The sequence below is a fragment of the Campylobacter concisus genome, assembly GCF_002913545.1.
GTDB lineage: Bacteria > Campylobacterota > Campylobacteria > Campylobacterales > Campylobacteraceae > Campylobacter_A > Campylobacter_A concisus_AV.
On the sequence record NZ_PPBR01000040.1, the window covers coordinates 1 to 57,671 of the forward strand.

General features: G+C 35.4%; 50 protein-coding genes, 1 pseudogene and 1 CRISPR repeat array (1 of these 52 running past the window's edge). Of the genes and pseudogenes, 19 read left to right on the plus strand and 32 right to left on the minus strand.

Annotation, left to right across the window (positions count from 1 at the left end; all coding sequences use genetic code 11):
* Window positions 1-472: pseudogene (locus CYP05_RS02645) on the plus strand (aminotransferase); the annotation flags it as partial.
* Window positions 473-909: 437 nt separating this feature from the next.
* Here CYP05_RS02645 and CYP05_RS02650 read toward each other — a convergent pair.
* From CYP05_RS02650 to CYP05_RS02680, 7 genes are read right to left on the minus strand one after another with little or no spacing between them, the layout of a single operon-like run.
* Window positions 910-1,947 carry an RAMP superfamily CRISPR-associated protein gene (locus CYP05_RS02650; RefSeq protein ID WP_103641902.1) on the minus strand — a complete coding sequence of 346 codons (1,038 nt, stop codon included), beginning with the start codon at window positions 1,945-1,947 and terminating at the stop codon, window positions 910-912.
* The gene (csm4, locus tag CYP05_RS02655) at window positions 1,937-2,824 is read right to left on the minus strand and encodes a type III-A CRISPR-associated RAMP protein Csm4 (protein ID WP_103641903.1); all 888 of its coding nucleotides are present in this window, start codon (window positions 2,822-2,824) and stop codon (window positions 1,937-1,939) included. Before csm4 ends, CYP05_RS02650 begins: the two co-directional genes overlap by 11 nt.
* Window positions 2,824-3,462: a type III-A CRISPR-associated RAMP protein Csm3 gene (gene csm3, locus CYP05_RS02660; protein ID WP_103641904.1), complete on the minus strand. Its 639-nt coding sequence runs from the start codon at window positions 3,460-3,462 to the stop codon at window positions 2,824-2,826. Before csm3 ends, csm4 begins: the two co-directional genes overlap by 1 nt.
* Window positions 3,463-3,471: 9 nt before the next feature.
* Entirely contained in the window at window positions 3,472-3,882 is a 411-nt protein-coding gene (gene csm2 / locus CYP05_RS02665; RefSeq protein ID WP_103641905.1) for a type III-A CRISPR-associated protein Csm2, read from the minus strand.
* Window positions 3,879-5,387 carry a type III-A CRISPR-associated protein Cas10/Csm1 gene (gene cas10 / locus CYP05_RS02670; RefSeq protein WP_103641906.1) on the minus strand — a complete coding sequence of 503 codons (1,509 nt, stop codon included), beginning with the start codon at window positions 5,385-5,387 and terminating at the stop codon, window positions 3,879-3,881. Before cas10 ends, csm2 begins: the two co-directional genes overlap by 4 nt.
* Window positions 5,374-6,210, minus strand: a complete 837-nt coding sequence (gene cas6, locus CYP05_RS02675) for a CRISPR system precrRNA processing endoribonuclease RAMP protein Cas6 (RefSeq protein ID WP_103641907.1) — start codon at window positions 6,208-6,210, stop codon at window positions 5,374-5,376. Before cas6 ends, cas10 begins: the two co-directional genes overlap by 14 nt.
* Complete coding sequence (locus CYP05_RS02680; RefSeq protein ID WP_141090267.1) at window positions 6,191-6,400, minus strand: hypothetical protein; 210 nt, start codon at window positions 6,398-6,400, stop codon at window positions 6,191-6,193. Before CYP05_RS02680 ends, cas6 begins: the two co-directional genes overlap by 20 nt.
* 427 nt (window positions 6,401-6,827) lie before the next feature.
* Here CYP05_RS02680 and cas1 point away from each other — a divergent pair, with 427 nt between their 5' ends.
* From cas1 to CYP05_RS02695, 3 genes are all read left to right on the plus strand, one after another.
* Window positions 6,828-9,062, plus strand: a complete 2,235-nt coding sequence (gene cas1 / locus CYP05_RS02685) for a CRISPR-associated endonuclease Cas1 (protein WP_103641909.1) — start codon at window positions 6,828-6,830, stop codon at window positions 9,060-9,062.
* Window positions 9,062-9,337 carry a CRISPR-associated endonuclease Cas2 gene (gene cas2 / locus CYP05_RS02690; RefSeq protein ID WP_103641910.1) on the plus strand — a complete coding sequence of 92 codons (276 nt, stop codon included), beginning with the start codon at window positions 9,062-9,064 and terminating at the stop codon, window positions 9,335-9,337. Before cas1 ends, cas2 begins: the two co-directional genes overlap by 1 nt.
* Before the next feature lie 445 nt (window positions 9,338-9,782).
* Window positions 9,783-11,311: a CRISPR direct-repeat array (repeat unit 37 nt; unit sequence ATTTAAACAAATTTGACCCGATCAAGGGGATTGAAAC).
* A gap of 478 nt (window positions 11,312-11,789) precedes the next feature.
* Window positions 11,790-12,749 (plus strand): helix-turn-helix transcriptional regulator, encoded by a 960-nt coding sequence (locus CYP05_RS02695; protein ID WP_103641911.1) that lies wholly within the window; start codon window positions 11,790-11,792, stop codon window positions 12,747-12,749.
* Here CYP05_RS02695 and CYP05_RS02700 read toward each other — a convergent pair.
* The 5 genes from CYP05_RS02700 to csx20 all read right to left on the minus strand — a co-directional run bounded on the left by CYP05_RS02700 (window position 12,746) and on the right by csx20 (window position 15,935).
* Complete coding sequence (locus CYP05_RS02700) at window positions 12,746-13,429, minus strand: macro domain-containing protein (RefSeq protein WP_103641912.1); 684 nt, start codon at window positions 13,427-13,429, stop codon at window positions 12,746-12,748. The genes CYP05_RS02695 and CYP05_RS02700 overlap by 4 nt on opposite strands.
* A gap of 9 nt (window positions 13,430-13,438) precedes the next feature.
* Entirely contained in the window at window positions 13,439-14,059 is a 621-nt protein-coding gene (locus CYP05_RS02705) for a DUF4433 domain-containing protein (RefSeq protein WP_181001155.1), read from the minus strand.
* A gap of 69 nt (window positions 14,060-14,128) precedes the next feature.
* Complete coding sequence (locus tag CYP05_RS02710; protein WP_103641914.1) at window positions 14,129-15,148, minus strand: CRISPR-associated DxTHG motif protein; 1,020 nt, start codon at window positions 15,146-15,148, stop codon at window positions 14,129-14,131.
* The gene (locus CYP05_RS02715; protein WP_103641915.1) at window positions 15,132-15,467 is read right to left on the minus strand and encodes a hypothetical protein; all 336 of its coding nucleotides are present in this window, start codon (window positions 15,465-15,467) and stop codon (window positions 15,132-15,134) included. Before CYP05_RS02715 ends, CYP05_RS02710 begins: the two co-directional genes overlap by 17 nt.
* Window positions 15,468-15,560: 93 nt before the next feature.
* Entirely contained in the window at window positions 15,561-15,935 is a 375-nt protein-coding gene (gene csx20 / locus CYP05_RS02720; protein WP_103641916.1) for a CRISPR-associated protein Csx20, read from the minus strand.
* Between the two features lie 166 nt (window positions 15,936-16,101).
* Here csx20 and CYP05_RS09895 point away from each other — a divergent pair, with 166 nt between their 5' ends.
* Window positions 16,102-16,239 carry a hypothetical protein gene (locus tag CYP05_RS09895; protein ID WP_181001156.1) on the plus strand — a complete coding sequence of 46 codons (138 nt, stop codon included), beginning with the start codon at window positions 16,102-16,104 and terminating at the stop codon, window positions 16,237-16,239.
* Window positions 16,240-16,479: 240 nt separating this feature from the next.
* On the opposite strand, the gene CYP05_RS02730 is transcribed toward CYP05_RS09895, so the two are convergent.
* A complete protein-coding gene (locus tag CYP05_RS02730) occupies window positions 16,480-17,676 on the minus strand; it encodes an ATP-binding protein (RefSeq protein ID WP_103641917.1) in 1,197 nt (398 codons plus the stop codon).
* 311 nt (window positions 17,677-17,987) lie between these two features.
* On the minus strand, window positions 17,988-18,245 hold the full coding sequence (locus CYP05_RS02735; RefSeq protein WP_103641918.1) for a hypothetical protein: 258 nt from the start codon (window positions 18,243-18,245) through the stop codon (window positions 17,988-17,990).
* 216 nt (window positions 18,246-18,461) lie between these two features.
* Between CYP05_RS02735 and CYP05_RS02740 the strand changes: the two genes are divergently transcribed.
* The 4 genes from CYP05_RS02740 (at window position 18,462) to CYP05_RS02755 (ending at window position 23,628) form a co-directional block, all read left to right on the plus strand.
* Window positions 18,462-20,369 carry a DUF262 domain-containing protein gene (locus tag CYP05_RS02740; protein ID WP_103641919.1) on the plus strand — a complete coding sequence of 636 codons (1,908 nt, stop codon included), beginning with the start codon at window positions 18,462-18,464 and terminating at the stop codon, window positions 20,367-20,369.
* Window positions 20,366-21,844: a DUF2779 domain-containing protein gene (locus tag CYP05_RS02745; RefSeq protein WP_103641920.1), complete on the plus strand. Its 1,479-nt coding sequence runs from the start codon at window positions 20,366-20,368 to the stop codon at window positions 21,842-21,844. Before CYP05_RS02740 ends, CYP05_RS02745 begins: the two co-directional genes overlap by 4 nt.
* A 57-nt stretch (window positions 21,845-21,901) precedes the next feature.
* Window positions 21,902-23,110, plus strand: coding sequence for a PD-(D/E)XK nuclease family protein (locus CYP05_RS02750; protein ID WP_103641921.1), 1,209 nt, complete (start codon window positions 21,902-21,904; stop codon window positions 23,108-23,110).
* Window positions 23,111-23,292: 182 nt separating this feature from the next.
* A complete protein-coding gene (locus CYP05_RS02755; protein WP_103641922.1) occupies window positions 23,293-23,628 on the plus strand; it encodes a hypothetical protein in 336 nt (111 codons plus the stop codon).
* Here CYP05_RS02755 and CYP05_RS02760 read toward each other — a convergent pair.
* Genes CYP05_RS02760 through CYP05_RS02775 form a run of 4 tightly spaced genes read right to left on the minus strand, consistent with a single transcriptional unit; the run spans window position 23,607 to window position 26,541 of the window.
* Window positions 23,607-24,182: a metallophosphoesterase family protein gene (locus CYP05_RS02760; protein ID WP_103641923.1), complete on the minus strand. Its 576-nt coding sequence runs from the start codon at window positions 24,180-24,182 to the stop codon at window positions 23,607-23,609. The two genes, CYP05_RS02755 and CYP05_RS02760, sit on opposite strands and share 22 nt — an antisense overlap.
* 17 nt (window positions 24,183-24,199) lie before the next feature.
* A complete protein-coding gene (locus tag CYP05_RS02765; protein ID WP_103641924.1) occupies window positions 24,200-24,736 on the minus strand; it encodes a type II toxin-antitoxin system death-on-curing family toxin in 537 nt (178 codons plus the stop codon).
* A gap of 12 nt (window positions 24,737-24,748) precedes the next feature.
* Window positions 24,749-25,666, minus strand: coding sequence for a helix-turn-helix transcriptional regulator (locus tag CYP05_RS02770; protein WP_103641925.1), 918 nt, complete (start codon window positions 25,664-25,666; stop codon window positions 24,749-24,751).
* 53 nt (window positions 25,667-25,719) lie between these two features.
* A complete protein-coding gene (locus CYP05_RS02775) occupies window positions 25,720-26,541 on the minus strand; it encodes an SIR2 family NAD-dependent protein deacylase (protein ID WP_103641926.1) in 822 nt (273 codons plus the stop codon).
* A 106-nt stretch (window positions 26,542-26,647) separates the two neighbouring features.
* Between CYP05_RS02775 and CYP05_RS02780 the strand changes: the two genes are divergently transcribed.
* On the plus strand, window positions 26,648-27,457 hold the full coding sequence (locus CYP05_RS02780) for a hypothetical protein (RefSeq protein WP_103641927.1): 810 nt from the start codon (window positions 26,648-26,650) through the stop codon (window positions 27,455-27,457).
* Window positions 27,458-27,585: 128 nt separating this feature from the next.
* On the opposite strand, the gene CYP05_RS02785 is transcribed toward CYP05_RS02780, so the two are convergent.
* Window positions 27,586-28,272 (minus strand): agmatine deiminase family protein, encoded by a 687-nt coding sequence (locus CYP05_RS02785; RefSeq protein WP_258031500.1) that lies wholly within the window; start codon window positions 28,270-28,272, stop codon window positions 27,586-27,588.
* Window positions 28,273-28,405: 133 nt separating this feature from the next.
* On the opposite strand from CYP05_RS02785, the gene CYP05_RS02790 reads away from it, so the two are divergent.
* From CYP05_RS02790 to CYP05_RS02820, 7 genes are all read left to right on the plus strand, one after another.
* Complete coding sequence (locus CYP05_RS02790) at window positions 28,406-28,993, plus strand: hypothetical protein (protein WP_103641928.1); 588 nt, start codon at window positions 28,406-28,408, stop codon at window positions 28,991-28,993.
* Window positions 28,994-29,007: 14 nt separating this feature from the next.
* A complete protein-coding gene (locus CYP05_RS02795; RefSeq protein ID WP_181001157.1) occupies window positions 29,008-30,264 on the plus strand; it encodes a hypothetical protein in 1,257 nt (418 codons plus the stop codon).
* 10 nt (window positions 30,265-30,274) lie between these two features.
* Window positions 30,275-31,600: a PD-(D/E)XK nuclease family protein gene (locus tag CYP05_RS02800; RefSeq protein WP_103641929.1), complete on the plus strand. Its 1,326-nt coding sequence runs from the start codon at window positions 30,275-30,277 to the stop codon at window positions 31,598-31,600.
* A gap of 30 nt (window positions 31,601-31,630) precedes the next feature.
* Window positions 31,631-32,248, plus strand: a complete 618-nt coding sequence (locus tag CYP05_RS02805; RefSeq protein ID WP_103641930.1) for a hypothetical protein — start codon at window positions 31,631-31,633, stop codon at window positions 32,246-32,248.
* Window positions 32,249-32,332: 84 nt separating this feature from the next.
* Window positions 32,333-33,229, plus strand: coding sequence for a hypothetical protein (locus CYP05_RS02810; RefSeq protein ID WP_103641931.1), 897 nt, complete (start codon window positions 32,333-32,335; stop codon window positions 33,227-33,229).
* Window positions 33,230-33,359: 130 nt separating this feature from the next.
* Window positions 33,360-33,707, plus strand: a complete 348-nt coding sequence (locus CYP05_RS02815; protein WP_087579742.1) for a hypothetical protein — start codon at window positions 33,360-33,362, stop codon at window positions 33,705-33,707.
* Window positions 33,708-33,934: 227 nt separating this feature from the next.
* Window positions 33,935-35,953 (plus strand): AAA family ATPase, encoded by a 2,019-nt coding sequence (locus tag CYP05_RS02820; protein WP_103641952.1) that lies wholly within the window; start codon window positions 33,935-33,937, stop codon window positions 35,951-35,953.
* 181 nt (window positions 35,954-36,134) lie between these two features.
* Here the strand turns inward: CYP05_RS02820 and CYP05_RS02825 are convergent, their stop codons facing one another.
* The 6 genes from CYP05_RS02825 to CYP05_RS02850 form a co-directional block, all read right to left on the minus strand.
* Window positions 36,135-36,419, minus strand: a complete 285-nt coding sequence (locus tag CYP05_RS02825) for a helix-turn-helix domain-containing protein (RefSeq protein WP_103641932.1) — start codon at window positions 36,417-36,419, stop codon at window positions 36,135-36,137.
* Complete coding sequence (locus tag CYP05_RS02830; protein ID WP_103641933.1) at window positions 36,416-36,682, minus strand: type II toxin-antitoxin system RelE/ParE family toxin; 267 nt, start codon at window positions 36,680-36,682, stop codon at window positions 36,416-36,418. The genes CYP05_RS02825 and CYP05_RS02830 overlap by 4 nt, the downstream gene beginning before the upstream one ends.
* Window positions 36,683-37,099: 417 nt before the next feature.
* Entirely contained in the window at window positions 37,100-38,281 is a 1,182-nt protein-coding gene (locus CYP05_RS02835) for an ATP-binding protein (protein ID WP_103641934.1), read from the minus strand.
* 405 nt (window positions 38,282-38,686) lie between these two features.
* The gene (locus tag CYP05_RS02840; protein ID WP_103641935.1) at window positions 38,687-40,267 is read right to left on the minus strand and encodes a DUF4435 domain-containing protein; all 1,581 of its coding nucleotides are present in this window, start codon (window positions 40,265-40,267) and stop codon (window positions 38,687-38,689) included.
* A gap of 23 nt (window positions 40,268-40,290) precedes the next feature.
* Window positions 40,291-41,487 (minus strand): ATP-binding protein, encoded by a 1,197-nt coding sequence (locus CYP05_RS02845; RefSeq protein ID WP_103641936.1) that lies wholly within the window; start codon window positions 41,485-41,487, stop codon window positions 40,291-40,293.
* Window positions 41,488-41,623: 136 nt separating this feature from the next.
* Window positions 41,624-43,765: a tyrosine-type recombinase/integrase gene (locus CYP05_RS02850; RefSeq protein WP_103641937.1), complete on the minus strand. Its 2,142-nt coding sequence runs from the start codon at window positions 43,763-43,765 to the stop codon at window positions 41,624-41,626.
* Window positions 43,766-44,336: 571 nt separating this feature from the next.
* Here CYP05_RS02850 and CYP05_RS02855 point away from each other — a divergent pair.
* On the plus strand, window positions 44,337-45,650 hold the full coding sequence (locus CYP05_RS02855; protein WP_103641938.1) for a hypothetical protein: 1,314 nt from the start codon (window positions 44,337-44,339) through the stop codon (window positions 45,648-45,650).
* A gap of 557 nt (window positions 45,651-46,207) precedes the next feature.
* Window positions 46,208-49,405: a retention module-containing protein gene (locus CYP05_RS02860; protein ID WP_103641939.1), complete on the plus strand. Its 3,198-nt coding sequence runs from the start codon at window positions 46,208-46,210 to the stop codon at window positions 49,403-49,405.
* Between the two features lie 2,226 nt (window positions 49,406-51,631).
* On the opposite strand, the gene CYP05_RS02865 is transcribed toward CYP05_RS02860, so the two are convergent.
* From CYP05_RS02865 to CYP05_RS02895, 7 genes are all read right to left on the minus strand, one after another.
* On the minus strand, window positions 51,632-51,883 hold the full coding sequence (locus CYP05_RS02865; protein ID WP_103641940.1) for a type II toxin-antitoxin system prevent-host-death family antitoxin: 252 nt from the start codon (window positions 51,881-51,883) through the stop codon (window positions 51,632-51,634).
* 88 nt (window positions 51,884-51,971) lie between these two features.
* Window positions 51,972-52,763, minus strand: a complete 792-nt coding sequence (locus CYP05_RS02870) for an ABC transporter substrate-binding protein (protein ID WP_103641941.1) — start codon at window positions 52,761-52,763, stop codon at window positions 51,972-51,974.
* A gap of 350 nt (window positions 52,764-53,113) precedes the next feature.
* A complete protein-coding gene (locus CYP05_RS02875; RefSeq protein WP_103581617.1) occupies window positions 53,114-54,103 on the minus strand; it encodes an argininosuccinate synthase domain-containing protein in 990 nt (329 codons plus the stop codon).
* Window positions 54,104-54,162: 59 nt separating this feature from the next.
* A complete protein-coding gene (pepT, locus tag CYP05_RS02880; protein WP_103641942.1) occupies window positions 54,163-55,386 on the minus strand; it encodes a peptidase T in 1,224 nt (407 codons plus the stop codon).
* 9 nt (window positions 55,387-55,395) lie between these two features.
* Window positions 55,396-56,706: a C4-dicarboxylate transporter DcuC gene (dcuC, locus tag CYP05_RS02885; protein ID WP_103641943.1), complete on the minus strand. Its 1,311-nt coding sequence runs from the start codon at window positions 56,704-56,706 to the stop codon at window positions 55,396-55,398.
* Window positions 56,707-56,720: 14 nt separating this feature from the next.
* Complete coding sequence (pepE, locus tag CYP05_RS02890) at window positions 56,721-57,419, minus strand: dipeptidase PepE (protein WP_103641944.1); 699 nt, start codon at window positions 57,417-57,419, stop codon at window positions 56,721-56,723.
* Window positions 57,416-57,671 carry the end of an amidohydrolase gene (locus CYP05_RS02895; RefSeq protein ID WP_103641945.1) on the minus strand. 1,064 nt of this gene lie beyond the right edge of the window, so only the last 256 of its 1,320 coding nucleotides appear in the window; the start codon falls outside the window, past its right edge — the gene reads right to left on this strand; its stop codon occupies window positions 57,416-57,418. The genes pepE and CYP05_RS02895 overlap by 4 nt, the downstream gene beginning before the upstream one ends.

Below are 57,671 nucleotides of genomic sequence, written 5' to 3' on the forward strand. Positions count from 1 at the left end.
TAAATTTTATGAAGCAGCTAAAAAGATAAAAACTAGGCTTTTAAATGATGACGTCATTAAAAAGCTAGGACTTAAACAAAATGAATATGAAGGCTTCGTAAAAGCTATCGATGGCCATTTAGATATAAATAGATACTACTTAGCTTTTATAAATAGAACTGAAAGCTTTAAAAAATACCTGCCAGACATAGTTAGAATTAACTATAAATGCTTAATTTATAATATAAAAACCTATATGAAAGATTGGCAAGATATGCAAGGTTTTAATAAGCTAAAGGAGCGTTATAAAACAGATAAGATCTCTCTAGCAAATGATCATATATCGTTTGGCTCACTAAAAATAACAAAGCAAGAGCTATACGATCAAGGACTTGATAAAGATTTTGGGATAGAGCAAACAAAACAACCATCAAATATAGTAGAAGCCAAAGAGCAAAATGTGAAGTCAGGATATGATAGTTTGGAGAGGTAGACTATTATGAGCTGTTATAGAAGCCAAATTATTAGCATTGCATCTTCTTAGCTGTCTCTAATCCATAAAACCATGGCAAAGCAAACATATCATCATCTAGTTTTACAGCTCTGTCTTCAGTGTAATAACACCTTTGCATGAAGACTTTTCAAAATCTTGCACTGATGAAAATTGCAGCAGATGTGCCAGCACGTCTGTGCCAGTGGCAAAAATTTTTAGGTATCTTTATGAGCCTTTTTAGAGCGTTGTTAAAATATAGACCAAATCAGAGATATTTTGTTTCTCTGAGCTTATCGATGGTCTATATCATCACTTAAAATATCTATCAAATTTTCATCGCTATGGTTTAACTCTTTTTGAGAAAGTAGATATAACTCTACTCAAAAATTTTTTAGTTCCAACTGCATTAAAAACTAGGTTGCATTGTTTTTAAAAGATCAATCCTCTTCTAAAATTTCACAAAGTAGCCATCCAAACGGCTGTTTATTGATAAGCCAAGCTGTGGTCTCCTCCTCTTGGATAGATGGTTTTCCCCTGCCTCTCATTATTTTTATCCTTCTCGCGCCATCTACCGTAACGGCTCTTGCGCCACTATGCTTTCCAACTCTCAATAAAAATTGATTATCCGTAAGTTTTAAATGCTCGTATTTCTCAATAAATTTATCAGATAGTCCTTCGCGTGTAAATTCATCCGTTTCATAGCTAAACTGAGAGGCAAATATCGGCATATAGTGAGAGTTGCAAGCTTTTATTAGCTCGTCTATGCCAAATTTATTATTTTTTATCGTAAATGTTGTTTTAAATTCGCTTTTTGAATTTATTGCCTCATATCTTACTGGTATGCCTTGACTTGCATTTTGGTCTCTTGAGGCCCTATTTCTTTTTATATTTGTAGCAACAGAAGCAAAAGTATGTGACTCTATCACCTCACTATCAGCCACTAGAAAATCACCAAAATACTCTTTTGTATCATAGCTTTTACTCTTTTTATAAAGCATTTCACCAAAAGCTGTAGCTATAGCGCCTTTTAGTGAGCTTCCTGGGATTATGGCTTTTTTTAAATTTGGAGATATAAGTGTCTTTTCGACCACTAGTTGGTTTATGACTTTTTTACCACCACCTTCTCTTTGAACTACCTTGCCTATTTTGTCATTATAGTCTTCTGCGATGTTTTTTAGTGCCTGCATTTTGTAGTAAGAGACCTTTTTTGCCAAAGAACTCTTCTCTTTTATAAATTTTTGCAGCTTCAATATGCCATCACTAGTAGTGTCTGAGGCTATTTTCATAAATTCATCTTTAGACTTATCGTCAAGTTTTTTAAAAAACTCAAATTCATCAAAAACATACATATAGTATTTATCATCCGCGCCTCTATCTATGACGTAGTTCATAGGCTCATAGGCCTCTCCAGTACCTATATGTATAGGGCTTATAGGGTTTAGTTTGATCTTATAGTTTTTAGTTTCATTGTGCATTTTTTATCTCCGTAGCTATTAGTATGCTATATCCTTGGTGCACTGTGTTTGCGTTTGTAGAGTGTCCGCTTATAGCTTTTCCTATATACTCTTTTTCGCAAATTTCATCATATATCACCACGCTACCGCTATCTGCCATTAGGAGTGGGCTTTTAAAAGGATTTGTGCTTGCAAGCCCTCCACCATGTTTGCCAAATCTAGTAAATGGCTCATAGTAAAATTCTTTTAAATTTTCATCATCTATCACGACTGGACTAAGCGTCATAAAGGCATTTGAGTTCTTTTTTACAGACACCTTCTCAAACGCTCTGTACTCAAACGCTCCTTTGCCTATGCTAGCTCTCTTGCCATATCCACTTTTAGATACAACTTCAAGCACTTTTTCTAGTTCGTCAAGTTTAAATTTATCATCTAGCAAAAAGTAGATATCTTGCTTGCTAAATTTCATCTCCATTAAAGCATAAGGCGCAAATTTACCGCTCTGATCGGTCGTAAACGTATGGTAGTTTATGGAGTTTTTGATCGTTGCATTCTTTGTTAGTTCATAGCCAGCCTCGCCACTTGTTTTAGCGTTTTTGAAATTTCCGCTTTGCAAATCCTCCATGCTAAGCCAAATTTTCTTTCTATTTTCTTTTTTTAGCTCCAAATTTTCGCCCAAAAGATGACTTGGCATGCTAGGCTTTGGAAGATATCCACCAGCAAAGCCATCAGATACTATCAAAAATGGCTTTTTGTCATAGTCGCTTAGTAGCTCATTTAGCCTATCTTCTCCAAGCCTATATCTGATCGCCCAGCAAATTTGTCCAAACAAAGTATCACCCTTTAGCGGCGTTGTGAAATTTGACTTGGGTGTTATGGTAGTTTTATAAAGTGTCATTATTCCCACCTTAAATTTGTAAATTCAACCCTTCCGTAACCTCTTGAGCCGCTACCGCCTAGATAGTCGTTTTGTAATAGCTTAAGTCCGCTCTCAACCATCTCTTTTAGCTCGTTTTCGTTGTCATTATAAGGCTCTTTTTCATCAAAAACTTTTAGTCTAATAACAAGGTCAAATTTTACTCCAGCTGGCACACGCTCGATCTGGCGAGGATGCTCGGCAGTTCCACTTTCTCTGTTGATCACGTTTTCATATTTTGCTTCGCTTAGTTTTAGCCCTTCACTCTCGCTAGACAACAAACAATCCCCAACGCTTATCCTAGTAATGCCAAATTTATTCTCTTTATCGCCAAAAATTTTTAGTAAATTTTGTGCCGCTTTTTTATCTGGCTCTGGTACTTTTTCTAAAACTTTAGAGTTAAATACTTCTCCTTCACCATATCCAACCAGCCTATTATTCCACTCTAGCAAGCTTCTCATTTTACCTTTTAGCGAGCTTCCAGGGATGTAAGGCTTACTTGTGTTTATATCTTTTATCACCTGCGAGTCTATGCCACCTATCTTCATAGTATCATCGCCGCCACCTATATGAAGTCCGCTTAAAAGCTCTATTTGTCCCTTTAAAGTTAAAATTTTCATATTCTCTCCTTATTTTTTAGCAAAGCCTATAACGGCCTCAAAAAAGAGTTTAAATACCCTTAGATCATCTTTTGTCTTTACCTGAGCTACACATTTATTTATCATCTCGACAAATTCATCACTTGAGCATTTTCTTGACTTAGAGTAAGCCGCTTTTGAATTTAGCATCTTTACAAATGGCAAAACTTCGCTGAAGTCTTCACTATTTGACTTTTGCTCTAGCTCGATTATATAGTCATAAAATGCTCTTATCTGAGTAGCTTTTGTTCTAGCAGAGACTAGATCAGCGACGCTCTTTGCTGTTTCGTCAAACAAATTTGGATTTTTCTTGTAGTCCAAAACTATCGGCGGTAAAAAGTCAGCTTGCGGTTTATTGCCGGCATTATAGTTGCCACCGCCACTTCTATTGTATCCACTCATCGTTCTCTCCTTTTATATATGTATTCACAAATAGCCATCTTGCTCTCCTTTGGATTGTTTTCTATCACATTATTTAGCATAAGAAGTAGCTCGTTCATCTCACCACCACTTTGCATATTTCTAGTAAAGCTATAGCTTAGCTTTGACTTCCACATCGTATTTTTCACATCCTCGCATACTTTTTTGCTCATCTTGCAAAGCTCAAGTAGCCTATATAAAAACGCTGTATTGTCTATATTAAATTTAGTAAATTCATCTAAAATTTGACTTCTGACATTTAGATAGCTATCCCACTTAGCAGTCTCTCCAAAGATAGTGATCGCATCTTTTCCACTCATCTCTTTTGAGCTCTCCAGCCACTTTTCACTAGTCTGCGCCAGAAAGCTTATAGGCGTAGATGGTTTTGCTAAAACGATGCCAAAAGAAATGCTTAGATCCTTTGTCTTTATAAATTTCATAAACTCTTGCCTTACAAAAACAGCAAGCTCTATCATCTGATCGTAGCTACCAACTATCAGCAGATCATCTCCTCCTGCAAAGACCGTGTAGCTATTTTCAAATTTCTCTTTCATCTTTCTTGGCACATATAAAGAGAAAAAATTATTTATCCCCTTTGAAAATGTGTCAAAATTTGCAAAGTTTTGCGTAACATCGCTATGTTTTATGAAATTTCCCATATTATCCACGTCAGCTTTTATTACAGCGATCGCATTATCTCCGCGCGATTTTTTAGCCAGATCTTCAAAATCCACTATGCTACCCGCATTTTTAGCAACGTATGATCTTATATTTTCACTTATCTCAAGATCCACATCCATAAAGTCTATGCCTATATCTTTGCTATTTATCTTCCTACTATCGCCAGCTAGCTTTTCACCAAGACGTACAAAGGCAGCACAAATTTCGCATTTATCTTTGTCGTGAGCTATCTTTCTTATATTGCAAATCCTGCAAAGAGTTTGATTTGTTATGCCATTGTCGTATGAAAGCACTGGTTCTTGCTCTTTTAAATTTAGCTTTTTAAATTTCTCTAGCTCCACAGCCTTGCTGATCTTGTCCCTTAGCTCTTTATATCGCTTAGGCTCCGTAAAGTCAGCCCTTTCGCACTCCACGCAAGATAGGCTAACACCGCTAACGCCAAAGAAATTTTTTATAAAATAAGCATTTATAACGCCTTTTATCTCTTTAAAAGCAGCTTCATCAAATTTAGAGGATAGTATCTCAAATTTACCAGCCGTGCACGATAAGATACATTTTTCATCTATGGCCAGTTTTTGGCAGATAAATTTAGCCAGGACCATCATAAAAAGCTCGCAGAATGCAGACTTTGCTCTTAGCACCTTAGCTGCGTTTTTTGAGCCTAGGTTGTCAAATATAAATTTTTGTATCCCGTAAAAGTCTCCACCTATTAAAAACATCTTATCTTGTAATATCTCATCTATACTCTTAGATCCTTGCTCCAAAGAGACAAACTCATCATTAAAATAACTGCTAAATTTGCTCATTCATATCCTCCGTTTTTATTTTTCCTAGTCCAAAAACAGTCTGCTTGCCTACGCCTATTATCTCGCCTAGCTTTAGTAGCTCCATACACTCTTTGCTAACGTCCCTCATCTCTAAAGACCCCATCAAGCCGCCAAAATTCATAGTAGTGTTTTGTCTATTGCTACGCCTAGTTAGCTCCACGTATTTTAGGTCTTTTTTGGTTATCTCACCCCTTATCTCGCACTCTAGCGCCTCGTGAGCTTTTCCAAAGAGGCCAAGCCTTCTTTGGTAAATGGAGTTTAGTATCTCTTTTAGACTTATATTGTCATTTTTTAAAAAAACATTATCTTTTTTTATCCTAAGCGGAGTTATAAATTTGACCCTGACATCGCCCACGTCACCATCAAAGCTAAATTCTCTTATATACTCTTTAGGCAGGCTTATTTTATTCTCCGCCATACACGCCTCACCATTTACAAACATATCAAATTTCTCATACCTAAGCCTATCTTTGCCAAGACCATATCTCTTTAACATCATATATGCTGCAGAGGCGATATATGGTAGTTTTTCGCACGCACTTTCTAGCAAAACTATGCCAAAGTCATACACTTTAGCCCCTAACTCAAAGTCTAGTCTATATCTATGATAGCTATTTTTCTTCTCATAAAAGTCGTAGTATAAACAACTCTCATTTGCAAAGCACTCGTCGCACTTATGGGCGTGATTTATACAGCTTACGCTTTTTAGCGCATACCCAAAGGCTCCTCGCACCTGCGAGCCGATAAAAAATGGCAGCTTTTGTGACGGCTCAAATTTCACTCTAAGCTCGGCATACCTCATCTAAACTCCTTATCTTCACATAGTCTAAAACCGTGCCCACCATGCTCTTTTTTAGAGCATTTTTTCTATTTATTTTAAGTTTGGGGATAAATTTATTAAGCTCTGGTAGTTTTATCAGCACGCCAAGACTATCTTTTGCTGCCCTTATATCGCTAGAAAAGGTTAAAATCATATTAGTTTCATTATTCACTTCAATGCTCAATTTTAAAATTATCTTATTATATATAATTTAAAGGCAAATGTTTATATTTTTTAGATTTTTATTTAAAAATTATTATTTTTTATATATTTGTGCATACCTTCATCACTCTTGTTTTTAGTTTAAATTTCCATCTTTTTGGCTAAAATTTAGAAAATTCGTGATTTTAAAGATATTTAAGATAGGTTCTTTTACTTATCATTGTTAAATTTGACCCGATTTAGGGGATTGAAACACTACATTGTAGTAGCCTCTGTTTGAAGGTATGTAGTTCAATGAATTTAAACAAATTTGACCCGATCAAGGGGATTGAAACTTAAATGGGTTTATCGCCCACACGCTCTTAAGATATTTAAACAAATTTGACCCGCTCCAGGGGATATAGCGACCCATACCACACTTAAAAGGTAAATTCAAAATGTTTACTAAAAATCTAGAACACATATTTACAAAAGATGCTTTAAGCTCCGCATTTGACGAAATTTCTGCAAATTCTTTGGGTTTAGACGAGATCTCATATGCTGATTTTAAAAAGAAATTTGACGAAAACGCAGATCATCTCATACGATCACTATTAAATGGCACCTACACGCCAGAGCCGCTAAGAAAGATCAACATCCCAAAAGAAAATCGCAATGGCGTAAGACCCATAGGCATATCCTCTATAAAAGACAAACTAGTTCAAAAAGTCCTATACTCAGAGCTTAGTCCATACTTCGACGAGACGTTTTTATCAAATTCCTACGCTTACCGCCCACACAAATCCACCTACAAAGCCATAAATAGAACCAGCAGCTTCATAAACGAAAATGACTGCTGGATACTAAAAGCCGACGTAAAAGACTTTTTCGAGTCGGTAAATCACTCCAAGCTACTACAAATTTTGCAAAAACACATAAAAGACACAAAGATCATAAACCTTATCTCACTCTTTTTAAAAACCGGCGGATTTTTAAAGCGCGATTTTAAAGAGCATAAAATCGGCGTAAACCAAGGCGATATACTATCTCCAATGCTATCAAACATCTATCTTGATCTCATGGATAGGTTTATAAGCAAGACTACGGATAAATTTGTCAGATACGCAGATGACTTTATCGTATGCTTTGCAGAACAAGACGAAGCGACCGAATTTGAGCAAAAGCTAGATGACTTTTTAAAACTACTAAATTTATCTCTCAACAAAGAAAAAACCAAAGTCGTAAACGTAAACGACGGTTTTGTCTTCTTGGGCGTTCGCTTCTTTGGTAAAAACCGCTGCGTAGATAACGACAAAATTCAAAAGATCATCTCAAATTTACACTCCGCAAGCAAAGAAAAGTCAAATTTCATAGACTATATCGACGAGATAAACGCCATCTTGCTTACGCTTAAAAACTACTATCTAAAGATCATACCACTAAACTCACCGCAGATAACGCAGATAAAAGAGCACCTCATAGACTCTTTAGCCCAAAAGATCGCCCTATACAAGCAAAACAAAAGTATAAATTCAAAAAAAGAGTTTGCCCTCTATCTTGAAAAGATCGACTTTGGAGTATTGTTTGGTCAAAACGAGATAAAAGACAAGATAACCCTAGCCATAACAAAAGGCTACGACAAATACCTATCTCAAAAAAGCTACGAAAACGAGCCCCGCAAGATAAACCAAAAGAGAAATTTCTACGCCACCAAGATCGCCTCCGACTCAACACTCCATATAAATCAAATAGGCGTCTTTCTAGGCCTTAGCAAAAATAAATTTACTATAAAGCAATACGGCAAAATTTACAAAGAATTTCCCATCTCTAAAATTTCTCGCATCATCGTTGATAGCGAGTATATCTCACTATCTTCTGCAGTGATATGGCGCTGCGCAAGAGAAAAGATCCATATCGACTTTATAGACAAGCACTACGTCCCATACGCTACCTTGCTAGCCTACAACAGCACCTCCACACAGACTGCACACAAACAAGCCATGCTCCTAAACACGCCAGCCCAGCTATATCTCGCCACCTCTTTTATCGAGGCAAAGATAAGAAACCAAACCAACTATCTAAAATACCTAAACAAATACCATAAATTTCTAACTCCAAATATCCTAAAACTAGAAAACATCTTAGAAAGAAAGCTAAAATACGTCAAAAACACAAACGAGCTCATGGGCTTTGAGGGCTCGGCTGCTGCTATCTACTGGGACGGCATAAAGAGCATACTACCACTAGAATTTGAAAAGCGCATAACATTTGGCGCCAAAGACATCGTAAATTCCTCACTAAACTACGCCTACGCCATACTCTACTCCAAGGTTCAAGAGTGCCTATATCTAGCAGGTCTTAGCCTACATATCTCGTTTTTGCATGCGCTTGATAGCACGAAGCCAACCTTAGTCTTTGACATGATAGAGCAGTTTAGAACATTTATGGTAGATAGGGTCATAGTCTCGATGCTAAACAAAGATGAGCCCATCTCACTAAACAAAGAGGGGCTTCTCACCGACGCTTCTAAAAAGCTCATAGCGCAAAACATGAAAGAAAAACTCGGCAGCTACACTATGTGGAAAAAGCAGTCATGCAAATGTGAAAACATAATCATGCAAGAGTGCTACGACCTAGCTCGCTTCATAAACGGCGAGAGCAAAAGTTATAGACCTTTTGTGGGAAAATTCTAATGAAATTTGTAATAGCCTACGACATACAAAGCGATAAAAATCGCAAAAAACTCTCAGATATCCTTGAAGGCATCGGCTACCGCGTAAATTTTAGCGTCTTTGAGTGCGAGCTAAACGAAACCAAGCTCAAAAAACTGATAAAATCCGCCAAAGCATTGCTAAACGTCAAAACAGATAGCTTGAGATTTTACCGACTATGCGAAAACTGCGTAGGCAAAAGCTTTGAGCTATGCGATAAATCAGGCATCTTTGAGATGCAAGAGCTCTTTGTCTAGCTTATGTCGTTCTTAAATTTCTATTGGATTTTTGATTTGCGAACTTTTTTAGCTGAAATTTGACCCTTTTTGGCTAAAATCTCGCGAAATAGGTTCGCAAATCTAGTTTTTTCAAAATATCTCTCATACATTTGCGAACTTTTAGTTATGGCTAAGTTTAGGATAGCCTATTTTAGGACCTTGCGAAACTTATATACCGCTTAAAGTTCGCAAACCTATAAAATTTGAAATTTTTAAAAGAGACTTGCGAACTTTTTTAAGATGACAAATGCCTAATTTTATGGGTTCTTTCACTTATTATTGTTAATTTTATGGAGTTAGTATTTTTAAATACCCATACATTTGCGAACTTTTTTGAGCTTTTCGCGAATTTTTAGGTATCTTTAAAGCCAGTTTCTTAAATAATTTTGCTAATTTTTCCTTTGCAAAAATAGTCTTTTAGGCTATTTAAACAAATTTGACCCGATCAAGGGGATTGAAACATAATAATATTCGATGCCCCAATTTGCGACATCATATTTAAACAAATTTGACCCGATCAAGGGGATTGAAACTTTTGAGCCTCTAAATAGCTTGGATAAAATGCCCAATATATTTAAACAAATTTGACCCGATCAAGGGGATTGAAACGAAACATGTTCCACCAAAAAATCCGGTTGTCCTTGGACATTAAGTATTTAAACAAATTTGACCCGATCAAGGGGATTGAAACGTTAGTGGTGCTAACGAATGTGTAGCTACCGCCAAAGATTTAAACAAATTTGACCCGATCAAGGGGATTGAAACGTTCTCATGTCCTGAAGCTGCAAGCTTCTTAGCTCCTTCAAATTTAAACAAATTTGACCCGATCAAGGGGATTGAAACACCCTTTAGCTGATGTATCTTGAACCTCAATCTCAAGAACATATTTAAACAAATTTGACCCGATCAAGGGGATTGAAACGTTATAACGCTCAAGGGAAATTATATCCCCTAGTTTTACATTTAAACAAATTTGACCCGATCAAGGGGATTGAAACTAGAATTCTAGATCGAATTCTTTAACCTCTTTTTCTCCAAATTTAAACAAATTTGACCCGATCAAGGGGATTGAAACACCATAGATAGGTCTCTCAATACTGAAACCTAAGCCATATTTAAACAAATTTGACCCGATCAAGGGGATTGAAACAAGACGAATATCTTTAGACTCATAGGTTTTACCCCATTTAAACAAATTTGACCCGATCAAGGGGATTGAAACCTTAAAGATGCTAATGTTACCTCAGCTAGAGTGCTAGGATTTAAACAAATTTGACCCGATCAAGGGGATTGAAACTCAAATGGATAAGATAGTATTGGTGCTACGTTTAATTTAAACAAATTTGACCCGATCTAGGGGATTGAAACAAAGCTGGAGCATAGCACCAGTAGACATCGTTAATCAAATTTAAACAAATTTGACCCGATCAAGGGGATTGAAACAACTCTGGATGGAATCTCTCTCTCATAAAATTCGATTTAAACAAATTTGACCCGATCAAGGGGATTGAAACCATGTCATAATATGACACATCACTAATATTACGGACTATTTAAACAAATTTGACCCGATCAAGGGGATTGAAACAATTTTACTGATGTTCTCATTCTTAATCCTTTTTAAAATTTAAACAAATTTGACCCGAACAAGGGGATTGAAACTAGATTGCAGACGTTCCCAGTCTGTCAATTTTCTTATTTAAACAAATTTGACCCGATTTAGGGGATTGAAACTCAAATGGATAAGATAGTATTGGTGCTACGTTTAATTTAAACAAATTTGACCCGATCTAGGGGATTGAAACTCGTGAGTAAATATACCAGGGTATACTTCGACGTTCACATTTAAACAAATTCGACCCGATCAAGGGGATTGAAACTGGAAATATTTGCAGTATGCCTCAACTATCTCACCTATTTAAACAAATTTGACCCGATCAAGGGGACTAATGAAATTTGGTAAAGTGTAGGTAGTGGCTTATATTGTTATTTGTAAAAATAAATGAGTGGTGCTTATATGCGTTTATTGGATAAATTTAAGTAAGAACAGATTGACTTAGATTTATGAAAAACTACAATAAAGATAGGTTTTTGTGATTTGCGTAGATAAATAAAAGCTACGAAAACGAGCCATGAATTTTGCTTCATGGCTGCATGGGCCAACTATTTAGAAGTTGGCTTCATGCGAAATGTACCCTTAGTGGTTTGGACTTTGGTGTAGCCACCAAAGCTTTGACCCACCTTTTGGTGAGCGCGAGCAGATGAGTAAGACCTGCTTGAAGATGATGAAGAATAAGAACGTGAATAACCTTTTGCCATTTTGGCCCCTTTGTATTGAATTATTTTGTTTTGTTGGGAGAATTATAAAAGAGTGTATGGACATATTGTGTATAATTCATAAAAAACTTTAGAGAATATAAAGGATAAAGTAATGGACGCCCAAACCAGGATACTATGGCTACTTAAAAAGCTAAATCGTGGCGAGATAATCGACACTGCACAAGACGAGCTCTGGGTAAATGAAAAAGATGAGACCCCAAGGCTAAACTATAAAACAATAAGACGAGACTTTGATGCTATAAAAAGTGTATTTGGTGAGATAGAGATAAAGCGAACAGATCCTGGCTGCTACCAGGCTATCAATACAAATTTACTTGATGATTTGCTCGATGAGAGAAAGAGAAATGTCCTAAAGATAATCTACACGATGCTTGCCAAAAACTCTCAAAAATTTAACGAAACCAGCAAGAAAACGGCTATATCTCAAGCTATAAACGAGTCTTTGGGCGTTTATGACTTTATCACAAGTCCGATCGAGACAGAGCTAGATAAAAGCGTCATCAAAACGCTAGAAGATGCGATACGCTACCGCAAAAAACTTGCGATAGAATATACCCCGACAAATAGGTCTGATAGCAAGAAATTTAAAGAAGTGAAACCATATAAAATTTTGCTAATCAACGAAAATTTGTATCTGGCAAATAGCAACAACGAGTATGATTTTTCACTTTTTAGGATAGCTGGGATAGTAAATTTAGAGGTTATCAAGGGCGAAACGTTTAATCACGACTATAACATAGATGATTTTATAAAAAACATCCAGACACCATTTGCGGTCTTTTCTCATGAGTGGAGAAGCTCACTTATAGAAGTACGGCTTGAGATCAGCCCAAAAAAGGCCTTTTTGTTTGAGAGAAAAAACTTTTTTAGCTCACAAAAGATAATAGAGCGAAAGCCAGACGGGGCGATCGTAGTTAGCTATCATTTTACGGACCTTAAGGAGATAGAGTTTTTCATAATGGAATTTTTGGGATACGTTAAAATTTTAGCCCCAGTGGAGCTAAAACAAAAGATCATAAAAAAGATAGAAGAAGGTAAAAATTTACTCTAAAATAGCCTTTGAGGCATGCTTTTAACCAGTCTAAAACATGCCTCAAGGGACTTATCACCTATGCCGGGAGCTTTTAGTAAAGAGCTTAGCGAGTGATATAGTCCGCTATCTATCGCATCTTTGATAGCTTGAAATCTTATATTTTTTACACCTAGGACTTTGGTTTGCCTTTTTAGCTCGTTGATATCAAAATTTAGTGCAAAGTCATCATACAAATCATCACTTGCATTTTCATCAAATTCCCAAATTTCGCACTCTATATTTAAAGGCTCTAAAAATTTCATCATCAAATTTATAACTTCGTCTTTATTAAGTCCGCCATTTGCAGCGCCAAGAAGCGGAAATGCGACACTATCGATATTTTTGCTCGCATAGGTATTTGCAAATTTTTCAAGGCCAGCTTTGATGTAGCTCATTTTTGATGGATCTCTCCAGTGCTTTTTGGTAGGGAAATTTAACACTTGTCGTCCATCGCTTGCTTTATATAGCCATAGCTTGCCTATATCTATTTTATTTGGATTATCCTCACTACAAAGCTCGACATATCGCGCAAACATCTCAGGATAGCGAAGTCTAAACTCATAGGCTATACCAGCACCCATGACGCCTACGCAGTTAATTGTATTTACGATAGTGCCTGCTTTGGTGTTAAATATATTTCCATTTTTTAGAGTTACCATTTTTTATCCTTAGAAAAATTTAGCTGGATCAACTATGACGTTGATATTATACATTTTAAGATCACCAGCTAGTTGCTCTTCGATAGCTTTTTTGCTAACTTGATCTTTAACATATATAGAGCGCATGTAGCGACTATAAACTACATCATTGATCAAAATTTCTGCCATCATTTTTTGTTTGATATCATCATATCTAATGCCATTATTGCACCATCTTTGAGAAAAAACCTCATTGAAATTTATGAAATTTGTATTTTGCAAGTCTGGCAAATATTTACTAAATTTGGCCTCATCTGCAGACGCATTGCGATTTGATATCAAAAAATCACCTTGGTGATCTTTGATAACACGAACATCAAATCCTAAAATGATAACACGGGCATTGTTTCTATTTTTATAAAGCATAGCATTGCGAGGATTAAAATAAAATGGGACATAGTCGTGAATTTTATGTCCATATATGTGCTCAACCTTTTCGCGTTTTGCATTAACCTCTTGGTTGCTAATATCTACTTGCCTGTAGGAGTTGTAGTGATTTTGCAAGCCATGTAATAAGATATTTTTCAAGTTGTTAGAGTCTGTCATATGAAAAATTTCGCTCATGCCGTCTAAGAAAGTTTGGTTGCTCATTATAACCTCCGTTATTTTTTCGGAGATTATAAGGGGCATGATAGACATATAATGTCTAAAAATATTAAATTATAGGCTTTCTTGTATATTTATAAAATTCTGATATTTGTCAAACAGCTTTTTTATCTCTTGTTTGATATGGCTAAATTCTTCTTCACTGATATTGCCATGTGCAAAGTCGTTGCGTAGTTCATCTAATCTATTACGGTAATTAGTTAATTCATTTAAATTTTTAAATTTTGTCTTGGCAACTGATTTTATTTCAGCTATATCTGATGCTTCAAGCTTAAATTCAAATTCATGATAGGGTTTACGAAAATTTTTCATTGTATTTTCTCTAAACTTATCATCTTCGCATTCTCGAGATTTTAATGCTTGAACAAAAAAATTACTTACCAAATAATTCTTACGCTCCTTTTTTTTGGAGCATTCATCTAAAGTTTTCTTATACACGATAGGGATATTTCTTTCAAAAACTCCAACTATATAACTATTCACACTTTCAAATAATAATACCAACGACTGCAACAAATAACCCTTTTTAAACATATCTTTGGCTAATTTATATCTAAAAATATATGCGCTGTCGCTCCAGTCACATATTTTTTTTAGTCTATCTTTTAGATCCCTAGCTCTTGATATCAGCGCAATATCATCTATCTTGTCAAGCTCTTTGATCAACTCATTATGTGAGCTTTTTAACTTTGCGATATTTAGGCTTAGTATATTATTTGAAAAATCGTTTAAAGCATTTACTAGTGGCTCAAATCTTTTTACCCTTATGTGTTGAGCCAAGGTATAGTTTTGAGAAAAAGCTGCGATAACAAAGGCGATATTGGCGATATCTAGGTATTGCCTTAAGTCTATTATCTCGTATAGCTTAAATTTTTCTATCTCCTTTGCAAACAAAATTTGATCTATTTGGGAGACGTTTGAAAAGTTTTGTATGAGTAGATCAACCAGTGCGAGCAAAGGCAGATGCCTAAAGCCATGCGTCACGTCAAAGACGATCTTACCAACACCAATTTTAATTAGATCATCTATCACTCTCTCAAATATCTCAAACAAAGCTTCAAAAATTTTTCTCATCTGTGATCTTGTAGCTATCGTTAAAATTTATCTGAAAATTTACGTAGTGAGCCATTACCGCTTCATTAAACTCCCTAGCATCTGTGGTATATATGGGTACTATATTTTCAGCACCAAATTTATCTGCCAGCAACGGCAAAGTGTTAAAAAACTCTTGCGATTTATCAGGGCTCTCACCAGCGAAATAATATCTAGCGCAACCTTCGGTTTTAATGTTCTCTTTTTGGCCTTGTATGCCAAGAATCGTAATAACGGCTATTTTGTTGTTAATCTCTTCACTCTGGGGCGGATTTGCTTTTTTGACTATAGTTAGTGGCATTTGCATCCTTTAAATTTAACAGCTTATATTTTTGAAGTATAGAAGATTATCTCGTTTTGCAACTTGTGTTTTACTTAATAAAAAAGGTAGGCTTTATAAATACTCCCTAAATTTTTCATGCTTAAATTCACGCCTCGTTACCAATTTACCATCTATAGTAAGCTCCTCAAAGATGCGTTTAGTGGTAGCATAGATAGTTTTTATCCCAATATTTTTGGCAAAATTTATCATGTTATAAGTAGCACCAAAGTCACCTTGTACCAGCAAAATATCACCAGCTTTAGCTTCAAGCATCAACTCTTTTTTGTATGTATTTAAAGCATATAATATATTTTCATCTGCTGGGTTGATATTTGACCACGTATTATCTGCAATATTTATTATATAGTCGATATCAAATGATTTTATAGCTTGATCTTTTTGCTCTTGTGTTAAATCATGGTTTATTAGAACAAACATTTTTTTCATTATTATTCCTTTTTAAATAAACAAGATGGGATAGTATCTAGCAAGTTGGACACATTGTGGCAAAAAAGAAGCAAAATAGCAAAATTGCTTAGTTTTAAATTTTTATGACATATTCTGTCGTTTTTGTACCCTATAATTATTGTACTTCTATAAGACAAGGATAAAAATGAAAACAAAAACAAGAGACACAGTTATAGTAGCGTCTATCAAAGGAAGCATCAGCCTGCATGTAAGAGTCGTGAGATCTAAAAAGACCTACACAAGAAAGCAAAAGCACCCAAAGGATAATAGAAGATCAACATAGTAGATTTATATAAATGCAAATCACTCCAAGGCTATTGCACAAAATTTACATCAAGCCTATATCCAGCAGCATTTGCATAGGCATTTAAAGTAGAACCAGTTTTTTCTTCGTTAAATCATTTTTTCAAATCTTTTGAAATTTTAGACGCTATTTCCGATTTTGTGTTGTATATTCTAAAAAGATATAATCCCCACCCTTTAGGCAATGTTCTATTTGGCTTATCTTACACGTATATAAACCCTAATACAAAAACCCAAATAGCCACAATGGTATCTTATTGCCGACACCAACTTCAATATCATCTGCTGCTACAAATGAATTTGGTATATCTTTTATCTGCTCAAAGCTCTTTTTGGCTCCACCTATTTCAAAGACAAATTCGCCTACTATAAAATCTCCAGCTTTGCCTGAGTAAATTTCAGTAATATTTCCAAGCTGATTGGCAAAGAATGTTTCTCTCACATTTCCTATATCAGGGCTGTTTATATACATTAAATTTGTATTTTCAAGGTAAATTTTATCCGCCTTATCCATATTTTTTATAGCAAGCTCTTTTTTCATTAAAAGCCTTATGAGCCCAGCACTATCAAGCATAGCAAGATACTCTTTTAGGGTTCTATCGTCTCTTATATCAACAAGCGATTTTAGACTTGAGTAGTTTGGTTGATACGGGACGTTTGTGCTTATAGCATGAGTTAAGATCTTTAGCTTTCTTGCCGTATTGCCGTTTAAATTTGGATATATACTTAAAAGATCACTATCTATCGTAGCTTCTATGCTTTGCCTTAGAGTCTGATAAAAGACAGTATCATTTGGCATATCATTATAGTATGGGTAGTAACCCACCTTTAGATACTCTCTAAAAAGCTTAATAACTGCTAGCTCTTTTTGTTTTAAAGTATTAATGATATCAACAGCTATATCCTGATGGTTTGCAAGTAAATTTGTAAGCTCAACCGCTTCTAGATTTATGTCGTATCTTAGCCCTACATACTCCCTAAAACTCATTCCACTCATCTTATATACTATCGCTCTTCTGTTTAGATCATGAGAGCTTTTTAGCACTTCAAGAGCAGACGAGCCTGTAGCTACTATGTTTAGATCTTTAAAATTATCATAGGCAAATTTTAATACTGCAGATATATCTTTACTTTTATGAATTTCATCTAGGTATAGATGCTTTCCACCATTTAGTACAAACTCTCTTATAATCGAGGTTATATCATTTGATATCTCTATGTCATCTAGGCTTAGGTAAAGACTATCTTTGTTTTTACTAGCTAGCTGAGCTAGTGTAGTTGTTTTACCTATTCCTCTTTGCCCAAGGATAACGATAAGTCTATGAGATAAATCCTTGGAGTCTATAAAATATCTTTTAAATTTATGGTTGTTTAATCTTATAAGGTCATTGCTTTTTAAAAAAAGTTGATCTAACATAGTTTATCCCTGAATTATGTAATACAATACAATTATATCATAAAAATGCATGGAATAAAATACAGACAAGATTGTTTTTTAAATAAAAGCGTATTTTATTATAAATGACTATAAGCATTTGTTCTTTACTGGAGAAAGCAGTGCTATTGGGTTCTTTCTAAAATTTAAGTTCCATAATATTAAAGCATTACTTTTAATATCCACCTTTTTCTCATTGATAAAAATTTATCTATTAAGCTAGATTCTTTAGAATTTAGGAAGTTACCAGTTTTTGTAGGTTTTTAAAACTTCACGAGCCCATTTATGAAAGCCTATATGCGAAAAAGATCGTCCTCTAGTTCATATACTTGCCCAAATATCTCAGCGTTTTTGTTCTTTTGCATAAGCTTAAATATAGCATCTGCACCGGCTATGCCGTTTTCAAGCCTACCACACATCGTGCGGTATATCCATCTTGTGCAGACAAAGCATTGATTTGTCGAATTGTTTAGCAAGTGACCCAGCATATCCTTTGCTTGCTTCTCTTTACCAGCCTCAAATAGCTCCTTTATCTGTCTGATCTTTTTCATCGCCACTCCTTTTTTGGATGAATTTTAAAATAAAAAATGGACAAATTTTATTCCTATTTTGCTGGTATAATCTCACAAAAAAGGACTTTGAAATAAAGATCTTTTTGACGATATAGGGTAAGTAAAAGGAGAAAAGGTGATAGAACAGAAATCAGTGAGAGATATGATATTTGATATAATAATATCTAAACAAAAATCTAATTAAAGGATTTAAAAATGGCCGAATTGGTTTCTCTTAACGATATTTTTAACAATAGATACTATAGGATACCTGATTATCAGCGCGGATATGCTTGGGGCAAGGCACAATTGGATGATTTCTGGGATGATTTGAATGAATTGGAATTGGGAAGGATTCATTATACAGGTGTTTTAACACTAGAGGATGTTACTGATTCGGAGAGGCAAGACCATGCTGATATGTGGCAGCGAGACAATGGTGCAAACAAGTCAAACTCAGTATGTTACGTAGTTGATGGGCAACAAAGACTTACTACTAGCGTTATTTTAATAAAAGTTTTACTAGATAGCGTAAAAGATGAAGAGTGGTTTTGCGATAGGAGACCAAAAGAATATGTGAATCAATATATCGGGGGAGAAAACCCAGAAGGTAGTTACTATTATTTTGGTTATACTGCAGATAATCCTAGTTTTGAATTTTTAAAAACTAGGATTTTTGGCAATAGCTCTATAACAAATGAAAACAAAGATACTTTATATACCAAAAATTTAGAAGATGCAAAAAAATTTTTTGAAAACAAGATCAAAAAAATATCACTAACAGATAAGGAAGTTGTATTTAAAAAATTAACAGAAAATTTTAAATTTAATAAATACATTATATCTGATGAAATGGATGTATTTGTTGCTTTTGAAACAATGAATAATCGTGGTAAAAAATTATCCAATTTAGAACTATTAAAAAATAGGCTCATTTATATTTCCACTAAATTTAATAAAGAGCAAGGTGGAGAAGCATTGAGATATGAAATAAATACATGCTGGAAAAATATATATGAATTTTTAGGTAAAAATAAAGACAATATACTTGATGATGCTGATTTTTTAAAAAATCACTGGATAATGTATTTTTCTTATAATAGAGAAGTTAGTAATGCCTATATGGTGGATCTTCTGGATAAAATATTTACTTCAAAAGAGGTTAATAAAACACTTAATGTAGAATATATAAGGCAATATATTAATAGTTTAAAAGACAGTATAGAAAAGTGGTATATTTTACATAACGTGTCGGAATATAATGAAGACAAAGAAATAAAAATACTCTTGGAAAAACTTTATAGATTAAATTATGGTGCTTTTAAGCCCATTTTAATGGCTGTTTTACTAAGACCAGAAATATGCAAAGTAGATTTTGTTGATCTATTAAAAATAATAGAAAGATATATTTTTTTAATTTTTTATATATCTAGAAGACGTTCCAACACAGGCGATAGTTCGTTTTACGCCGATGCTAGTGAATATTACAAAAACAATAAAAGTATAGTTGACATAATTAAAAATATTAAAAAATGGTTAGTGGACTATATAAAACCAAATCATTTCTATGACTACATTCAGGATAAATTTAATGAAGGAGGAGGATATTATTATTGGAATGGGCTTAAATACTTTATGTACGAGTATGAGCTTTATTTGAGGGAAAAATCTAAAAACTCGGAGTTAAAAATATCTTGGAGTAGTTTTACTAGTATTAAAAATAACTATTGCACTATAGAGCATATTTTACCTCAAACGCCTGATGGAAATTGGAAAAAGGTCGTCAAAGGATTAAGGGGTAAAAAAATTCAAAAAATAGTAGGCACTATAGGAAACCTTGTTCCTCTTGCAAATGCTAAAAATTCAAAATTAAGCAATTATGACTTTTTAATTAAAAAGAGTGGAAAAGATGGAGAATTTGTTGGTTATTACAATGGTTCGTATTCAGAAAATGAGATAGCCAAAGAAAACGTATGGGGTTTAAATGAGATTAAAGTAAGAAGTGAAAAACTCATAAAATTTTTATTCGATCATTGGGAGATAGAGACTTATTTAAATGAAGATGAATCTAACACTATAGAAGATTTAAAAAAAAGACTAACTTTTATAGAAGATGTAGAGTGACACTATCTAAATCCCTCTACATCCGCGGTCTTCAGTGTGAAAAGAGCTTGTGGCTTAAAAAGAAAAAGCCTGAGGTTTTGCAAGCTCCAGATGATGGCGCGCAGGCGGTATTTGATACGGGCACTTCAGTCGGCGAGCTAGCCTGTGAGCTCTTTAGCAGCGGCGAAAGGATAGAGTATACGGGCGACTTTAGCTCACAGATGGCAAAAACAAAAGAGCTTATCGAGCACGGCGCAAAGGTCATCTACGAGGCCACTTTTTGCTTTGACGGCATCCTTGTGATGGTGGATATCCTTCGTATCGGCAAAAACGAGCTTGTCATCAACGAAGTAAAGAGCTCAACCTCGGTAAAAGACGTCTATATAGATGATACAAGCATCCAGTACTACGTCATTAGCTCGCTTGGCTACAAGGTGAGTGCCGTAAATATCATCCATATAGATAGCAACTACGTAAGAGGCGAGAAGCTCGAGCTTGAGAAGTTTTTTCATATCGAAGACGTAACCGAGCAAGTAAAGCAAAAACAAGCGGACATCCCTCAAATTTTAAGTAAATTTGATGAAATTCTCAGCAAAAATATTGAACCGGACATTGACATCGGCCCTCATTGCTCAAACCCTTACGCTTGCGACGCTTGGGAGTACTGCTGGCGCGAGCAGCGAGGCATACCGGAGTATAGTATCTTTGACATATCTCGTCTAAGAAGCGATAAGAAATTTGAGCTTTATAAAAGCGGCATAGTTAAATTTGAAGACATAAAAGAGCTAGATAAATTTAACGCCTCTCAGCAGATACAAATCCGCTCCGAACTATCCAAGGAGCAGATCATAGACAAAGGCGCCATTAAAGAATTTCTAGACACGCTTAGCTATCCACTCTATCACCTTGACTTTGAGACATTTCAGCAGGCGGTACCTGAGTTTATAGGGCTTAGGCCTTACGAGCAGATACCTTTTCAGTTTTCTATCCACAAGGATGATGGCAATGGAAATTTAGAGCATTTTGAGTTTTTGGCCGAGTCGGGAACTGATCCTAGATACGAGCTGGCGCTAAATTTGATCAAATTTATCCCGCAGGACGCCTGCGTACTGGCTTATAATATGAGCTTTGAAAAAGGAGTGATAAGACGCCTGGCCGAAATTTATCCGCAAATCTCAAACGAGCTTATGGCTATCCATGACAATATAAAAGACCTGATGGTGCCATTTGCTAGCAAAAGCTACTACCACCCAAAAATGCAGGGCAGCTACTCTATAAAATACGTCTTGCCGGCGCTCGTGCCTGAATTTGAGTCAGCGTATAAGGATTTAAATTTGATCCATCACGGAGGCGAAGCTATGCAAGCATATGCTGCTATGGCCTGTATGAACGAAACCCAGCGCGATGCCTATAAAAAGGCGCTTTTGGAATACTGCAAGCTAGATACATTAGCGATGGTTAGGGTTTTAGAAAAACTAAGAGAAATCGTGCACTAAGACAAAAAATGTCTAGTTTATTAGATATAATGTTTTAAAAATTGAAAGGAGAAAGGTATGGATATAGAAAAATTTGAATCTATGTTAAAACAAATCAAATTTCTAAGTGACAAGTTAGAAACTAAAAAGCTGCGTGGCAATAATGACTACAACTTATTTTTGGCACTTCTAGATATAAACGATGAGGTTCGGTTACATTCTCGATTTATATATTCGCTTTTAGATACAAGTTCTCCGCACTACCAAAAAGAGCTATTTTTAGAGCTTTTTATAAAAGCTTGCGGATTAGATAATTTTGGACTAAATTTACAAACCGCAAAAGTCTATAAAGAGTATGAAAATATAGATATCTATATAACCGACGGCACGAAGCATATTATCTTAGAAAATAAAATAAATGCTGGCGATCAAGAGGCTCAGATAAAAAGATATATAAAAACCATCCAAAAAGAAAACAGCGGCGAAGCCGAAATTTATGTGCTATTTTTATCGCCAGAAAGGCGTGAGCCTAGCGACTATAGCTTGGATGGACTAAAAATCAGCAATAGTAAAATATTGGATGAATACGGCAATGAAGTAGCTAAATTCAAGGCGATTTCATATAAGGAAGAAATAATGAAGTGGCTTGGCTCGTGTCTTGATGAGGCTGGGAATTTGGCAAATTTAGCCGCCGTGATATCGCAATACAAAAACGTAATTGAAAAAATTTATGGAACCTATAAAGGAGTAGAGATGGATACTGAGGAAATAAGTAAGATAATACTAGAGAACTATGATATAGTCGATGAAATAAGAAATAAATACTTTGATATAGCCAATGCAAATAGGCTTAATGAATTTATGTCAAACGTAAAGACCGAGCTTGAAAAAAGATTATCACAAGAATGGTGCGTAGAAATAGAAGAGGCTGATACTAGAAGGTATTTTGAACCTATAAGTTTTTATAAATATAGTTGGGGCAATGAGCATATACTAACTTTTACTCTAGAATTTGATAATAGGAACTTTCTAAATCCATACATTGGACTTGCTTATGATATAGATAAAATAAATAAGGCATACGTTGATAGTATACAAGTTAAAATTTCTAGCGAATGGAATATAGGTGCGAGATTTGCCAGATGGAAATGGCTAAAAAAAGATCAATTTTTAAGAGAAATAGTCGTAAACAAATATGGCGAGTTGGAGCTGGTTAATGAACTAATAAAAATGAAAGATGAGCTAGAGCCATTGGCTGATGAAATCATTAAGCTAGCTATGGTATAGGTCAAACAGTTATTTTTGGATAGATGGGTCGCTTTAATCGCTAATGCCAATTTAAAGAGTTGGCAATTGGTTGACCGATCTTAACTTTATCTATTTCTAAACTATAGTAAAAGCTGTTATATAGATATTTATAGACAAATTTTGTCCATATTTTTATTTATAATAAAAATATAGGAGCAAAAATGAGCGAGCAAGAACTTTGGCAAGAGTATGATGAGTTTTCTTTTTTGGCGCAGGCTAAGTCAAGCTATGACTATGTAAATAATGCAAATTTTATGAAATATAGCAACACTGAGATGTCAAAAGATTTCTACAGGCAAGCCGTCAAGGCACTAAATAATGCGTATGATGTCGTTACTGAGGCTAAATTTATACTGCAAAATCTAAAAAACGACTTTGGCTGTGAGAGTGAATTTATAAAAGAGATATACTTGCAAATTTTAAATACAAAAATGACGCCATACGAGCATCAAGAGGTAGCTAAAATGATAGAGAGCTATAGCTCTATCGCTCGATAAAATGGCTCTTTTGCGCCGCTACTTGCAGAGTTATAAATTTTAACTCCGTTTAAAACGTCCGTGTGAGATTTTGGCTCGTGGATATGCCCACAAAGGATGATCTTTGCATTTAAAAGATTATTTTTAATAAGCCTTGCAAGCTCTATATCCCCGTGATCTTTGCCATTTTTACTAATGCTCGTGCTTGTCTTTGCTGGGGGAACATGGGTCAGTAAGATGTCGCACTCCGCAAATTCAAGCAGATCATCGCACAAGTAAGGCACGCAGCCAAATTTAACGCCGTTTATAGTCTTTATAGCGCCATCAGAGTATATGGTATTTATAGAATTTAGCCAAGATGGCGGCATATCGTGGTTGCCAGAGCATACAAACACGGGCTTTTTAAAGCTTTTTAGCCACAAAGTTGTTTGCTCTTTTTCTTGTGTGCTCTCTTTATATAGAAAATCACCACTAAAACAAAAGATGTCAAATTTGTCTTGAAGAGCCAAAATATAGTCAAAATAGCCAGCACCAAAGTGCAGATCGCTAGCGTGAAAAAGTTTTAAGCCACTCATTTGTATCTATCAGCCTTTTAATCCCCGAGCAAATTTGTGATCAATTTTACCACCATATCTTTTTGTTTTGGCTCGCTTTGAGCTACAAATAATGCAAGTGTAACAAGGGCGTTGTCGCTAATTCTACGCTCGCTATTACTTTTAAAAAGTAGCTTGCATTTTGACAAAAACAAGACAAATATAAATGATCCGATGCGTTTGTTGCCGTCGCTAAATGGGTGGTCTTTGATGATGTAGTAGATCAAATTTGCCGCTTTTTCTTGTGGGCTCGCCAAAAGATCACGTCCGCCAAATGTCTGGTAGATATTTTTTATTATCCCTTCAAATTCATTTGCCTTTTGGACGCCAAAGATATTTGACGCCTCGCCCTTTTTCATAAGCTCTCTTTTTAGCTCATCCACTGCCATTAGCGCCTCGTCATATCCAAGGATAAAATTTTCGCCTTGATCGCTTTTGCGAAGATCAAGCGATCCATCATCAAATTTTTGCAGTAGCGACCAGCTCTTTTTATAGTATCTAATAAGCTCTAGCGTCTCTTTATCGTTGCTGCTCATAGCGCCTCTTCGTCAGAAATTTATCTCTTTTAGATACTCGCTGACATCTTTTTTGACCTCGTCAGCTAGCTCTTTTGGCTCAAGCACCTTTATAAATGGCAGGTAGTAGTAGATGAGCGGTTTTACCTCCATTATGTGGGTAAATTCTATCTCGATCTCGACTGAGCCGTCGCTATCTTGACCAGTTATGCACTGCTTTGCGTGTGGTTTTCGCTCAAAGTATTTTGCTACTTCTGGCGCTAGCAGTAGTCTTGCTGTTTTTGGAGCTTCTAAGTTTGCCCATGCTGAGTTCATCGCCTTTACACGCTCATCTAGCTCGCCACTTAGTTCAAATTTATCCCCACTTTGCTTTATGTCTTTTATGCTCTTTAGGTGAAATTTCTTAAATTTATTGCCCTTTTTGCTATCAAGCAAGAGCAGATACCAAAATCCCTCAAAAAGTGCCAGCTTTAGAGGTTTTACAAGAAACTCAAAGCCGTTATACGTGCATGTTATCTCCGCTTTTTCTCTTATGGCATCCTCAAGCGCTTGAAAATTTACGAGGTCATCCTCGCTTAGCTTTTCGTTGTTTATATTTGTAAGTATTGGGTGGTTTAACTGCTGAGAAATTTGCTCTAGAAGCACGTGAGCTTTGCTGTAAAAATTTGATCCCATATTTTTTGCCACGTTATCAAGGATATTTAGCACCACTCTATCATCTCCGTCTAGTCCGTCGCTCGCATCCTCGTCGTTTAGGCTCCAGTAGTGCCCCTTTTTGACGGCGCCATACTCTCTAAGCGTGTCGTAAAGGTCGCGCTGGATGGTCTTTGAGGTCACCCCAAGCATGGCTGTTAGCTCTTTTATCGTGTGCGGTCTCTCTCTTAGCTTTAGGGCTATAAAATTTATGCGTTCAAATTTGCTATTTTCTTGTTTGGTTATGATGGGTTTCATTTGGCCTCCTAGTTTGGCGATTATATCCAAATTAGGACTAGAAGGTGTCTTTTCTAGCATAATATCTGCCTAAGACCATCTAGTGCGCCACATTTTAGACTTATGCCGATATACTCTGAGATGTAGTTATCTCGTGGGTTTATGCGGATAAGAGTTGCTTTTTTGGAGCGTTTAACGAATTTCTCACCAAAATTTCTAATTGTCGGTACCGCAAGCCCAGCGCCTAGCTCTATGATCACAAAGCGGCTATCTTTGTTTTGCTCTAGCCACGCTTCATATCTTTTGTGCTGTGCCAAGGTTCTTTTTGGGTTAAACTCATGATCGTAAAACATCATGATATTTGGACGGCTTACGCAGCCACACTCAGGGCAAACTGGCATCTTTGTAGCGATAAATTTAGCCTCATTGACCTCTACGCTACTCTCACACATGCTCCATATCATCCCATCGTCGTTGTGGATGCACTGGGCGTGATGGATCGAGCCATGAACTTCGTAAATTTTATCCTTGTTAAAGCCAGCCTTGGCAAAGTGTCCATCGACGTTTGAGGTATAGACAAAGTAGTTTTCGTTTTTGCTTTTTACAAGATCTAAAAGCAGCCTAAAGCCCTCGTGAGGCTCTGTATTTTTGTATAAATTTAGCCTGTGTCCGTAAAATGCCCAAGCTAGCCTTGGATCATCAAAAAACCACTGCGGATTTGCCATATCTTCAAAGCTTAAATTTTTATCCCTTAAAAGTGGATAGGCTTTCCAAAAGCCTTGATCCCCACGAAAATCAGGCAATCCACTATCTACACCCATGCCAGCACCTGCTGTGATGATGACTGCATCAGCCTCTGCGATGATCTTTTTGATCCTATCTATTTTCTCTTGCATTTTGATCCTTTTGTAAGAAATTTTGGTAATTGTAATGGGTTGATCAGACATTTTTGTGTCCGCTCTCTTTTGGTAAAATAGTGAAAACTTTATAGGAGAGTAAAATATGATAGAGAAATTAACGCTTAGAACAAGAGCATATATTTTAACAGACAAGAGATTTGAGAATTTTATATCCAATCCCGGTGACTGGTTTTATGCCGAAAAAGACGATGAAAAGGTGATTGTAAAAAGTATTTCAAAAAGAGTTGATAAGAAATATAGGCTTTTATTAAAAAAAGAAATATTGGAAAAAGTTAAAAATAATGTCAATGTAATTATTGGATGCATTGATGATGATAAATTTTATAGACTTGAGCTTGAGATAAAAAATTTTGATACCGATACGGAGGTGCTTTTTAGTGATAAATTTGAAATTTGTAAAAATGGGGATATCGTAAAAGTAATACAAAAAGATATGATTGACTTAAATATCGAGTCATTTACCGATTATACCGATGATAATAAAAGAATAAATAGTCTAGCTACTGCGGATAGAATAGAAGGGTTTGGTGGAAGAGATGAATTCTTAAATTGGTACAACAGTCAAGAGAAAAAATGTTGCTATTGTGGAGTTGAAGAAGCTGATTTAAAAGAATACTTTAAAAGCGAAAATACGCAATATGAAAAAGCTAGGCAAAGAGGAAAATTTTTAGAAGTTGAACGAGTGATAACAGCGCCAAAAAGTGAAAATAAATATTCAAAAGAGAATTGTCGTTTGGCTTGTTATATTTGCAATAATGCAAAAAGCGATTTTTTGTCGGCTAAGAGTTTTGAACCTATTGCCAGAGGTATAAACAAATTTTGGAATAACTACTTAAACAAAAATGTAGAATTTCCAGAAGATTTTGAATATTGGAGCAAAAACAAAAAATAGCAAACAAGGCGGTAACTCTACCGCCCAAATTTCTCCGCCGTTATGCAGTGTAGCGCACCGCCAAGCTCTATGATTTCGCATAAATTTATCGTCTCTATCGTGCAACCGCTATAAATTTTATTGATCTGCTACAGCGCAACATTGTCATCATCTATGCCGTATATTGGAACTATTAAAATATCCTTAATTTTAATAAAATTTAAGTAAGCACCACAGTCTCTCTTTTTAGTGAAAAATCCCTTGCAATACTTCATAAATTTCACATCCAAGCCGCTCTTTTTAAGCGCTTTTATGAGCCTATCATTAAAGCTTTTACTCTCACTTGAAAAGTCATTTACTAGCACACTATTTTCATCTATCCATCTCACCATGGCGTCGCTGTGCCCTAGCATATCGTAAGGCTGCTTTGGTATGATGATGAGCTCATTTAGCGCGCATTTTTGCTTTATGGTCTCAATGATCCCTGCCTTTGTTTTTGATGGATTTTCTCTAAAAATTTTATCAGTCATGATGGCTTTGCATCCAAGCCTTACGAAATTTCCGCCATCAATCACTAAATTTATATGCTCTTTTAATGGATGGATCTTTGTTCTTAGGTGGCTATATTTATCATTCTTTAGGTAGTCTGGATCGTAGTCGTAAGAGATAAGGCGCCCATCATCAAGCAAAATCGGCATAAAGTCCCTCATCCAGATGTCTTTAGTCTCTAAAAACTCGTATTTGACCCCGTGTCTGTCAAATATCTGGCACAAGCTTTTGGCTGTTTTGGCATGGTGCTTTGCTAAAAGTGCGGAAAGTAGGATAGTTGGCTGCATATTTGCTCCTAAATTTGATAGTTTTGTGAAATTGTACTAATAAATTTCTAGACATTTTTTGTCCATTTGAGTAGCTATAATTTCACAGATCGCAAAAAATGTATCGGCGATAAAAATCAAAAAAGGATAATCAATGGTCTACGAGCAACTTAAAATTCTCACACAAAACAGCGACAAAAAGGCGCTCTCAAAAGCACTTGGCTACGTAAAAGAGCAAAATTTCACAAGAGCACTTGCAAATTTAGAGGCAGCAAAGAGCCTTGATGAGTTCATAACAAAGGGGCACTTTGACTGGGCACACAGCTCAGTAACGCTCATTCTAGCCCTTAGCAAGCATTTTGGTCTTAACATAGACGCTGAGCTTGGCAAGGTGCAAAAACTCTACAATGAGCGAGTAAAATTTAGAGGCTCATATATCTATATAGATACGGATTTTAGGCGCAAGGGCGAGCCTATATTTGCTCTTGCTATGGCGCAGCATTTAAGATATATCAGCCTAACGCCGTTTTTAGATGAGCTTTGTTTTAAAGCATTGCACGAGCAGCTAAAAGTCATCTCAAATATCACTAAAAACTACTATCAAAAAACAAAAACTCTACCTATTTTTGGAGCTATAACTGGCTTTAAGCTCTATTTTCTAGGCAAAGATTATTCACTTGATACAAACGGAAATTTTACAGATAAAGAGATCGCCGAACAAATTGCGACGATTAAATTTTAGATAAAGGATAGGTTATGAATTTATCAGGACGCTATGAGCGCATTCATAAATGTTGCAGATGTTGCAGGATTTACTATGCAGATTATATTATAGACGAAAATGTGATGCTGGAAAATTTGGCTAAAAACTTAAGCCAAGATGAGCTTGATTGGCTTTTGCAAAACCATACAGAGCTTTGCCTGAGGGTAAATCACCATCTTTTTGAGTACGATGATCTGGCTCGCTCAGTATTTTTTAAAAGTAAAAAGAGAGGCCTTGCGGTAAAAATTTATAAGATCGCACAAAGCTTTTGTAAAAGCGGTATGGACTACGCTTTTTTGGCGATAGCTATACATAAAAGCTTAAGAGCCAAAAAATGGTGCAAGGAGCTTTTAGCTATGGCGGAGAACAACATAAAAGACGGGCTTTGCCTTATAAATATGCTAAATTTTATAGAGATCAAAGTCTTGTGCGGACAAAAAGCCAAAAATTTCTTGCAAAACGCACTAATGGCGACAGATTTTAAGGCGGATTTTTATCTTGATATGGCGCTGGAGCTAAAGCAAATAGGTGGCTTTGATGAGTTCGCCTATAAATTTTATAAAAAGTGCATAGAGAAAGACAAACATGACTTTTATCTAAGTTATGCTCACGTTTTTATAAAAGACAAGAGCGAACTAAAAGCACTCGGCATAAAACCAAAACAAAAAGAGCAAAAAAGTGTCGTGGTCTCAAAAGAGCATAAAAGCAAAGACGAATATCTAAGCGAGCTAAGAGAGACGAAAGAGTTATATAAATTCTATGATGTTTTAGATGATATGGCGGAAGAATTTGGCAAGCAAAGATGGATATTAGAGCTTTATAAAGATGGCGAAATTTATGCTAAAACCGCGGCTGACTATGCCTATATGGCAAGTAGCGTTATGTGGGATTTTAAAGATAAAATTTACGCAAGAGAGTTTTTAGCTAAAGCCGTAAAGCTCTTGCCAGATCCTAGAGAGACGTTTTTTGTGCTTGATATCTTAAAAAAGCTTGGCGATAAGAAGCTTTTAGCTACAGCTTGCGAGAAGCTACTTAACTTGCCCGATCCTAGTTATATGAGGATAGCTAGCTATCTAAAAAATATCAATCCAAATTTAGCAAAAGAGTGCGCCGTAAAAGCCGTAGAAAAAGCCAAAACTAAAGTTGAAATTTTAGATGCAGCAGCCGATGTTCTGTGGATATTTAAAGATAAAAAATGGACAATCAAGATAGTCAAAAGCGGTATAATTGACGCGGTAGATCAAATTTAAAGGAGATGTGATGGATGATTTTTGTGATAGAGATAAAATAAATGATTTTTTTAATGGTATGAATAAGTATGTACAAAAAGAGATAGAAAATAGTCGTAGAAATGAATCAGATAGATCAGACTACAATATCTTTTTGGCGCTTCATAAAAATAGTGATGAAGTCAAACATACAAGATTTATTCACTCATTATTGGATCCGAATGGTTACCACTATTTGGGTAATGAGTTCTTGCGTAAATTTTTAGAAGCTTGTGGCATTGATGATTTTGATATTAGCAGTGTCGAAGTGAATAGAGAGGAAGGGAATCAAGAATATGGGTATATGGACCTTTGTATAAAAAATGGTAAAAAATGCATAATTGTTGAAAATAAAATTTATGCAAGAGATCAAAATAGCCAAATGAAAAGATACATAGATTATGTTTGCAATGAATGTAAATATAAACTTAAAGATATTCTCTTTGTATATCTTTCTTTAGATAGAGAGAGCGTATCAGATAATAGCAAGGGTGATTATAAAAATAATGCTATAAAATATATTTATTATTCAGAAGAGATAATAAATTGGCTTAGAAATTGTCTTAAATCAAAAATCACAGCTAGTCTTAAGTTTTCTATAGAGAGGTATATTGATGTTATAAATTCGATTTATGGCAAGCACACATATGTAAAAGATGAAGCAAGTTACAGATATATAGAAAAACACTATGATAAAGCTGTAGAAATTTACAAAAAACATAACAACTTGGATAATTCTGTAATAAAAGAACGTATAAGTACGATAGAAGCTACTACAAATAGGATTATAGATGGCTTTATGAATTATCTATCAAGTGAATTTAAAAGGTTTAGAAGAGATGATTTGGTTGCTATTAATAATATAAATAACAAATATCGCAAAAACAATACTTGGCTTGAAATATATGACGAGGCTTGGTGTGACGACAAGAACACACAGGATGAGAAATTTATACTATTTACAGTTTTTAACATAGATAATCAACTCTTTGTCGGAATAGATACGCATAAAAATATGTATAGAAAAGGGCTTAAATGGCAAGAAATTTGGGCAATGATTCGTCCGAAGGATGTGTCTTATGGCAAAAAGAATTTCTTATTATACGAAAAGCTAGAAATTAATAAAAATGTAATTTTAAATGTCAAAGAAGATTTTGCAAAGGCTATACTAAAAAAAGAAATATTAGCTAGCGAGTTATCTAAGAGCATAAAGAAGTTTGTTGATAAACACAAAGATACAATAATTAAGATAAACAATAATAAAAAAGATAAATTTTGGAAAATAGTAAAGGAAAGACTCGAAAAGATAAACCACTAAAAGACACTAAAAATAAAAAATGGAGCAAATATGAAAAAATTTTGGGGTCTTAGGCCATATATGGAAGTTAGTGATTTTATATCGTCAGTAAAGCCAAAACAGCTGCTTTCTAGTGAATTTAACAACATCTTGTCAAAATGTGAGGATTTTAGAGAGTATTTGTATTTGGTAAGGCTAGCTTTTGATGAGCTTGAAGATGGCGAAAATAGGCAAAAGATAATAAAAACTATCCTAAAAATGGCGCTACAAGTATGCCAAGATCCTTGGGGATATTTTTATATAGCTAGAAGTGTCTATGAAAATTTAAACGATAAAAAGCTTGCCAGAAAGATCATTGTAAAACATATAAAAACATTTAAGATAAATGATTATTTCTTGCTTTGCAAACAAAATATACTTAGTAAAAAACAGATCAAAGCAGCTATAAAAAGTGCTTTAAGCTCAGACATGAAAAGGCAAAGATTTATAAATTTGCTAGATAGATTAAGCGAGATAGATAAGTATAGTTTGGTGTGTAGAAAATTTTATAAAAAAGCCAATAGGCTACCGATAGACAATGACGCATATGACGAAGAGTGTTTTAAAAAAGAAGAAAGAACATGGCAAGCGCTGGATCAAATACGCAATAAAAACATTAAAACAAAATAGCAAATTTAAGATATAAATAGATAAATTTAGACACAACCTGACCGTTTTTGCCATTATAATATCCTTTAAATTTAAAGGACAAAAATGGAAAAATTTACAAAAGAACAAAGGCAAAAACTAAATAGCATAAACGAAAGGCTTTATGACCTTGAGCGCCGTGTCGTGCCTCGTGCAAAGCAGATAAATATGTCGGTAAAAAATGTAAAAGAGGCATGTGATCATTTTTGTGAGCTATTGCTCTATTTTTACTCAAAGGATGAACTTCTCATGCGATATAGGCAGTTCATGGTTCACATAGATGACTACTTTTATACGGAAAATCAAAACGAATTTAGAAACTGGCCCACACATGAGATGTCTGGCGAGTGGCACTGCTGGTTTTACCACTGCTTATACGATCACACTAGCCTTAGCTGGGACGAAATTTTGACTATCGACAGGATGGAGGGCAAGCTTCGCTCATGCTACGACTATACGCCTATAGATCTTTGCCTAAAAAAGCTAGAGTGCAGCGAGAGAGAAGAGTATATCTCTGATGCTAACAAAGATCAGTGGGAGCAGATAGAAAAGATAAATAAAGCGCTAGCTAGCTATCAAGATATCCTAATAAAAGATGCAAAAATGCTTGAAAACAGGCTAAAAGCAAGGGTTGAGGGTGGATTTATCGAGGATTATGCTATGGAATTTCGTTTGGTCTTTCGCTTGCGTGAAGACGATCTAGATTATGATGAAAATGACGATAATTTCTTAGCTATCATAAATGAGCCTATCGTCCCTGGCGAAATGAGCAAGAAAAAGAGCCGTTGGACGCAAAACTGTAATGAATATTTTGGTAGCTCTGTCTATTTTGATAAGAAGGCATATTTTTGCTATCTATTTGCAGCTTTTGAAAACAACACACATATCAATAAGATCAAAGACATACTGCGCATAGGCTCTGTTGATATGGCGCTTTGCTGGGATGAATACTATGAAATTTAAAGTAAGACAAAAAATATTAAATTTTAATTCAAATTTCTAGATATAGACATTTCTTGTCCATTTTGATTGTTATAATTTCACATGTCACAAAGATATCTTGACAAAAAATAATTAAAACAAAGGAGAAAAAATGTCAAAGAAAAAAGTTGTTAAAACCGCTCCTATAATTGAGCAGTTTGTAGATTTAGCTAGCACACAAAGAGAGCTAGCAGATGAACTAGGAGCTAAGTTTTTAGAATTTTGCAACACATACCTAAATGAAAAATGTGTTATTGCTAAAAATGAATTTACTTACCAAGACTCTTTTTTGCCAGCAAACCTAACTATCGAAGCCTACACTAAAAAGCCGACTTCTAACATAACAATGGTAGATGCATACATTGGTAATGTGCATTTTAGGTTAAATTGTGATTATTCATATGAAGAGTATGATGATGACCGTTTTAAAGATGAGCTAGTTAAGTTCTTAAATAAATAATATTTTGCAGTAAAAATGAACCTACAATATAAGATTATGCTAGTATAGTGTAAAAGCTCTGAACTGCTATACAGCAGCGATGCACAGGAGTAAATAAAGAGCGTTTTAGGACGCTCTTTTTTAGTTTTTCTTTCACAACAAATTTCTCAAATTTTATCTTTATGGACATAAAAATGTCTTTTCTGCTAAGTAAAATAACTCCAACAAAAGCAAAAAAGGAGCTTATCATGCAAAAAGAAAATTTTTTCGTAGATAATGAGATATATGAGCTTGCAACACTTTGGGTGCTTCGTGCCATTTTTTATGCTGGAGGTGAGAAAGAGTTTTTAAGATGCCGAAGCGATGATGTCTTAGAGTTTTTGGGAATATATACAAGTGAGCCCAAAGAAGAAGACATCGAAGTTCTCAAGACTAAACTCGAGCTCCTTGAAAAAAGCAAAATTTCATGCGAGCTAAAAGAGCTTGAGCACAATCTAAATTTACTTCAAGAAAATTTAGGTCTAAATGAGACTGAGAAAGAGATCTTGAGATTTGCCGCGATCATGTATAACTATGAAGTAGTCTCAAACGCTTGTGATCTGCTAGGAGAGCTAAACACCAGACAGGCCATAAAAGCTATCTCAAAGATACTAAAACTAAAATTTAGCGATGTGCAAAATGCTTTTAGAAAAGATGGGGTTTTTGCTAGGACCTCGATACTAAAAATAGATAGTTACGGACGCAGTCTAAGGTCAAAAACTGATGTTATAAATAATAGTTTCATGGGTGATTTGTTTGTTGAGTGCAAAAGCATAGACGAGATATTTGAAAGTGCGATAAAGCCATGCAGCAAGACAAATTTAACTACAAAAAATTACCCTCACATAAAAGAAGATGTGAAAATTTTGCTCTCGTTTCTAAAAAATGCCACTCGCAAAAAGCAAAAAGGAGTAAATGTGCTACTTTATGGCTCTGCAGGGACTGGTAAAACCGAGTTTAGTAAAGCAGTAGCTAGTGAGCTAAATTTAAAGCTTTACGAAGTAGCTTACGATGATGGAGATGGCTACGCAAACGAGTACCAAAGGATAAGATCGTATTGCCTTGCGCAAAGTGTATTGTCTGCTGGGTCAAATTTACTCATGTATGACGAAGCAGAAGATATATTTAATACCAAAAATGATGAGAAAAGGCAGTATGGCAAAGCCTTTATAAATAGATCTCTTGAGACTAACGAAGTGCCAACTATCTGGATAACAAATAATATCCTTGACATGGATGAAGCTGTAGTTAGAAGATTTAACCTTGCCATAGAGATAGGCATACCAACTGAAGATGTAAGAGCTAAGATCATAAAAAAATATAGTGAAAATTTGATAGATAGTAAGCTCGTAAAAAAGCTAGCTAAAAATCAATTTGTAGCTCCAGCAGTCGTTAGTAACGCTAGCTTAGTCGTTTCAAATTTAAACACAAAAGACAAAAACAAAGCCTTTGAGCGAGTGATAAACAACACACTAAAAGCACAAGGCTACGACGAGATAGAAAAAGATGAGAAGCCAAGCGTCGATCTGCCAAGCAGCTATGATCCAAATTTCGTAAACTCAGACTGCGACCTAACTGAGCTAATGCAAGGCATAAAAGCAAGCAAAAATGCAAGAATGTGCCTTTATGGCGTGCCTGGAACTGGCAAAAGCGCTTACGCTAAATTTATCGCTAAAAGCCTAAAAAAGCCGATCATCATCAAAAAAGGAAGCGATCTTTTGTCGATGTTTGTAGGAGGAACTGAGCAAAATATAGCACTAGCTTTCAAAGAAGCCAAAGATAAAAAAGCCGTGCTAGTCTTTGACGAAGTCGATAGCTTTTTACAAGATAGAAGCATGGCTGCAAGAAGCTGGGAAGTAACTCAAGTAAATGAGATGTTAGTGCAGATGGAGAGCTTTGATGGCATCTTTATCGCTACGACAAATTTGATAGATAATCTTGATAAAGCCTGTCTTAGAAGATTTGATCTAAAGCTTGAGTTTGGGTATTTACTGCCAGAACAAGCGCAAAATTTATTTAAAAAAGAGTGTGCGCTGCTAAAAGTCAAATTTGACGAAAATGCAAGCAAAAAGGTCTCAAACCTAGGCTTGCTAGCGCCTGGAGACTTTGCTAGTGTGAGAAGACAAGCTAAATTTAGACCTATAAAAAATGGCGAAGACTTTTGCCATAGACTTGAGCTAGAAGTCGCACTAAAAAATGAAGAAAAGAGTGTGAAGATAGGGTTTTAGGGATGATCCCCAACGAGGTATTTTTGTCTGACTTGTCAGACAAAAAGTATCCTCGCCCAGATGAAATAGAAGATGACTTTTTGATAGATGATATCATATGTATGCGAATAGTGGGCCGGTTATGGATTTTGCTTTTTATTCTCTATTGATCCATTTGAGATATATGATAAAACCTTAAAAATTATTGCACAAAATTTACATCCAGCCTATATCCAGCAGCATTAGCATAGGCATTTAAAGTAGAGATTGTTGGGGAAATTTTAGAGTTTAGGCTCTCTAGTCTTGAGATGTTGCTTTTACTAGTATTCATCCTACTAGCTATCTCCTCTTGAGTCAGATTTGCCGCTTTTCTGATCTTTATAAGCTTTAACTTTAAATCAAATTCAACTTCAAGTCTATCGTATTCTTTTTTTACTTCATCTTTTTCTAATGCTTTTGCTTTAAAATCTTCAAATGTTGGTCTCATTTTATCTCCTTTGCTCTTTGTATGATGATCCTCATATCTTTTTTAGGGATAGTGTCTGATTTTTTAATGAGCGTATGTAAAATCACTATTTCTCTATTTATGACATTTACAAAGACACTTCTTGCAATACCTTCTTTACCTTTTGCTCTAAACTCGAATAACTCATCGACAAAAGGTGCGCTATGAGGTCTGCCCAAATTTGGTCCAACCTCCCTAGCCATTTCAAGTATGCGAAGTAAATTAGCCAAAATAGTATCTGGCAAAGATAATGTCTCATCTTCAACGCTCTTGTCATAAAACGTGATTTTCTATAATTGCTCTTTTATGTAGGCTACATTATCATATTTGATAACTTATTGTCAAATATGATAACTTTTAAGAATGCATACTCTTTTTCTCTCCTTGATAAAATTTACCTCTTCAACTAAACCATTTAGGATTTTCGAAATTACAGCTCATCGTAAATGCTCATAGTAATCTTGTTAGATTTAATATCACAATTACAAGCTAGAAGAATTTTTTCTATTTTAGAAATACAAAAACCAGTTTTTGCTTCGTTAAATCATTTTTTCAAATCTTTTGAAAGTTTAGATACTATTTCCGATATTCTAAAAAGATATAATCCCTCCCCCTTTAGGCAACTATTGTTCTATTTGGCTTATCTTACACGTATATAAACCCTAATACAAAAACCCAAACAGCCAAAGTGGAATTTTATTTCCAACCCCTACTTCAATATCATCTGCTGCTATAAATGAATCTGGCATATCTTTTATCTGCTCAAAGCTCTTTTTGGCTCCACCTATTTCAAAAGTAAATTTATCATCCACTATAAAGTCGCCTTTTTTTGAGATATTTAACCTATGCATAGCTTTTAGCTGATTAGCAAAAAAAGTCTCTCTTATTGTGCCAGCCTTACAATCGTCACTGTAAGCGTAAATTAAATTTGTATTATTCATATATATTTTTGCCGGCTTTACTAGCTTACTAAGTCCTCTACTTTGTTCATCTATCATGCTTACTAGCTTTGCATCGTTTAAATAGGCAATATAATCATACAGTTTGGCTCTACTTATCTCAGCAAGGGCCGCAATTTTAGTATAATTCACCTCAAACGGCTCGCTTTGGCAAACTACTTCAAGCAGTTTTTTAAGCTTATATGTATATTTTTGCTCAACTAACCCAAGAGACGTTAGATCTACGTCTATACTTAAATTAATAGTATTTAGTAAGCTTTCGTAGTATGAGCTTTGCTTATTAAAGTAGAATGGATAGTAGCCAAATTTGAGATATTTTTTAAATAGATTTTGCTTTATTTTTAAGTCATTTGCTATTGCCTGATGGTCTTTTAGTATTGTTTCTAGGGCAAATTTATCTATCGTCATACTATTTTCAAGCTCTAAAAACTCTCTAAAACTAAGTCCCTCTAGGCTAAATACGCTAACTCTACGCGATAAATCGCTCTTTGCATTTAGTATGCTTACCGCTGATGAGCCCGTAAAAATTACATTTAAAGGGCTCATGTCATATATGGTTTTTAGATGCGCAGCAAAATCTTCGTATTTATGCACTTCATCTAGCAACAGATATTCACCACCATTATCTACAAATTCAAAAGCAAGTTCGCTAAGACTAGTAGAACCCAAAAATGGATAATCAAGACTTATGTATAGAGCCTTTTTATTTTGAGCTTTTAATTCAAGTAGCTTTTGAAACAGCATTGTAGTCTTACCAGCTCCACGAGCTCCCACTATACCGATAAGCTTCTCACTAAAATTTATTTCACTGTATAAATAACGCTTGTATGTTGTATTAAAATTTTTAAGAAATCTTTCTTGATACTGCTCTATTAAATTTAACATTTTTATTCCTTTATGTAATTGTCTATAAACGTAGACAATATTGAGGCATATTAACATGAAAATTTTTAATTGTCAATGTCTATAAACGATTATACTTTCATATAATCTTCAAAAATTTATGTAGTTTAGCAAACTTGAGTTGGACGACAATTATTTTATCTGTCGGTTTATTAAAGTCACTATGAAACTTTAGATATACTTCTTTTTCTGTCATTATCTACGGGCTTATTTCAAATACTTATATTACAATCCTTAGATATTTAGGACCGCAATATAATAATCTTATATTTGTGAGTTTATTTGATATGCTTATTAGTATTAGTAAAAGCAAAATTTTATCAAGTCTTACTTTTCTACAATAAAGCAATCTTGCTTGCGAGATGCGAAAAAGGCCGTAATGAAAAATCAACTTAAATCAATATCTCTTGGTAAATAGTTAGAAAAAATTTTAACTACCGTATTTTTATCTTCTCTCTCCAGAAAGCGCAACACTTGATTACAGTATTCTTTATTTTTTAAATTGAAATAATGCCCTACGCTTTCTACAATTCTTTTTTCATTGAAAATTTTTAATATTTCTACATAGTCTTTAGCTTTATCATATATTATTAATTTTTCTTTTTGTATATCATCTATTTTAATTTTTGTACGTATGTCTTCGTATATTGTTTGCAAATCACATATTTCTAGCATAGATAGTTGATATTTTAATTCCGAAATAACTGCATTATTGATCTGTTGCTGTTTTTGCTTTAAAAATCTATCTCTAATTTGTCTTTCTAATTCTAGAAAGTCAAATTTATCACATGCCATTTTGTTTGACATAAATTCTATAAGCTCTTTCACTATAAATAAATTCTCAACTTCCGCAACTTCTATTGCGAATACATTATCTTTTTTATATTTAGATATCTCGTATTCTGACCTAAAATCTCTATCTATTAAACCAAACGCCTCATTATCGTGCATATTCTTTATGGCATTAAAAGCTTTTGTGTATTCAATAACCTTTTCACAACTTCCGCAAGGTATTATTTTATAATTATTGTAGATTAATGCGTATAAACGCGTGTCTAAACTATTACCATTTCCTTCTACAAAAATTATTCTTTTTCTGCTTCCTAATATATCAAAAAGCATATCCTCTGGAAATATATCGTCATTCACGTACTCATATTTCCACATCCCACTATTATATTCTTTTACCCAGATAATGTCTGATCCTGAGTGATTGGCTGCAAATTTTGTGTCATGAGTTATGTATATAAATAAACAATCGTTTCTAATTTTTTCTAACTCACTCCAAAGCTTATTCATTATTGAACCATGCAAGTGCAACTCTGGCTCATCTATTATTATAGTTTTATTTTCTGGTATGCATAAAACCTGTGCTGCCAAATAAAGTACCGAACGTTCACCATCGCTCATCTGCGTTGCAGAATATTTTTCACCATTACAATTACAAATAGCATAAAACTTGCTATCCTCTTCTATAATGGCTCTATGTGGGAAAATGGCCCTCCAAATAGACTTTAATTTATCTAGTGAATTAAGTGGAACATTTGGTTTTTCTTTGCCTTCACATTCAGCCTTTTTACAGTTTTCAACAAACTTTGAATTAGTAGTATTTTTATTGGCCAATAAAGCAGATAATACATAATCAAAATCATCAATAAGTTTTGTCACATATTCTTTACCATCCGACCAACGAAAATTTTTATTCAACGAGTAGTTATCGGATGCATCTTCATATGCATACATGAAACCATTAATCGAAGCCTTTTCACTTTTTAAAGGGACCTCCTCATGAAAATTTAATTTTCTTTGACCACCTATTCTGTGAATTTTATCTAGATCCTGCTGCTCCATCCATGCTCCAAGTCTACTTTTGCCAGAACCATTGGCACCTATAATTATTACACTATTACTTTCTATTGATCTTAGATCAAATCCACCATCTTCTTTTGGTATTTTATATTCAAACACAACATACTCCTAGTTTTAAATTATTAATACAAAAACCCAAACAGCCATAATGGCATCTTACTTCCGACACCAACTTCAATATCATCTGCTGCTATAAAAGAATTTGGCATATCTTTTATCTGCTCAAAGCTCTTTTTTGCTCCGCCTATTTCAAAGACAAATTCACCTACTATAAAATCTCCGGCTTTGCCCGAGTAAATTTCAGTGATATTTCCAAGCTGATTGGCAAAGAATATTTCTCTCACATTTCCTATATCAGAGCTGTTTATATACATTAAATTTGTATTTTCAAGGTAAATTTTATCCGCCTTATCCATATTTTTTATAGCAAGCTCTTTTTTCATTAAAAGCCTTATGAGCCCAGCACTATCAAGCATAGCAAGATACTCTTTTAGGGTTCTATCGTCTCTTATATCAACAAGCGATTTTAGACTTGAGTAGTTTGGTTGATACGGGACGTTTGTGCTTATAGCATGAGTTAAGATCTTTAGCTTTCTTGCCGTATTGCCGTTTAAATTTGGATATATACTTAAAAGATCACTATCTATCGTAGCTTCTATGCTTTGCCTTAGAGTCTGATAAAAGACAGTATCATTTGGCATATCATTATAGTATGGGTAGTAACCCACCTTTAGATACTCTCTAAAAAGCTTAATAACTGCTAGCTCTTTTTGTTTTAAAGTATTAATGATATCAACAGCTATATCCTGATGGTTTGCAAGTAAATTTGTAAGCTCAACCGCTTCTAGATTTATGTCGTATCTTAGCCCTACATACTCCCTAAAACTCATTCCACTCATCTTATATACTATCGCTCTTCTGTTTAGATCATGAGAGCTTTTTAGCACTTCAAGAGCAGACGAGCCTGTAGCTACTATGTTTAGATCTTTAAAATTATCATAGGCAAATTTTAATACTGCAGATATATCTTTACTTTTATGAATTTCATCTAGGTATAGATGCTTTCCACCATTTAGTACAAACTCTCTTATAATCGAGGTTATATCATTTGATATCTCTATGTCATCTAGGCTTAGGTAAAGACTATCTTTGTTTTTACTAGCTAGCTGAGCTAGTGTAGTTGTTTTACCTATTCCTCTTTGCCCAAGGATAACGATAAGTCTATGAGATAAATCCTTGGAGTCTATAAAATATCTTTTAAATTTATGGTTGTTTAATCTTATAAGGTCATTGCTTTTTAAAAAAAGTTGATCTAACATGACTTATTCCTAAATTATGTAATGTAATACAATTATATCACAAAAAGATATGGGATAGGATACAAATATGGTTGATCTTAAAAGCCTAAACGCTTCTTTATTGTAAATGGCTATATACATTTACAATAAAAAGCACTCACTCTTCCCATCCTTGATCAAATTTTACCTCCTCAACTAGATCCTTTAGAATTTTTGGAGTTACTGGCTCCCCATAAGTATTCATGGTGATCTTATATTGTTGTTCATGCCCTACAAGAGCAGCTATATGCTCAACCCTTTGACCGCTTTGGATGAGCTTGTTTATAAAAGTGTGCCTAAATGAGTGAAATGTCCTTGTCTTGTCACTATCTTTTATAACTTGAGTATTAATCTTCTTTCTAAAATATTCAGAAAAGTCTTTATTGTCACAGTTAAATAGCCTAACTGCTTTGCCACTTTGCTTAACTAGCTTCTTTTTACTCTCTATAAATTCAAACAGCCCAATACTACTTAGCTTAGAGTGGATAGGCACTATCCTTACAGAGTTTCTAGTCTTTAAAGTCTTGCTCTTACCAGTTTTTACATCTATTTTTGTATTTAAACTAAAGCATACTATGTTATATTTTTCGACTATGTCATCTGTGTTTAGCTGTATTATCTCATTTAGTCTCATGCCAGAATAAGCTGCTATATGAGTAACGAAAAATAGCTCATCTTTGCTGATCCTTCGGCTTTTAGTATCACCACTTGATCTTATCTTACTCACAATATCCAAAAGTGCATTTACGTCACTATCTTCATAAGGGTTTTTATTTGTAACATCATCTTGGTTTAAATTTATTTGTAGATCCACAGCTGGGTTCTTATCTATATAGTCGCTATCGTAGCAGTATTTAAAAAACTCACTAACTCCAACAATATACTTCTTGATGGTTGATTTAGAAATTTTTGGTCTATCTTTTGCTAAAGCTATGATCTCATCTAAGCTCTTATCTTTATAGAGACTATTTTGAGAGAGTTTGGTTGGTAGTTGCAATAAGACATTTCTAAAATTTAGCAACTCATCTCTTTTTATCTTTTTAATATCTAGCTCTTCGCCAAATTTCATAGACATTAGCCGTCCTACATGTCTAACAAGGCCTAATGTGCTATCACTCCAGTTGTTTGAAATACTTGTGTTTGATACATAGTTTTCAAAAGCACTCTTTAGCGTGAGCATGTCAGCTTTACTCTCATTTTTAGTAGAAGAGTCTAGTTTGCATCTAAGACTTTTAGCTCTATTTGAAAAGAGCTTTTGAAAGAAATTTATAGCTTCATTAAAAGTCATGCCACTAGCATCACTTTTATCGTTCAAAGCAAGATCTTTAGTCTCAATGTCACTTAAAACTATGCCTTTATCTTCATATTCATCTGCATTATATAGCTTTACCTGACCACCAAAGTTAGGATCATTTAAATTTCCATATCCAAATTTTAGATCATCGCTTAGCTCATTGTCTCCATCTGGTAATAACTCACAACCAAATATTCTTAAGATATCGTTTTGTGTGAGTGCGCCCTTTTGTTTAGCTAGCTCATTTATAGCATCTCTTAGCTCACAAACAGAGTGCTTTAAGGACTTTTTAGTAAAAGGTAGCACCAAATCCTGCTTTTTTAAGGCCTCTATGTCGTCTTGATAGCTATCTATGTTAGCCTCTTTAATGCCTTTTGCTATCTCGTCTTTGGTGCCATCATCTAAATTTGCACTCTTATGCTTTTTACCAAGTGGCACAAATGCCTGTTGCTTATCATTTAGTAGCTTTTGGTTTTTGCACATCTTATATGATATGTGATTTATGTTATCTATCGTTGTCTCAAGCACTCTTTTGCCAAGAAGCTTTTTGGTTTGAGGATCAGTGCAAGATAGCTTTTTGCAGATCTCATCAACCTCTTTTGATATGACACCGGGCAAGCTATCTTCTTTTAAACTCTGTTTTAAAAACAAATTTAGTGATAGTAGTCCATCTAAATTTATATATCTGCCAAGCATATCATGCTCTTTGATACTTTTTGCCTCCTTGGCTTTTAAGAGCATAAGCACCAAGTGCTCTATAAGTTCGCTGCTCAAATTCATCTTCCATGCCTTTTTGATCGCGTTAAAAATTATAGAGTAGATCTTAGCACGATTTTTTGCTGTATCAAAGCGTTTTGTGAGGAAGGAGGTTATATATTCGGTTTTATTACCAAAATAAGGCCTCAGATATAGTGGGATAGCTACTCTAAAGTAGTATATGCCGTTTCGTTTGACTAGATATTGCATCCTTGTTACCTATGCAATATAACTTTGTAGCAAAATGTAGCAGATACTTAGTGTGAAACTAGCTGTGTGCCGTCTTTTTGGTGCTTACACAAGGTTTATTTTTAAACCCTCATAAGCCGGAGGTCGGGAGTTCAAGTCTCCCCCGTGACACCATAACATCCTATTTTAGACACTAGCAGTGATGCTTTTGTTCTTTCCCTTTCTTTAAAATTTCCTTTAAGAGTGGAACACTTAGTTACTAAAGTGGGACAGTCTCTTAAAAATTCCAATGATTATAAAGCCATCACCCTTTCAATACCATAAAAATAAATTTGTTTTAAATTTCTACTTCTAGCTTTTTATCTCAGATACCTTAAATACGCACTTTTAGCATTCATCATTTTAATATTCTTAACTTTTCTTTCTAAAAAATAAACTTTTTCACGAAAATTTGCATTTCTAGCGCAGATTTTTTTCAAAATTGGTGTAATTACTATAAATATATTTAAAAGGAAAAAAATGAAAAGAATTTCATTGATAGTAACTAGCACTGCTAGCACGAAAGAAAGTTTATGTAGTGAGGTGATTTGCCATGGCTAATGCATATACAATAAATGATCACAACCTAGTTATAAACGTGAGGTCGGGTTTTTTAACATATGGTAGAGCCATAGGTAGATTTGCACATGCATGTCGTGAGAAAGATCAGACTAAACATATAAAATATCTCAGAAAGAACCCAGCCACTTCTAATCGCTACAAGCTTCTAAGCGAGTTTAATGGCAATGGCAATATGAGAGATGCTAACGGCAAAGATGATGAACTACATAATATAGCCTTTGTAAAGAAATTACTTAAAGGCTTTCAGGATAGCTTTAAAGAAGACTATACTGCGCAGTCCTATACACAAAAGCGAAATGGCAAAGATACTGTTATAAAAAAGTCTTGGCGCAAAGATATGGCTAGTTTTTGTGAAGTCATCATCACGTTTGGCACAGATAGGAAGAAAGAGCCAAAAGAAGGGCTAAACGACGAAGAGTCGAAATTTATAAATGAAAACATATGTATGGATAGAGCAATGAGATTTGTAAACGCATACTGCGCGAAGTATGGCGCAAAGTGTCTGCTTGTGGCTGAGCATAATGACGAAAAGACCAAGCACTATCACATCATCTTTACAAACTACAACTTTGAGAAGCATGCAAATTTGAGATTTAGCGGCAGGTCAAAAACAGCAAAATTTGACAAAGAGCTACAAGATATGGGTGCAGAGGCATTTGAAGGTCAGGTACTTCGTGGTAAGTCAAGTAAAAATAGACATAAGAATTTAACCCAAATGCACAAAATAGCAAGTGAATATAAGAGCGAGAAAGAGCTAAAAAGTAAGATTAGAGAGCTTATGGAAAGGAGAGTAAATAAATATATGACAAAGGAAAAGTTTTTATGGTTTGATGAGCATTTTAGGATAGAAGCTAACAAGAAAGAGGCTTATTTATATAGTCTTACAAATTTAGTTTATGAACAAATGCAAGAAAGCATAACTATCACATCTGATAAACAGCTAAAAGAAAAAGTAGAACTTCTTGATGGGCAAGTAACAGAACGAAACAAGATCATAGAAGAAAATAAAGAGAAAAGTATAGAAGTCTTAAAAGAAAAAGAGCAGCTAGAAAAAGAGCTAGATGATTTAAAAGAAACCCAAGCTGAGCAAGACAAAGAGATAACGCATCTTAAAAACAGACTAAAAGCACATACCAATCAGCAATCAAAGATAGATGAGCAAAGTGCATTGATAAAGAACAAAGATAGAGAAAATCAATCTCTAACACGTAAAACCGAAAATTTGCAAAGTGAAAATACTGAGCTAAGAGACCTAAATGACAAAAACTTAGGTCTTTTGCTATAAATAGCAAATATCAACCCAGAGCTAAAAGATATGATAGTAAATGAAATGCCAGAGCTAAGAGGTAAATTTGCAAAAGATGATGCTGGGATAGAGATGGGGTAGAGAAATTTTCTAGAGATATCCAAAGTATAGCAGTAATATAAAATACCTAAGTTTTGGGAGCCTTTATTTTTAGAAGTTTAGTTTATAATAGAATTTTCTACTTTTTTATTGCAAATTTAGCTGGACAAAATTCTCAGATAAAATATTTAGCTAATTAAAGTAGATGCAAGACACCTTTTATCTCCATGGTTGGTATAAGATATTGGCTATAAAAACAAAAATCCTAAAAGTCATTTAAAAGATAAAACACCATAAAAAGCCATCTAATGGTCGTATATGCCAGGAGTAGAGTAATGGTAAATAAATTTAGTTTGGGATATAAAATATCACAATGCCATTTATTTATATTATAAATATCTTTTATATCGTACTCCAGTACAATAGACATATACTTCTAAAATTTATATAATTCTTCCAATTTTAAATAAATCATACTCAAGAACAAGGAGAATATGATGCCTAACGAAGCTGGAGTAGTTAAAAGTGTAACTGGGGGAAGCGTAAGAGCTCTTAACAATACAACTGGAGAAGTAAGAAATCTTAGCGTTGGAGACATCGTCTACCAAAACGAAAAGATAATCACAGATAGCTCTGACTCTAAAGTAACAATAACTCAAACTGATGGTAAAGATATAACTTTAATAGGTAAAGACACTTTAACTCTAGATCAAGACTCTAACAATAACGAAACAGTAGCTGATATCTCAGCTTTACAACAAGCCATCTTAAAAGGAACAGATCTTAATGCTCTAGAAGAAACTGCTGCAGGTGGTCCACAAGCAGGTGGCAATGGTGGAGATGGTGTAAGTCTATCTTCTGCTAGTTTTACAGAAGGGGGTCACATTAGTAACATATATGCTAATGTAGAAGCTATAGATGCTTTAGCTCTAGCAGCAGGTGGAGATAATAGCTTTGGTGTAAGTGGTGGAAATGATTTAGGTATAAAAAATACTAATGTGACAACTGAAGGACCGACATTGTTTGGTGGCATAGAGCTCTCCTCGTCTTTCTATAGCGACGATATTTCTAATGGCTACTTTTCAAATTTAGGAACGGCCATGCACAATGCATGGCTAGATAGCGCGGAAGGCGTAGCGCAGATAAACGATATGAAAGAGCAAATGAAATCGGCTCTCGAAAACGTTAAACAACCTTATCCGAACCACACGCAAAATGCTTTTACGGCAGAGCAAATAGATAATTTAGTTAACGAGTATGCAAATTTAAAATCCGCCAAAGAACCCGTAGATAGTTCAAATAGCGCAAATTTAACGAATACGAACAATTTGTCGAGACTATTTGATACCCTTGAAACTCAAGTTAGGATAGGACAAAAAACGATAGAGATAGACGGGCATCAATTCCAAAAAGCTACCGCATCGATTCCTGAAGAAAGTATAGAAAAAATAGGCGACAGCGGTTGGGGACTAATCAAAAATGCCGCCGGAGAACCGGTAGCCGTAATGCCGATCGGTAAAATAAAAACAGGATTAAAACTCGGTGTCGGAAACGGCGAAATAGGTAACGAAACGCTAACTACAAGCACCAATGAAAACGCGCACGTCATATCCCACGGCGGCGTTCAAAAAATTTTTACTAACTATACCGATGCAGATAACTATATGAAAAGTATCGGCATGCATTATATTAACAATCCGGCTTACGACCCTATGAACCCAATGTCTGCGCAGCCTATAATTCCGGTAGATTCTAACGGTAACCAAATTTCATCTTACCAGGCTTATAGTTCTACGACTCATACTACAAATTTAACTACTCTAAAATTGCCGGCTAGTACGTTAGCGAATTTGAGGGTATTTGGTAGCGACGGAGACGATACGCTTATGCTAGACGGCGTAACCGTAAAAGCCGTTTACGGCGGTTCCGGAGCCGATAACATTACCGTTAATAATTCTACTATTACGGAATATATTTCAGGCGATGCCGGAAACGATAATATAACCGTTAATAATTCTACCATCAACGGCAAAACTATTACTAATAGCGATGGATCAACAAGTCGTGAAGCCATTACCGGAAATAGCGGACAAGATACAATAAGCGTAACGAATTCTAATATTACCGGTAATATCAACGGCGGAGCGGATAACGATAAGATAGAGGTTAGGGGTACCGGCATCAAAGATGGTCACGGAAAAGTCGTAGGAGACATTAACGGTGGAGATGGAAATGATTATATAAACGTAATGACCGACGTAGACGGTAACATAAATGCGGGCAGATCGTCTGACAGCGGAGTGCCCGGCATCTTAGATAATCACTCTAGGTATCACGATAGAATTATGGTCGGAGCGGTACCTACGCCGGGAACTAGCGTTACCGTAACCGGAAACCTTACCGCCGACGGTAACGTCTTGATCGGTACGAGCGACGCTCGCATAAAAGGAAACGTCGTAGCAAATAGCGCCTCAAACCAAAGAGCAGAAATAAGTTTGGGCGAAAATACGAAAGTAGACGGAGATGTTATAGGTGGACACGGAAAAGACTTTATAGATATAAAAGGATATCATGACGGAACTAAAAACGCTATAGTTCGCGGTAAGGTCGATGCTAGAGAAGGCGACGATAGAATAGACGTATATAACGGTAGCGTAGGAGGTCAAATTGAAGGCGGAAAAGGCGACGATATGTTCAACCTATATAAAGGATCTCGCATAAACGGCATAAACGATATAGAAGGAAATAGTCAGCTTCAAGTAAGCAAGACTACGGTAGATAGTAATCTTAATTTTAACGGTGATAGCAAAATAGAAGTAGTTGAAGGCGGTAATATTCTAACCAATCTAAATTTAAGCTACAACAATAGAATTACGGCAATGGGCGATAATGCCAAAATAACCGGCGATGTAAAATTTAACGGTGACGGTAAACAGTTTGTTAGCGCGATAGACGGAGGCGAGATCGGTACCGTAAATTTAGCGAACGGACAAAACGAAATAGTAGTCGGAAGCGGACGCAGCGGAACGTATCAAGACTCTAAGATAGAAAACGTAAACGGCGGAGGCGGAACAGATACCATAAAAGCGTTTAGCGGAGGTACTATAAATAATCTAAACATACAAGATGGTAATGGTGACGATACTATATCTAGATTCAGTACGGAAAGTTATGACTATATGGGCCACCGACACACTAAAGGGGAGGGTATTATAAATCATTTCCAAACAGATAGCGGAGATAACGACATACACGGCAAAGTGATAAATAAAATGACCGATAAAGGGGAAGAAAGGCATATTATTGTAGATAGTGCGCAGGATAGCAATATAAATCTATCTAGTATAATGGAACACGGTTTAAGCCAAAATCATGCGGGAGTCGTTAACCACGTATACGACTCGATAGACATATCAAACGTACCAAACGCTAGACTTAAAATCGGTATCGGAGATGTATTAAACTTGCCCGAGAAAGATCACGGTATAGGCGAACTAGAATCTACCCTAAAAATAAAATACGGTTCGGACGATAAAGTAGAATTGGAAAGTAACGGTAGTAAAAACGGATGGCATGAGATTACAAATGACGGTGATGCTAGCAATAAAACGTATAAAGCAGAGCTAGATCACGACGGTAACACTTATTCGGTTATAATTAAAGTTGACAATGATTCTATTACCCCAGATATCTAAATAATCCTTTTATGGGTAAAGCAACTAAAAGTATTTATGGTCGCTTTACTCGGCGCTTAAAAAATGAGAATCGCGAGTTTTTATACAAAATTTATCTTGGCCAAAAGTCAAGATAAATTTTAGCGATTTCTATATTTTCAGCGTTTATTTTATTTAATATTAATCTACAATTTGATCGTTTTTGTTTAGTTGAAGAAAAATAAATAACTCTAAATTTTTATTGTTTGTCTCATACACAATATAACGGTACGATAAGGTAAGCTCCTTGAAGACATAAATATTAATCAAGAACAATAAAAATATTATGACTAATGAAGAATGTAATACTATATCTACCGAAATATGCCAGAGAAGGAGAGATAAAAATTTATCTTACTTACGAAAGTATATACGTAATCAATGGGTATACCGTTAAAATAGAGGTGGACCAAAAAATTCATACCGAATTCTAAGAAGTCTTTGCGGCGAGCTTAAAAACTCGTCGAAAATTTTATCTTCATATATTGATCTTGTTTTTATCAATTCTAATATAAATTTTTACCAATAATAGTATTTAAAGACGTTTTACCAGATGGCTTAGTCTAAAACCAAATACTTAGACTACGAAGTACCTACAGTCTTTGGTTTTGATAAGGTCGATAATAAATAGATATTTAAATTTAGTGTATATGATACGTTAAAAATCGCCGATGATAGTGTAGATCTTAACAAGGTAGATGGGATAAGGCTTCTACACCTAATGATGAAGGCTATTATATCTATACAAAAACAGAAGAAAGTCACACCATAACCTTAGAAATTAAAGACGCAGCAGTACAAATTGATCTTTAAAAATTCAACCAAACGCTTTAATCCCAAAGTAAAATTTCTTTGGGATATTCTTTTTTATCATTAAATTTTTATAATTGTTTATCTTTTTAATCTATACGAAAAGACTTATTTTATTTTTTATAAATTTCCTACAATAAAAGATAAGATTATTTCAATATGAAATAATTAAGCAAATTTACAAATATCAAATAAATAGTTTTTATGGATTATGACTTAATAAAAATCTAAGCACTCTATAATTAGTCAATATTTCACCTAGCCAGTAACCTCCTTTTATCCTCGATGTTTAAACTTATAAAATTGATGCCGAACACACTAAATTCATATCCTAAGAGACAATTTAAAAGCAAGGTTTTATATGCCGCCGCAAAAGCATGATCTGGATGATGCGAGGTAAAGATCACGCAGGTTTTTTTGTTTACTATTAAACCTTTTGATTAGGATTAAAATGACATTTTAATAAAAGACATCAAGGCATGACGTAGTCTCGTCCATGACGAAAATTTTGGACAGTAGTACAAGCGAGCTATAAGTGCTAGTTGCGCCATGCCACCGCTTAGCTCATCTACGTTTAAATTTAATTACTCACTAACGACTGTTATCCGTACAGCTTCCTCGGCCAACTCACTATCCTCCGCACTCGGCCTTGAGACATACCGACGTTTGCGTTTACGCCCATTAAAATCAGATCTTTTAACTTAAAGCTATCACTTTGGAGCACGCATTATACGAGCTTGGTGCGCTCTTGACTACCAAGAGGGGTATGATCGCGGCCATCAATCAAGATTTGACCGTCTTTTGCTTTTAAAATCCCCAAAATAACCTTTAAAACGTAAATTTGCCTATGCCGTTTGGGTCAAAAATCACAAGCGTTTCACCACTATTTAGGTTAAGGCTCAAATTTTGTAAAATTTGTAAGAAAAGCTTAAATTTTCTATGCTTAAGACCATCTTTTGCCATTTTTAACTAAAATTAAGCCGATCATGTGAGCTCCTATAAGCGTGGTTAGGATACTTAGTATAATTTCAGCTGAGTTCGCACTTCTAGTCGTAATGTCGGTTAGTATCAAAATATCCCACTTAAAATCGGAGTTTATATTTTGGTGCTCTCACCATCATCTCTATTTATACTAATTGCAGGGTTTGAGCTATGCTGGCTTTGTCATCTTAATCTATGGCTTCATCTAGACTATTAGATAAAATTTTAGCATGCCATTCAAAGTCTCATTACTTTTATTAAATAAATATAGTACAATTTTTTTTAAATTTTTACAAAATGCTTTCTATAAATTTACTCTTTTTCTTATTGTTAATTTTTCTATTATTAAAAGATTGGATAGCAAATATTTTAAATTTTTTATAAAGTCTTCTTTTTTACACTTAGTAAAATTCTAACTTATATCTCATTTAGGCTTACTTTTGCTGGTTTTTCACCACTTGCTAAAGCAGCGTCTACTGCTTTGCTTAGATGATACTCTTCTATTATCTCTGCCATTTTTTCATAGACAGCACTAGGCACTAGATATGCACTAGGGACATTGTGGTTTAGTATAGCTACGACATTATCTCCAGCTTGTTTTAAAATTTGAGCTGGAGACTTTTTTAGCTCGCTTATGCTAGCTGTAAAATTTGCTTGTATGGTTTGCATTTTTATCCTTTATTTAATACCTAAAATAATACTAAAAATTATAAAAATAACCTAAAAGCTCTAATATCGTAACTATACTAACTATATTTTATTTACCTTCAGGATCTAGTCCATTTAGGATGTAGCCAACCTCTTTGTCGCTTAGGTCGTAGTGTAAAAATTCTTTATAAAATTTCTTTGTCTCAGCTTTGATATTAATATCTTTAAAAAGATCAGGATGTAAGATCTTTGCCGTCCATAAAATTTGCAAAGCTCCTTCAGCGCCGTATCTATCCCAGCTAAAGACGCCAGCTGGATTTACATAGACTTTTTTGTTTTTGACAGCGTTTGTGCCGGCATAGACTTGATCTTCATATAGTTTTTTTAAAATTTCTGGCGCTTTGGCTCTGCCTATGATGATCACGTCTGGGTTTATATTTATGATCTCTTCGGCATTGATTTCAAGCATATTTCCAGCTTTTGAAACCGCATTTTGCCCTCCTGCAACTCTTATCCACTCATCTATGATCGTATTTGTGCCATCGGCCTTAAGTAAGTTCTTGCCATCGGCTATATGAAGCACTTTTGGTCTATCTGACACAGCGATCTTATCTGTTTTACTTAGCACTCTTTTGAGGTTGCCGTCAAAATACTCATTAAATTTCTGAGCGATTTTCGGTGCGTCGTCACCTATGACTTCAGCCATGATGGATATGCTCTTTTTCATATCAGCGTGATTTGTAAATGACGGATAAAGCACAGTAAAGCTATTTTTAGTTAGCTCTTCTTTGTTCTTTTTATCAGCGGCTATGACGATGTCAGGGTTTAGTTTGACTAGCTCTTCAGCCTGCAAACTCTTGCCATTTACGCCGTTAGGTATGCTTGAAATTCTAGGATACACATGTGCAAACTACTTATTGTTTTTGATAAGATCAGTCGTTGCTACTATCTTATCAGCCCCTCCTAGCATCAAGACGATATGGTTGTTTGCATACCAAAGCGTAGCGATCTTTTCTACATTTACAGGGACTTTGACGACGTTACCAGAGACTGGGCTGCATTTAGCATAGATGCCATTAGCAGTGACAAAAAAGCGATGAAAATTCTTTTCATTTTCTTCCTTTTTAAATTTATTAAATATATTTTTTTATATTTTATATGTAATATTATATATGCTTAGCTTAGTATCAAATATTTTTAAAATATATTTTTCTAATTTTAAAAAGAAAATGGTGTTTTAAGTGTATAAATTTACTTCACAAAAAACTCTTGCGCTAGCTTTTTATCTTCAGGTTTGATGATAAATTTTTCATTAGCGATGCTAACTTCAAATTCATCATCTTTGCTAGCTTTTGTATAAGCTAGCGCGAGCCTTGCAGCAAGCTCTTTATCGGCTTTGCTAGCATTTTTGCTTATGAAGCTAACAGCTCCCACGATGTCATCACTCTCTTTAAATTTAACCTGCTCAAATTTATCATTTGGATGAGCTAAAAGTGCGTTATTATCGCTCTCATCACGTCCTATTATCATTTTAGCGCCATCTACCAAGCGCAGATGCCTACCAAGCTTTAGCCACGTTACATCGATATCTCGCATCTCTTTATCAAATTTCAAGTAGTCTTTTATCTTTACAGCAAAGCTCTCAATAGTAAGCAAACACCCACCTCCAGGCGTTGCAAAGTCCTCAAAGCCAAATTTCTTTGCCAAAGCAAGCTGCGGCTTTCTATCGCGCCCGCTTATGTCAAGCAGCTTCTCTCTATCGACCCAGCCCTCGCGCTCTGGCTTAGTTGGTGGCAAGAGCTTAGCACACATCGGACGAAGCACCAGATCATCCTCGTCATCAGCTAGGCGCTTAACCTGAAAGAGTGCGTCTCTGCGCTGGCTCATCGGTCTTTGTCCTACGACTTCACCAGTGATGATAAAATTTGCATTTTCGCTTTTTAGCATATTAAGAGCGGTTTTAAACATATATCCGTGGCAGTCGATACAAGGGTTAAATTGCTTGCCGTAGCCGTATTTTGGGTTAAAGAGCACATCGCGAAGATACTCGTTTCTCATATCAACCACCTTTAGGCTAGCCCCAGCCAAGGCTGCACGGCGCCTTAAAACTTCGTGCTTCTCCTCATCCACGCCAAATCCAGTATCCATATAAAGTGCGACCACTTCGATGTTTTGATCGCTTATTATTTTCATAGAGAGCATGCTATCAAGCCCTCCGCTAAACAAAGCTAAAGCCTTCATTTTTGTCCTGAAAGTAAAATTTAAAGCCTAAATTTACTAAATCTAGGCTTTTATGAAGTTTATTTAGCAGCGTTAATTACGATTTTTTTAATGACTTCGCTTGCGGCTTTTAGGCTGCTAACTGGCAAGTACTCGAAGATGGAGTGAAAGTTGTTTCCGCCTGTGAATAAATTTAACGTTGGCACGCCCTTTGCGGAGATCGCAGCACCGTCATATCCACCTCGCATCGGCTTTATGTTTGGTGTGATATTTAGCTCGCTAAAGGCATCTTTTGCTAGTTTTATAGGCAGTGAGTTTTCATCTTTTAAGAACTTAAAGACGTTTTCATAGCGCGTTTTTAGCGTGATCTCGCAACGATCTGCATAAATTTTGTTAAAAGAATTTGCCATCTCACTTAAAAAATCAAGCCTTTTTTGAAATTTCGCCTCGTCAAATTCTCTTATGTCGATCTTGAGCATCGTTTTCGCGCTGTTTCCGCTAAGATCTTTCACCCAGAAGTAGCCCTCTTTGCCCTCGGTGCACTCTGGCACTTCGCCACCTGGCAAAAGCGAGATAAATTTATGCGCAAGAAGTAGTGAATTTACAAGCTTGCCCTTTGCGTTCATCGGATGAGCCGAAACGCCTTTAAAGACCACCGTGCAGTCAGCTGCGTTCCAGTTTTCATATATTAGCTCGCCTATCTCGCAGCAGTCTAAGCAGTAGCCAAAGTCGGCTCCTAGTAAATTTACATCAAGCGCCTTTGCGCCAAGCAAGCCCTGCTCCTCATCAGGCACGAAGCAGATCACGATCTTGCCATGCTTTATATCAGGATTTTGCATGAAAAAGCTAGCCATATTTACGATACTAGCGATCGCCGCTTTATCATCAGCGCCAAGCAAGCTAGTGCCGTCAGTCACGACTATATCATCGCCAACGTATTTTTTAAGCTCCGGGTTGTCGCTAAATTTAAGGTAAATTCCTTGCTCTTCGTTTAGGCAGATGTCGCCGCCTGTGTATCTTACTATCTTAGCTTTTGTGTCGTTTTTTTGCTCGCTACTTGTATCTAAGTGCGCAAAAAAGGCGATACTTGGGGCGTTTTCGCAGTTTGCAGGGATCTTTGCTATCAAGATAGCATTATCTTGCAAGATGATATCTTTTATACCAAGCGAGCTAAGCTCATCTTTTAGAAATTTGGCTAGCTCATACTCGGTTGGATTAGAAGGCATGATGCCTTTTAATCCATTCTCTTTATTTGTCGTGGTGTTAAATTTCGTATAGTTTATAAATCTCTCTACGATATCCATCTTTCATCCTTAGATGACGAAAAATGCGATCGCCACAACAGAGAGAAACATGCCTAAAAACGTTCTTTTTGCAAGCTCGACTGGGCTAACCATAGCAATGCCCGCACAAACGATAGCAGCTCCAGCGATCGGAGAAGCTGAACGTCCAAGTGAGCCTGCGATTGCTGCGGCCATACCAAGCTTATCTTGCTCAAAGCCAAGAGCAGCTGCGTTTGTTGTGACAGCTTCGTTAAATGCAAATGTAGCAGCGTCGCCTGAGCCTGTGACTATACCCATGATAAATGGTACAAATGTTCCGCCAAATTTAACGTAGCTTTGATCAGTTTTTAGCCATGCGATGACCACATCAACAGCTCCACACGCCTTTAGACCTGCGACAAAGACGCCAGCTGCGATGATGATACCGATAACATCAGCGTAAGCGTGACCCATGCCGTTAAAGAACTCTTTTGTAATCTTTTGTGGGTTTGTAAGCGTAGCAAAGATAGCTATGATAGCGCCAAGTATCATCGCCTCGGCAACGCCCATCTTTGTCCATGCTAAAAAGCTATAGTCTTTTGCAAGGCTTGTTCCACCAATAACCAAGATGACAAGTGGGACAAGTGGCATAAGAGCGTAGATCAAATTTACTTTAAACGCTGACTTCTCTTCGCTTGAGGCGCCATTTTCAAGAGTGAAATTTGTACCTTTTTGATAGTCTTTAAATAATATTGCAACGATAGTTAGCATGACAACTACGATAGCAAGAGCTGTAAATGCGCTAGGAATTTGCACTTTTATGATGTCTTGAACTGTGTAGCCCTCAACCGTCTTTTTAACAAGGTCAGCCACATATATGTTGTGCGCAGAGCCTGGGCTTAGAACTGAGCCAAATGTACCTGCAAAAACAGCCGCACCAGCCATCGCAGGACGAACTCCTGAGGCCATTAGAAGCGGTATAAGCGTCGCACCAACAGCAGCCGAGCAGCCAGCAGCTGAAGGGATAGCGATATTTATAAAGTAAGTTAGCACGGTTGTTACAGGGATCAAGATAAATCCCACGTTTTTAAGTGGCTTTGTAAGAAGCGCAACAAGGTGCTTATCGCACATTGTGTATTTCATAACGAAAGCAAAACCCATACTAGCGCAAATAGCTTTTATAAGACCAGCTTTTGTCATATAGTCAGTAAAAGCACTTAGTGCCCCCATCGGTTTTAGTGCGATTATACAAAGCACCAAACCAACACCTATTAGCACCGTTCTTGTCTCTTTTTTTAAGACTAGAAGTGCTACAACTGCAACGATGCCAAGAATGGCAGCAATTAGCTTAAATGATTCCATACCTCTCTCCTTGTTTAGATTTTAAATTTAGTTCCAACTTCTATTTTTTCTATCTCTTTTTGATACTCAAATTTTAAAATTTCGCTGTGTCCTATGACCTCAGCCTCGCTATCCTCTATAAGCAAAGCCGTCCCCTCAGGCAAAGCGTAGATAGTATCTTTTGGATTTGCTATCAAAAACTCCTCTAGCCTCTCCTCCCTGCTCTCGCCGTTATGACCTGCTAGTTTGCCACTTATGAAGTGAGGGTTGATCTGATATGGGAAGATATTTAGGCTATCAAAGGACTTTGGCATAATGATAGGCATATCATTTGTCGTCATCATCGTCTTGCCAGCGATATTTGCGCCTGCTGACCAGCCAAAGTATTTTGCGCCGTTTGCCACAGCCTCTTTTATAGGCTCAATTAAATTTAGCTTATAAAGCGTGTAAAGCAGCATAAAGGTATTACCACCGCCAACTGCGATACTGCTAGCATTTTTGATAGCTGAAATTTTATCCTCGTAGTGGTGGATAGATTTTATATTTTTATTTTTTAGGCGGTCGATCACCTTTTGCTCGTATTCGTCATTACTTCGTCTAACTCCAGCGTAAGGGATAAATAAAATCTCCTCCTTACCACTCTCACCCAAGAAGTCCTTAACCCAGTTTTTGCAGTGTCTCAAGTAGCCAGTATCTTGGTAGCTTGAAGCGCTGATTAGTAAAGCATTTTTCATTTTTTAGCTCCGTTTAGTTTGTAAGCAGCCCTTAGATAGATATCAACCCCAGCGACCAAGCACTCCTCGTCAAAGTCAAATTTGCTGTTGTGATGGCCTGCTTTTAAATTTGTACCGATCATCATATATCCGCTCTTTGCGCCCCTATCTTGCAAAGCTCTCATAAAGTGAGCGAAGTCCTCGCAAGCGCCAAAATCAAGCTCTTTAACGATCTTATCATCATCTATAAATGGGCTTTGCTTTGCTGCTTCA

What these genes read in the sequence shown, in the direction of transcription:
- cas10 (WP_103641906.1), bottom strand. Translation starts at nt 5,387, where the DNA reads ATGAGCAAATTTAGCAGTTATTTTAATGATGAGTTTGTCTCTTTGGAG.
- CYP05_RS02650 (WP_103641902.1), bottom strand. Translation starts at nt 1,947, where the DNA reads ATGCACAATGAAACTAAAAACTATAAGATCAAACTAAACCCTATAAGC.
- CYP05_RS02705 (WP_181001155.1), bottom strand. Translation starts at nt 14,059, where the DNA reads ATGAGCAACCAAACTTTCTTAGACGGCATGAGCGAAATTTTTCATATG.
- CYP05_RS02875 (WP_103581617.1), bottom strand. Translation starts at nt 54,103, where the DNA reads ATGAAGGCTTTAGCTTTGTTTAGCGGAGGGCTTGATAGCATGCTCTCT.
- CYP05_RS02760 (WP_103641923.1), bottom strand. Translation starts at nt 24,182, where the DNA reads ATGAGTGGCTTAAAACTTTTTCACGCTAGCGATCTGCACTTTGGTGCT.
- csm4 (WP_103641903.1), bottom strand. Translation starts at nt 2,824, where the DNA reads ATGACACTTTATAAAACTACCATAACACCCAAGTCAAATTTCACAACG.
- CYP05_RS02730 (WP_103641917.1), bottom strand. Translation starts at nt 17,676, where the DNA reads ATGTTAGATCAACTTTTTTTAAAAAGCAATGACCTTATAAGATTAAAC.
- cas1 (WP_103641909.1), top strand. Translation starts at nt 6,828, where the DNA reads ATGTTTACTAAAAATCTAGAACACATATTTACAAAAGATGCTTTAAGC.
- CYP05_RS02740 (WP_103641919.1), top strand. Translation starts at nt 18,462, where the DNA reads ATGGCCGAATTGGTTTCTCTTAACGATATTTTTAACAATAGATACTAT.
- CYP05_RS02770 (WP_103641925.1), bottom strand. Translation starts at nt 25,666, where the DNA reads ATGAAACCCATCATAACCAAACAAGAAAATAGCAAATTTGAACGCATA.
- CYP05_RS02695 (WP_103641911.1), top strand. Translation starts at nt 11,790, where the DNA reads ATGGACGCCCAAACCAGGATACTATGGCTACTTAAAAAGCTAAATCGT.
- CYP05_RS02810 (WP_103641931.1), top strand. Translation starts at nt 32,333, where the DNA reads ATGGAAAAATTTACAAAAGAACAAAGGCAAAAACTAAATAGCATAAAC.
- CYP05_RS02755 (WP_103641922.1), top strand. Translation starts at nt 23,293, where the DNA reads ATGAGCGAGCAAGAACTTTGGCAAGAGTATGATGAGTTTTCTTTTTTG.
- cas6 (WP_103641907.1), bottom strand. Translation starts at nt 6,210, where the DNA reads ATGAGGTATGCCGAGCTTAGAGTGAAATTTGAGCCGTCACAAAAGCTG.
- CYP05_RS02825 (WP_103641932.1), bottom strand. Translation starts at nt 36,419, where the DNA reads ATGAGACCAACATTTGAAGATTTTAAAGCAAAAGCATTAGAAAAAGAT.
- CYP05_RS02715 (WP_103641915.1), bottom strand. Translation starts at nt 15,467, where the DNA reads ATGCCACTAACTATAGTCAAAAAAGCAAATCCGCCCCAGAGTGAAGAG.
- pepE (WP_103641944.1), bottom strand. Translation starts at nt 57,419, where the DNA reads ATGAAAAATGCTTTACTAATCAGCGCTTCAAGCTACCAAGATACTGGC.
- CYP05_RS02795 (WP_181001157.1), top strand. Translation starts at nt 29,008, where the DNA reads ATGAATTTATCAGGACGCTATGAGCGCATTCATAAATGTTGCAGATGT.
- CYP05_RS02790 (WP_103641928.1), top strand. Translation starts at nt 28,406, where the DNA reads ATGGTCTACGAGCAACTTAAAATTCTCACACAAAACAGCGACAAAAAG.
- CYP05_RS02815 (WP_087579742.1), top strand. Translation starts at nt 33,360, where the DNA reads ATGTCAAAGAAAAAAGTTGTTAAAACCGCTCCTATAATTGAGCAGTTT.
- CYP05_RS02805 (WP_103641930.1), top strand. Translation starts at nt 31,631, where the DNA reads ATGAAAAAATTTTGGGGTCTTAGGCCATATATGGAAGTTAGTGATTTT.
- CYP05_RS02855 (WP_103641938.1), top strand. Translation starts at nt 44,337, where the DNA reads ATGGCTAATGCATATACAATAAATGATCACAACCTAGTTATAAACGTG.
- CYP05_RS02700 (WP_103641912.1), bottom strand. Translation starts at nt 13,429, where the DNA reads ATGGTAACTCTAAAAAATGGAAATATATTTAACACCAAAGCAGGCACT.
- csm2 (WP_103641905.1), bottom strand. Translation starts at nt 3,882, where the DNA reads ATGAGTGGATACAATAGAAGTGGCGGTGGCAACTATAATGCCGGCAAT.
- dcuC (WP_103641943.1), bottom strand. Translation starts at nt 56,706, where the DNA reads ATGGAATCATTTAAGCTAATTGCTGCCATTCTTGGCATCGTTGCAGTT.
- CYP05_RS02735 (WP_103641918.1), bottom strand. Translation starts at nt 18,245, where the DNA reads ATGAAAAAGATCAGACAGATAAAGGAGCTATTTGAGGCTGGTAAAGAG.
- CYP05_RS02780 (WP_103641927.1), top strand. Translation starts at nt 26,648, where the DNA reads ATGATAGAGAAATTAACGCTTAGAACAAGAGCATATATTTTAACAGAC.
- pepT (WP_103641942.1), bottom strand. Translation starts at nt 55,386, where the DNA reads ATGGATATCGTAGAGAGATTTATAAACTATACGAAATTTAACACCACG.
- CYP05_RS02865 (WP_103641940.1), bottom strand. Translation starts at nt 51,883, where the DNA reads ATGCAAACCATACAAGCAAATTTTACAGCTAGCATAAGCGAGCTAAAA.
- CYP05_RS02710 (WP_103641914.1), bottom strand. Translation starts at nt 15,148, where the DNA reads ATGAGAAAAATTTTTGAAGCTTTGTTTGAGATATTTGAGAGAGTGATA.
- CYP05_RS02785 (WP_258031500.1), bottom strand. Translation starts at nt 28,272, where the DNA reads ATGCAGCCAACTATCCTACTTTCCGCACTTTTAGCAAAGCACCATGCC.
- CYP05_RS02775 (WP_103641926.1), bottom strand. Translation starts at nt 26,541, where the DNA reads ATGCAAGAGAAAATAGATAGGATCAAAAAGATCATCGCAGAGGCTGAT.
- CYP05_RS02800 (WP_103641929.1), top strand. Translation starts at nt 30,275, where the DNA reads ATGGATGATTTTTGTGATAGAGATAAAATAAATGATTTTTTTAATGGT.
- CYP05_RS02850 (WP_103641937.1), bottom strand. Translation starts at nt 43,765, where the DNA reads ATGCAATATCTAGTCAAACGAAACGGCATATACTACTTTAGAGTAGCT.
- CYP05_RS02860 (WP_103641939.1), top strand. Translation starts at nt 46,208, where the DNA reads ATGCCTAACGAAGCTGGAGTAGTTAAAAGTGTAACTGGGGGAAGCGTA.
- cas2 (WP_103641910.1), top strand. Translation starts at nt 9,062, where the DNA reads ATGAAATTTGTAATAGCCTACGACATACAAAGCGATAAAAATCGCAAA.
- CYP05_RS02765 (WP_103641924.1), bottom strand. Translation starts at nt 24,736, where the DNA reads ATGAGCAGCAACGATAAAGAGACGCTAGAGCTTATTAGATACTATAAA.
- CYP05_RS09895 (WP_181001156.1), top strand. Translation starts at nt 16,102, where the DNA reads ATGAAAACAAAAACAAGAGACACAGTTATAGTAGCGTCTATCAAAGGA.
- csm3 (WP_103641904.1), bottom strand. Translation starts at nt 3,462, where the DNA reads ATGAAAATTTTAACTTTAAAGGGACAAATAGAGCTTTTAAGCGGACTT.
- CYP05_RS02845 (WP_103641936.1), bottom strand. Translation starts at nt 41,487, where the DNA reads ATGTTAGATCAACTTTTTTTAAAAAGCAATGACCTTATAAGATTAAAC.
- CYP05_RS02835 (WP_103641934.1), bottom strand. Translation starts at nt 38,281, where the DNA reads ATGTTAAATTTAATAGAGCAGTATCAAGAAAGATTTCTTAAAAATTTT.
- CYP05_RS02820 (WP_103641952.1), top strand. Translation starts at nt 33,935, where the DNA reads ATGCAAAAAGAAAATTTTTTCGTAGATAATGAGATATATGAGCTTGCA.
- csx20 (WP_103641916.1), bottom strand. Translation starts at nt 15,935, where the DNA reads ATGAAAAAAATGTTTGTTCTAATAAACCATGATTTAACACAAGAGCAA.
- CYP05_RS02750 (WP_103641921.1), top strand. Translation starts at nt 21,902, where the DNA reads ATGGATATAGAAAAATTTGAATCTATGTTAAAACAAATCAAATTTCTA.